At 74.5% G+C, this 57,671-nt stretch carries 41 protein-coding genes and 2 pseudogenes (1 of these 43 running past the window's edge); 31 read left to right on the forward strand and 12 right to left on the reverse strand.

The window, feature by feature from the left end; genetic code table 11:
• Positions 1 to 1,140, forward strand: a 1,140-nt coding sequence (locus ACZ6I1_RS26370) for an MFS transporter (protein WP_469291147.1), incomplete at its 5' end; no start/stop codon positions are given.
• 139 nt (positions 1,141 to 1,279) lie between these two features.
• Positions 1,280 to 1,597, forward strand: coding sequence for an ankyrin repeat domain-containing protein (locus ACZ6I1_RS26375; protein ID WP_469291149.1), 318 nt, complete (start codon positions 1,280 to 1,282; stop codon positions 1,595 to 1,597).
• Between the two features lie 65 nt (positions 1,598 to 1,662).
• On the opposite strand, the pseudogene ACZ6I1_RS26380 reads toward ACZ6I1_RS26375, so the two are convergent.
• Both ACZ6I1_RS26380 and ACZ6I1_RS26385 read right to left on the reverse strand, forming a co-directional pair.
• Positions 1,663 to 2,028, reverse strand: a pseudogene (locus ACZ6I1_RS26380) (nucleotidyl transferase AbiEii/AbiGii toxin family protein); the annotation flags it as partial.
• Positions 2,019 to 2,198: pseudogene (locus ACZ6I1_RS26385) on the reverse strand (hypothetical protein); the annotation flags it as partial. The pseudogenes ACZ6I1_RS26380 and ACZ6I1_RS26385, both read right to left, overlap by 10 nt.
• A gap of 375 nt (positions 2,199 to 2,573) precedes the next feature.
• Here ACZ6I1_RS26385 and ACZ6I1_RS26390 point away from each other — a divergent pair.
• On the forward strand, positions 2,574 to 3,158 hold the full coding sequence (locus ACZ6I1_RS26390; protein ID WP_469291151.1) for a hypothetical protein: 585 nt from the start codon (positions 2,574 to 2,576) through the stop codon (positions 3,156 to 3,158).
• A gap of 30 nt (positions 3,159 to 3,188) precedes the next feature.
• On the opposite strand, the gene ACZ6I1_RS26395 is transcribed toward ACZ6I1_RS26390, so the two are convergent.
• From ACZ6I1_RS26395 to ACZ6I1_RS26410, 4 genes are all read right to left on the reverse strand, one after another.
• Positions 3,189 to 4,838 carry an MBL fold metallo-hydrolase gene (locus ACZ6I1_RS26395; protein WP_469291152.1) on the reverse strand — a complete coding sequence of 550 codons (1,650 nt, stop codon included), beginning with the start codon at positions 4,836 to 4,838 and terminating at the stop codon, positions 3,189 to 3,191.
• Positions 4,835 to 6,154, reverse strand: a complete 1,320-nt coding sequence (locus tag ACZ6I1_RS26400; protein WP_469291154.1) for an MFS transporter — start codon at positions 6,152 to 6,154, stop codon at positions 4,835 to 4,837. The genes ACZ6I1_RS26395 and ACZ6I1_RS26400 overlap by 4 nt, the downstream gene beginning before the upstream one ends.
• Positions 6,155 to 6,313: 159 nt before the next feature.
• Positions 6,314 to 7,405 (reverse strand): guanitoxin biosynthesis L-enduracididine beta-hydroxylase GntD, encoded by a 1,092-nt coding sequence (gene gntD, locus ACZ6I1_RS26405; RefSeq protein ID WP_469291157.1) that lies wholly within the window; start codon positions 7,403 to 7,405, stop codon positions 6,314 to 6,316.
• A gap of 122 nt (positions 7,406 to 7,527) precedes the next feature.
• Positions 7,528 to 7,758, reverse strand: a complete 231-nt coding sequence (locus tag ACZ6I1_RS26410) for a hypothetical protein (RefSeq protein WP_469291158.1) — start codon at positions 7,756 to 7,758, stop codon at positions 7,528 to 7,530.
• Between the two features lie 1,134 nt (positions 7,759 to 8,892).
• On the opposite strand from ACZ6I1_RS26410, the gene ACZ6I1_RS26415 reads away from it, so the two are divergent.
• The 6 genes from ACZ6I1_RS26415 (at position 8,893) to ACZ6I1_RS26440 (ending at position 14,565) form a co-directional block, all read left to right on the forward strand.
• Positions 8,893 to 10,773, forward strand: coding sequence for a B12-binding domain-containing radical SAM protein (locus ACZ6I1_RS26415; RefSeq protein ID WP_469291160.1), 1,881 nt, complete (start codon positions 8,893 to 8,895; stop codon positions 10,771 to 10,773).
• Complete coding sequence (locus ACZ6I1_RS26420; RefSeq protein ID WP_469291162.1) at positions 10,773 to 12,344, forward strand: amino acid adenylation domain-containing protein; 1,572 nt, start codon at positions 10,773 to 10,775, stop codon at positions 12,342 to 12,344. Before ACZ6I1_RS26415 ends, ACZ6I1_RS26420 begins: the two co-directional genes overlap by 1 nt.
• Positions 12,341 to 13,015, forward strand: coding sequence for a hypothetical protein (locus ACZ6I1_RS26425; protein ID WP_469291164.1), 675 nt, complete (start codon positions 12,341 to 12,343; stop codon positions 13,013 to 13,015). Before ACZ6I1_RS26420 ends, ACZ6I1_RS26425 begins: the two co-directional genes overlap by 4 nt.
• Positions 13,012 to 13,209: a hypothetical protein gene (locus ACZ6I1_RS26430; protein ID WP_469291166.1), complete on the forward strand. Its 198-nt coding sequence runs from the start codon at positions 13,012 to 13,014 to the stop codon at positions 13,207 to 13,209. Before ACZ6I1_RS26425 ends, ACZ6I1_RS26430 begins: the two co-directional genes overlap by 4 nt.
• Before the next feature lie 66 nt (positions 13,210 to 13,275).
• The gene (locus ACZ6I1_RS26435; protein WP_469291168.1) at positions 13,276 to 13,413 is read left to right on the forward strand and encodes a hypothetical protein; all 138 of its coding nucleotides are present in this window, start codon (positions 13,276 to 13,278) and stop codon (positions 13,411 to 13,413) included.
• Between the two features lie 69 nt (positions 13,414 to 13,482).
• Entirely contained in the window at positions 13,483 to 14,565 is a 1,083-nt protein-coding gene (locus ACZ6I1_RS26440) for a hypothetical protein (RefSeq protein ID WP_469291170.1), read from the forward strand.
• Between the two features lie 10 nt (positions 14,566 to 14,575).
• Here ACZ6I1_RS26440 and ACZ6I1_RS26445 read toward each other — a convergent pair whose 3' ends face one another.
• Positions 14,576 to 14,980, reverse strand: a complete 405-nt coding sequence (locus ACZ6I1_RS26445) for an ACT domain-containing protein (protein ID WP_469291172.1) — start codon at positions 14,978 to 14,980, stop codon at positions 14,576 to 14,578.
• Between ACZ6I1_RS26445 and ACZ6I1_RS26450 the strand changes: the two genes are divergently transcribed.
• From ACZ6I1_RS26450 to ACZ6I1_RS26465, 4 genes are read left to right on the forward strand one after another with little or no spacing between them, the layout of a single operon-like run.
• Positions 14,945 to 22,276: an amino acid adenylation domain-containing protein gene (locus tag ACZ6I1_RS26450; RefSeq protein WP_469291174.1), complete on the forward strand. Its 7,332-nt coding sequence runs from the start codon at positions 14,945 to 14,947 to the stop codon at positions 22,274 to 22,276. The two genes, ACZ6I1_RS26445 and ACZ6I1_RS26450, sit on opposite strands and share 36 nt — an antisense overlap.
• Positions 22,273 to 28,194 (forward strand): amino acid adenylation domain-containing protein, encoded by a 5,922-nt coding sequence (locus ACZ6I1_RS26455; protein ID WP_469291176.1) that lies wholly within the window; start codon positions 22,273 to 22,275, stop codon positions 28,192 to 28,194. The genes ACZ6I1_RS26450 and ACZ6I1_RS26455 overlap by 4 nt, the downstream gene beginning before the upstream one ends.
• Positions 28,191 to 31,553 (forward strand): amino acid adenylation domain-containing protein, encoded by a 3,363-nt coding sequence (locus ACZ6I1_RS26460; RefSeq protein ID WP_469291178.1) that lies wholly within the window; start codon positions 28,191 to 28,193, stop codon positions 31,551 to 31,553. The genes ACZ6I1_RS26455 and ACZ6I1_RS26460 overlap by 4 nt, the downstream gene beginning before the upstream one ends.
• 23 nt (positions 31,554 to 31,576) lie before the next feature.
• Positions 31,577 to 32,989, forward strand: coding sequence for a cation:proton antiporter (locus tag ACZ6I1_RS26465; protein ID WP_469291180.1), 1,413 nt, complete (start codon positions 31,577 to 31,579; stop codon positions 32,987 to 32,989).
• Here ACZ6I1_RS26465 and ACZ6I1_RS26470 read toward each other — a convergent pair.
• Together ACZ6I1_RS26470 and ACZ6I1_RS26475 are read right to left on the reverse strand one after the other, a co-directional pair.
• Complete coding sequence (locus tag ACZ6I1_RS26470; RefSeq protein WP_469291182.1) at positions 32,971 to 33,726, reverse strand: 2OG-Fe dioxygenase family protein; 756 nt, start codon at positions 33,724 to 33,726, stop codon at positions 32,971 to 32,973. The genes ACZ6I1_RS26465 and ACZ6I1_RS26470 overlap by 19 nt on opposite strands.
• Before the next feature lie 241 nt (positions 33,727 to 33,967).
• Positions 33,968 to 34,105, reverse strand: a complete 138-nt coding sequence (locus tag ACZ6I1_RS26475) for a hypothetical protein (protein WP_469291184.1) — start codon at positions 34,103 to 34,105, stop codon at positions 33,968 to 33,970.
• Between the two features lie 246 nt (positions 34,106 to 34,351).
• Between ACZ6I1_RS26475 and ACZ6I1_RS26480 the strand changes: the two genes are divergently transcribed.
• The 4 genes from ACZ6I1_RS26480 to ACZ6I1_RS26495 all read left to right on the forward strand — a co-directional run bounded on the left by ACZ6I1_RS26480 (position 34,352) and on the right by ACZ6I1_RS26495 (position 40,050).
• The gene (locus ACZ6I1_RS26480) at positions 34,352 to 36,178 is read left to right on the forward strand and encodes a S9 family peptidase (RefSeq protein WP_469291186.1); all 1,827 of its coding nucleotides are present in this window, start codon (positions 34,352 to 34,354) and stop codon (positions 36,176 to 36,178) included.
• Positions 36,175 to 36,339: a hypothetical protein gene (locus ACZ6I1_RS26485; protein ID WP_469291188.1), complete on the forward strand. Its 165-nt coding sequence runs from the start codon at positions 36,175 to 36,177 to the stop codon at positions 36,337 to 36,339. Before ACZ6I1_RS26480 ends, ACZ6I1_RS26485 begins: the two co-directional genes overlap by 4 nt.
• Entirely contained in the window at positions 36,339 to 37,439 is a 1,101-nt protein-coding gene (gene rsgA, locus ACZ6I1_RS26490; RefSeq protein WP_469291190.1) for a ribosome small subunit-dependent GTPase A, read from the forward strand. The genes ACZ6I1_RS26485 and rsgA overlap by 1 nt, the downstream gene beginning before the upstream one ends.
• Positions 37,440 to 37,629: 190 nt before the next feature.
• Positions 37,630 to 40,050: an AAA family ATPase gene (locus ACZ6I1_RS26495; RefSeq protein WP_469291193.1), complete on the forward strand. Its 2,421-nt coding sequence runs from the start codon at positions 37,630 to 37,632 to the stop codon at positions 40,048 to 40,050.
• A gap of 9 nt (positions 40,051 to 40,059) precedes the next feature.
• Here ACZ6I1_RS26495 and ACZ6I1_RS26500 read toward each other — a convergent pair whose 3' ends face one another.
• Complete coding sequence (locus ACZ6I1_RS26500; protein ID WP_469291195.1) at positions 40,060 to 41,805, reverse strand: 3-hydroxyacyl-CoA dehydrogenase family protein; 1,746 nt, start codon at positions 41,803 to 41,805, stop codon at positions 40,060 to 40,062.
• Complete coding sequence (gene ccrA, locus ACZ6I1_RS26505) at positions 41,802 to 43,163, reverse strand: crotonyl-CoA carboxylase/reductase (RefSeq protein WP_469291197.1); 1,362 nt, start codon at positions 43,161 to 43,163, stop codon at positions 41,802 to 41,804. Before ccrA ends, ACZ6I1_RS26500 begins: the two co-directional genes overlap by 4 nt.
• A gap of 184 nt (positions 43,164 to 43,347) precedes the next feature.
• Here ccrA and ACZ6I1_RS26510 point away from each other — a divergent pair, with 184 nt between their 5' ends.
• From ACZ6I1_RS26510 to ACZ6I1_RS26540, 7 genes are all read left to right on the forward strand, one after another.
• Positions 43,348 to 44,121: a thioesterase II family protein gene (locus ACZ6I1_RS26510; protein ID WP_469291199.1), complete on the forward strand. Its 774-nt coding sequence runs from the start codon at positions 43,348 to 43,350 to the stop codon at positions 44,119 to 44,121.
• Positions 44,118 to 45,140: a 3-oxoacyl-ACP synthase III family protein gene (locus tag ACZ6I1_RS26515; RefSeq protein ID WP_469291201.1), complete on the forward strand. Its 1,023-nt coding sequence runs from the start codon at positions 44,118 to 44,120 to the stop codon at positions 45,138 to 45,140. The genes ACZ6I1_RS26510 and ACZ6I1_RS26515 overlap by 4 nt, the downstream gene beginning before the upstream one ends.
• Before the next feature lie 141 nt (positions 45,141 to 45,281).
• On the forward strand, positions 45,282 to 46,547 hold the full coding sequence (locus ACZ6I1_RS26520; protein ID WP_469291203.1) for a beta-ketoacyl-[acyl-carrier-protein] synthase family protein: 1,266 nt from the start codon (positions 45,282 to 45,284) through the stop codon (positions 46,545 to 46,547).
• Entirely contained in the window at positions 46,544 to 47,788 is a 1,245-nt protein-coding gene (locus ACZ6I1_RS26525; RefSeq protein WP_469291205.1) for a ketosynthase chain-length factor, read from the forward strand. The genes ACZ6I1_RS26520 and ACZ6I1_RS26525 overlap by 4 nt, the downstream gene beginning before the upstream one ends.
• A gap of 66 nt (positions 47,789 to 47,854) precedes the next feature.
• Positions 47,855 to 48,121, forward strand: coding sequence for an acyl carrier protein (locus tag ACZ6I1_RS26530; protein WP_469291207.1), 267 nt, complete (start codon positions 47,855 to 47,857; stop codon positions 48,119 to 48,121).
• A gap of 53 nt (positions 48,122 to 48,174) precedes the next feature.
• Positions 48,175 to 48,438 carry a phosphopantetheine-binding protein gene (locus tag ACZ6I1_RS26535; protein WP_469291209.1) on the forward strand — a complete coding sequence of 88 codons (264 nt, stop codon included), beginning with the start codon at positions 48,175 to 48,177 and terminating at the stop codon, positions 48,436 to 48,438.
• Positions 48,439 to 48,440: 2 nt separating this feature from the next.
• Complete coding sequence (locus ACZ6I1_RS26540; RefSeq protein ID WP_469291211.1) at positions 48,441 to 49,352, forward strand: MBL fold metallo-hydrolase; 912 nt, start codon at positions 48,441 to 48,443, stop codon at positions 49,350 to 49,352.
• A gap of 39 nt (positions 49,353 to 49,391) precedes the next feature.
• Here ACZ6I1_RS26540 and ACZ6I1_RS26545 read toward each other — a convergent pair whose 3' ends face one another.
• Complete coding sequence (locus ACZ6I1_RS26545; RefSeq protein WP_469291213.1) at positions 49,392 to 49,844, reverse strand: nuclear transport factor 2 family protein; 453 nt, start codon at positions 49,842 to 49,844, stop codon at positions 49,392 to 49,394.
• 211 nt (positions 49,845 to 50,055) lie between these two features.
• On the opposite strand from ACZ6I1_RS26545, the gene fabG reads away from it, so the two are divergent.
• The 7 genes from fabG to ACZ6I1_RS26580 all read left to right on the forward strand — a co-directional run.
• Complete coding sequence (gene fabG, locus ACZ6I1_RS26550; RefSeq protein WP_469291215.1) at positions 50,056 to 50,841, forward strand: 3-oxoacyl-ACP reductase FabG; 786 nt, start codon at positions 50,056 to 50,058, stop codon at positions 50,839 to 50,841.
• A gap of 23 nt (positions 50,842 to 50,864) precedes the next feature.
• Positions 50,865 to 51,827, forward strand: coding sequence for an aromatase/cyclase (locus tag ACZ6I1_RS26555; RefSeq protein ID WP_469291217.1), 963 nt, complete (start codon positions 50,865 to 50,867; stop codon positions 51,825 to 51,827).
• Between the two features lie 248 nt (positions 51,828 to 52,075).
• On the forward strand, positions 52,076 to 54,583 hold the full coding sequence (locus ACZ6I1_RS26560; protein WP_469291219.1) for an FkbM family methyltransferase: 2,508 nt from the start codon (positions 52,076 to 52,078) through the stop codon (positions 54,581 to 54,583).
• Between the two features lie 15 nt (positions 54,584 to 54,598).
• Complete coding sequence (locus ACZ6I1_RS26565) at positions 54,599 to 55,450, forward strand: 3-hydroxyacyl-CoA dehydrogenase family protein (RefSeq protein WP_469291221.1); 852 nt, start codon at positions 54,599 to 54,601, stop codon at positions 55,448 to 55,450.
• A 91-nt stretch (positions 55,451 to 55,541) separates the two neighbouring features.
• Positions 55,542 to 55,796, forward strand: a complete 255-nt coding sequence (locus ACZ6I1_RS26570; RefSeq protein ID WP_069924400.1) for an acyl carrier protein — start codon at positions 55,542 to 55,544, stop codon at positions 55,794 to 55,796.
• Positions 55,797 to 55,817: 21 nt separating this feature from the next.
• On the forward strand, positions 55,818 to 56,996 hold the full coding sequence (locus ACZ6I1_RS26575) for an acyl-CoA dehydrogenase family protein (RefSeq protein ID WP_469291223.1): 1,179 nt from the start codon (positions 55,818 to 55,820) through the stop codon (positions 56,994 to 56,996).
• A 3-nt stretch (positions 56,997 to 56,999) separates the two neighbouring features.
• Positions 57,000 to 57,671, forward strand: the 5' portion of a protein-coding gene (locus ACZ6I1_RS26580; RefSeq protein ID WP_469291225.1) for an HAD-IIIC family phosphatase. Its footprint extends 384 nt past the window's final position; 672 of the gene's 1,056 nt are visible here — the first part of the coding sequence; it begins with the start codon at positions 57,000 to 57,002; the stop codon falls past the right edge of the window.

Consider the following 57,671-nt stretch of genomic DNA (forward strand, 5'->3'; position numbering starts at 1 on the left):
GTCTCGGCCCTGTCGATGATCGGCGGCCCGCTGATCGGCGGCGCGATCACCGACTACCTGGGCTGGCGCTGGGCCTTCTACATCAACCTGCCCCTCGGCCTGCTGGCCCTGGCCATGGTCTCGCTGGTGCTGCACCTGCCCCGGCAGGAGCGGACCGGCCCCCGCCCGAAGGTCGACTACGCCGGCGCGGCCCTGCTGACCGCCGCCATCACCTCCACCGTCCTGGTCACCACCTGGGGCGGTACCGAGTACGCCTGGGCCTCCGCCCAGATCATCGGCCTGATCATCCTCAGCGTTTTGTCCACGGCGGCCTTCCTCTACGCCGAGACCAAGGCCGCCGAACCGGTCCTGCCGCTGCACGTCTTCCGCAACCGCAACTTCAGCCTCATCGCCCTGATCGGCTTCCTCGTCGGCTTCGTCACCGTCGGCGCCGTCTTCTACCTCCCCCTCTTCCTCCAGACCGTCCAGGGCGCCTCCGCCACCAACTCCGGCCTGCTCCTGCTGCCCCTGCTGGCCTCCATGCTCACCGTCTCGATGATCACCGGCCGGATCACCAGCAGCACCGGCAAGTACAAGGCCTTCCTGGTCACCGGGGGCGCCCTCGTGGTCGCCGGCCTCCTGCTCCTGGCCACCATGGACACCCACACCCCCCGCCTGCTGTCCAGCCTCTACATGGCCGTGCTCGGCGCCGGAGTCGGCTTCCTCATGCAGATCACCATGCTGGTCGCCCAGAACAGCGTGGAACTGAAGGACATGGGCGTCGCCTCCTCCACCACGGCCCTGGGCCGCACCCTCGGCGGAGCCTTCGGCGTGGCACTGATGGGCACCTTGTTCACCACCCAGGTCACCGCCGCCATGACCGAACGCCTCGGCCCCCAGGCCGCCCCCCTCAACTCCGCACAGCTCGACGCCGCCAGCCTGGCCCTCCTGCCCGACACCGTCCGCGACGCCTACCAGTACGCCGTCGCCATCGGCACCCACTGGGCCTTCCTGGTCTGCGCCGCCATCGCCGTACTCGGCTTCGCCGCCGCCCTGTTCATCAAGGAAGTCCCCCTCCGCGGCACCAACCCCACCCCCACCGACACCACCACCCTCGGCAAGGCCTCCACCCCGGCCCTGCAGGACTCCACCGCCCACTGACACAACCGAAAACCCCACAGCCCGGCCCCGGTGGACGAACATCCACCGGGGCCGGACCGGTGATCGGGCAGTTCGCCAGGGACGTTCCGAACACTAAGATCAATCACACGTCCGTCGCAGCCGAGGGATGGCAGTCACCATGGAAAGTCCCTGGACCCCGGCCCATCAGGCCGTTGAGATCTCCGATTACGAGACCCTCACGCGTCTGCTCGACGCGGGGGCCGATCCGAACGAGGTCTGCTGCGGGGAGACCCTGCTCGATCACGCGGTCGACCTCGAAGGCGACGGCGCCCTCCAGTCCGGAAACCCGCCGAACGCGGTGGCCACCGCGATCCTCCTCGCCTACGGAGCCGATCCGGGGCTGGCCTCCCCGGCCGGGGGGACTCCCATGGAGACCGCGCGCGCGTACGGCCACACCCTGGCCGAGCGCCTGATCGAGCGCCACCTGAACAGGTAGCGGCAGGCTGCACGAAGTGCACCTCCGTGACCGGTCCGGCACCCCCGGAGTCACACCCCGGTCCGACCGTACGCCCGATAAGCACGGGCGAACTCCTCGTCGTCGGCCCAGTCCGCGCCGGCGAGGCGGTCGCGGAGATCGTGGAGGCGGAACTCGTCGCGGCCGTGCCGCTCGCCCAGGCGCTCCAGCTCGTTGGTGGTGCGGTGGCGGGAGGCGGCGTGCACGTCGATGAGGTCGCGGACGGCGCCGCGGTCGGCCAGGGCGCGGACCTTGGTGCCGATGACGGAGTCGAAGGCGAGGACCGGCCCGTACTCCGTCTGGGCGGGCGGGGTCCAGAAGTGCTCCTTGAGGACGTCGACCTCGCACTCCTCGCCGGTGTCGGGGTCGGCGGCCAGGAGGCGCCGGTGCAGGTCGCTCAGTTTCACGCCGCGGCGGACCCCGCGGTGGCCAGCTCGGGGAAGGCTTCCTCCCAGACCTGCCGGACATGCCTGCTGACCAGGGTGCGCAGGACGGGCCACTGCGCCAGCAGGAGGTCGCGGTTCAGCAGGGTGACCAGGTCCTCGTGCTGCCCTTCGGCCAGGACCGTGCGGTACAGGCCCATGTGCGGAGCAGCACCTCGGCCGCCGACGGCTCCGCGCTGCTGGAGGGGGGCATGACCATGGACCCGATGATCCCGCGTCCCGTCCGTCCCCGGTACCGCAGACGCGGCACACCGCCCCGGCGGCTGCACCGCGTACCGCGACCGCGCCCCTCCTGCCCGCGGCGTCGCGCTCGTCCCCGGGACGGGGCGCGACACGCTCCCGGCGGGCTCGGGATTCCGTCCGGTGTCCAAGTGCCTGATACGTTCGGGCCGTACGAAGGCACTGGTGTTCGATGCTCCTGCTTCCTCCGTGAAGTCGCCCGGAAGCAGGCGCTGTTCGGTGGGGTGCGGTGCCGGGCGCCGGTGTCCCGCTCGCGCCGATCCTGAAGGCCTGCAATGACCACCTCCTCGCCGAACCCCTATTCCGGCGCTCCCGTTCCCCCGCAGCAGTACGTTGGCGCTCCGCCCGGGCAGAACCCGTACGCGCAGCCCGCCGCTCCGGGCCAGCCGCCCCACCCGCCCCACCCGCAGCACCCGCAGTACGCGGCCCCGTACGCATACGGCCAGGCGCCCGCGCCCGCGGCCGCGCGCGGGTGCCGCAACTGCGGGGCTGCGGAGGCGGCGGACTTCGCGGTCCGGGCGCACGTGGGCGTGCTGATCCTGATGCGCTTCCACCGCCTCGACGGCCCTTTCTGCCGCCAGTGCGGACGGGCGCTCGTGCGCATCATGACCACGAAGACGCTCTGCCAGGGCTGGTGGAGCCCGTTCTCCCTGGTGTTCTTCACGCCGTTCACGCTGATCTGGAACCTGATCGCCTCGATCAAGTTCGGCAAGCTCCCGCCCTCCGCGCCGGCGCCGGGCCGCCAGCCGCTGGACGAGGGCCCGCCGGTGCACGCACGGCCGCTCGCCTACGTGGCGATACTGCCGCTGCTGTGGGCCACCTGGGTCGTGGCCAACGTCATCGCGGACCTCAGCAGCTGAGTACTCCCGCCGCCGCGCGCCGGGGCGGGGTCAGGAGGGGCGCGCCGGCCAGAGGCGTTCGCCGCGCCGGTAGAGGAGTTCGGCCGGGATGCCGCGGTGGCGGCAGCGGTCCAGCAGGAGGTCCGTCTGGCGGATCTGCTCGGACTGCGGGTCGTAGGCGGAGCCGGTCAGGTGGCGCAGCCACGGTTCCAGGCCCAGGGCGTAGACGAAGACCTCGTTCGCGCCGAAGCGCTTGACCAGGCGTTCCGCCATGTCCGCGTCGCAGCCCTTCAGGCGCCGGGCCTGGTCGTGGGCGCGGTCCTGGGTGCCTTCCATCAGCGGTCCGTACAGCCACGACAGCGGTGCGCCCACGCACTCCAGGCCGATGAAGACCGTGTCCACGTCCCCGGTGCTCTCCTGCACCCGGCGGTACAGGTCCGGGTCGATGTCCACCGCGTCCGTCGCGAACAGCACCCGCCGGCCGGCGATCTCCACCAGCGGGACCGCCTTGGAGCGGATGTCGAGGTCGCCGTGCTCGCCGAGGAACGGCAGCATCGTGACCTCGGCGTCCTCGCCGATCCGCGCGGACTCCATCTCGCCGAGCTCCACCACCGAGGTGAAGCCCAGCGCCTGGAGCAGCAGCCTCGGGCTCGGGTCCTCCAGCGAACCGCCGCCGCCCCGGGGCACGAAGACCGTGTCCACGCGGTGCCGCAGCTGGAGCAGCGCCTCCACCGACACGTGGTCGCAGTGCAGGTGGCTCAGGACCACCGCGTCCAGCCGCTCGGGCAGGTCGGCCAGCGTGAGGTGGCGGTGGCCGTCGTCGGCGTAGCCGGGCAGCGGGTCCAGGAGCACGGCCGTGGAGTCCGTCTCCAGGAGGACCGTGGCGTGGTTGAGGTAGCGCATCCGTACGGCGCCCGCCGGCGCGGGATCGTACGGGGCCGGGGCGGTCTCCGTGAACAGGCCCGCGAAGGCGGCCGCCGCGGTCCGGTCCGACGCCTCGTCCCCGAGCAGCAGCTCGGCCAGGCCCGCCACGTCGGCGGCGCCGCGGCGGGCCGCGTACAGCTCGTCGAGGCGAGGGTCGGCGAACGGGATCCGCAGGTCCAGCCGCTGCGGGTTGGCCAGGATCGGGCTGCCGAAGGTGAAGGGCTGCTCCAGGTCCGGGCGCGGGGCCAGGGAGATCACCTGGCCCCGGGCCAGCTCCGCCGCGAACGCCCGGTGGACCAGCGGCTCGAAGAAGCGCAGCCGCGGCCGGTTGCCGGTGTCGTAGACCAGCTCGACCAGCCCGCGCAGGCTGTCGGGGACCTGTGCGTACAGGGACTCCATCGGCCTGCCGTCGGCCTGCTCGGCGAGCATCCGCTGGGCGTCCTTGATGTCCCCGGCCAGCCGCAGCAGGGGAGCCGCGGCCGTCTCGGTGGCGGCCAGCAGCTCCTCGACGTCCTCGGGGCTGCCGCCGTACGGGGCGAGGAACGGGCCGCCGTACCGGGCCGGATTGCTCAGCGCGGAGGCGTGCACCTGCGGGGAGCGCAGGTAGCTGCGCAGCTGGGGCAGGTAGCGCTCGCGCAGGTTGAGCGCCGCGGTGTGCGGCGGCACCAGGTGGCACCAGGCGTACCAGCGGTGCAGCAGGGGCTGCGGGACCACCGACGGGTTCAGGTAGCCCTTGGCCGGGCGGCGGCCGCTGGAGACCGCGGCGGGTGGGGTCATGGCGCGCTTCCGGGCTGGGCGAGGCCCTGGCCGGAGGGGACGGGGGACGGACGGTGGTCGTCTTCCGGCGCGTCCTTTTCCGGCGCGTGCTCGGCCGGGGCGTGCTCGGCCGGGGCCGCCGCCAGTGCGGCGCGCGCCGACAGCAGGGCCGGGCCGCACAGGGCCAGGGCCAGGAAGATGCCCCCGCCGGCGATCACGAAGACCAGCCGGGGGTTGCCGTCGGGGCTCAGCAGGCTGCCCGCCAGGTAGCCGGCCGTGCTGCCGAAGAAGGCGGCGGAGGACAGGGTGCCGCCGACCCGGCCGAGGACCTCGGCGGGTACGGCCTTCTGCAGCAGGGTCTCCTCGCCGACGTTGGCCACGCCGTTGCCCAGTCCCGCGATCAGCTGCATGGCGATCGCCGCGAACAGCACCGGAGCGGCGGCCGTCAGCAGCAGGCCGAGCCCGGTGAAGAACCAGCCCGCCATCAGCACCCACACCGGCGAGCGGCTCTCGGCCGCCCGGACCAGCCACAGCGAGGCGGCGATCATGGCGACGCCGAAGGACGCGGACAGTACGCCGAATCCGGTCTCACCGGTGTTCAGCGAGTGCTCGGCGAGGAAGACCAGCGCCAGGTTGTCCAGCGAGCCGAAGAACAGGCCGAGCAGGAGCAGCAGCACGATGGCGCGCGCCACCCGGTGGTGGCGTACGAACTTCAGCCCCTCGACGGTGTCGCCCAGCAGGGTCTTGCGTTCGCCGGTGCGCAGCGGCTCCAGCGCCGGGATGCGCGTCAGCAGCAGGGCCGACACCACGAAGGTGCCCGCGTTGATCGCGAGCGCACCGTAGGCGCTGCCCCATGCGGTGAACAGGCCGCCGAGCACCGGGCCGAGCGCGCCCTGCAGGTTGAAGGCGGTGCCCATCCACGCGTTGGCGGGCATCAGGTCGGCCTCGTCGACCAGGCGGGGCACCACCGTACGGCCGGCCGCGGAGAACACGGTGGAGGCGGCGGCGGCCACCGCGACCAGCGGCACCAGCACGGCCAGGCCCGGGCGGGCCAGCACGATGACACCGAAGACCACGGCCTGCACCAGCTCGGCGGCGATCAGCAGGCGCCGCACGCCCATCCGGTCGGCCAGCGCCCCGGCGAGCGGCCCGAAGAACCGCGGCACGGACTCGGCCAGGAGGATCAGCGACACGGCGGTAGCGGCGTGCTCGCCGCGGCTGACCAGCAGGACGAGGGCCACCATGGCCGCGCCGTCGCCGATCAGCGAGACCGCGCGCGCCAGCCAGAACCGGCGGAACAGCCGGTGGCGTCGGATCAGGTTGGGTTCAGCGGCCAAGGCCTTGAATCCTTTCAAGAGGAAAAGGTCCGCGACGAGGTGTCCGCGACGGGGGTGTCAGCGACGAGGTGCCAGCGACGGGAAGTGCGCGACGGGATGTGCGCGACGGGATGTGCGCGAGGGGGTGTCCGCCCGCAGCCCGTCGTCCGCGGGCCGGGGTCAGACCACGGCCCGGCCGTGGTCACCGCGCCGGGAACCGGCGCTGCGCCGCAGGTCGGCGGTGAGGTTGATGCGCTTGAGCCAGCGGTCGGTGCCGTCATAGCGGGCCGCGAACGGCCGGCGGCCGTGCACCGCGCGCTTGTTGTCGATGACGAAGAGGTCGCCGTTGCCGATCGTCACGTCGGTCAGCTTCGCCTCGATCGCGGCCAGCAGCGCGTTCTGCGCCTCGGCGGCCTGCGGGTCGAGCGGGTTGGTGTGCATGAACGGGGGGTCCACGCGCAGCCACGGAGCGGCGGGGTCGCCGTCCAGCAGGGCGATCGGCTCGGGCCGGTTCGCCATGGTGTCGATGCGGCGGAACTGCTCGCTCTCGGTCGCCTCGGTCGCGTCGGCGGCCCCGGTGGCCTGGTTGAAGCTCTTGGTGTGCGACTGGTCCGGCAGGATCGCGAAGCGCTTCTCGAACAGCACCGCGCGGTGCTCCTCGTCGAGCTCGACGTCCTCCATGGCGGCGAAGGTCGTGGCCACCGCGTCGTGGTTGCGCAGGCCCATCAGCATCATCCAGTCCGCGCGGTGCGGGTGGAAGGCGTCCTCGGTGTGCCAGTCCAGCATGGCCGTGGAGCCGGAGCCGAGCTGGTCGAACTCGTGCCCGGGCACGGGGTACAGGTCGAGGATGAGGCGCCCGCGCTGCTGGCTGCTGAACGAGAAGGGCTCGCCGAGGAGGGAGCCGATCAGCCGCAGCACGGCGTCGGCGTACCGCAGTTCGGGACGGTCGGGGCGCTCCTGGTAGCGCGTGGGCGTCGGCCCCAGGGCGTTCTCGTCGATGAGCAGGCCGCTGACGAGGAAGCCCGCGTGCGGGGCTCCGGACAGCCGGAAGTCGGTCATCAGCCGGCGCAGCGAACGCGGCAGCTCGTGTGACATCAGGGCGGCGAGCTGAAGGGACCGCCGGGCGTCCAGGTCGGCCGAGTCCCGCGCGTACTCATGGGCGAGCGCGGCCACTCGGTGGCGTTCGTCGGGCAGGAGTTCGATGCGCGGGACCCCCGGTCCCGGCTGTGACGCCGCAGCGGACGCGGCGGCGGGCGGTGCGAAGGTCTGCATGATGGGCTCCTCAGGAGACGCGAGGTTGCCGCAGCCTCTCAGGGCCCACTCGAATCGCACTCAAAGGGACGGCGCCGGAGCCTCCGACCGCCCCGAGCGGATCACCGGGGGCGGTGTACCGCTCAGCCGTCGGCCTTGCGGAGGGGAACGACCACCTGCCGCCCCGTCGACTTCTCACCCAGTCGAAAGAACTTCACCTGGCCCTCTTTGTGCGTGAACTCCAGCCAGCCGTCCGCCTCCAGCTCGCGACGGGTGCGGGAGAAGTGCGGGGCGGGAACGCCGACGAGTTCAGCCAGCTCGGCTGCCGTGATCTCCACGGCCTGCTCGAGACCGCCGAGGATCGCGTACTTCATCAGCACGTTCTGCTTCAGGTGCGAAAGGTTCCCTATCCGCGCCGCGAGACCTTCGAGCGTGAGGACTGGCGCGGTACTTGACCGTTCGTCCCACCACGTCGGCAACGAGGAAGAGCTTGTTCTCTGCGAGCTTCTTCGCAATCCGGCGGGCGGCCTGTGGCGTCAGCCCGAGGTACTCGGCCGCCTCACCGGCAGTTGCCCCGCCCTGCTCGTAGGTCTGAACAGCGCAGTACCAGAAGACCCGGAAGGCGTCGCCGGTGATGCCGGAGTCCTTGTGAAGCATCGCCATGACGCGGGAGAAGGAGAACTGGCCGTGTCGTCCGTGTACTCGACATTACTGCAGATGACATGTCGTCACAGGTAAGTGAACGAACCCGGCAGTTCCCTCGGTGACTCTTGGCGACATGTCACCTGTGACAGGTGAAGGAGCTTCGGGATCCCCTTGGATGTCGCTGGTGGTCATGACGTCCTGCGATAGCGAAGGAACCCTAGGATGCCGATATCGGCATCCTAGGGTTCCTTCGCATAGGGCATTTTCCCAGGTCAGAGGCGTGCGGGGGCTGCGCCCTCTCTATATGTCGGGAAGTAACGGCAGCGAGGGAGGCCCGCAGTCGACAGGGGCCGGTGTCCGCCGGGTTCCCGGCCCGGCAGCCGGGGGGCGGGGCTGCGCCCGCCGGCGGGCGGCTGCTCGCCCTGTAGCCGCTCTCCAGCGTTCCCCGGTGGGTCCTCCGCCCGGCAACCAGCAGTGCTCGCCGCCACGGCGGGGGCCGGGACGGACAAGCGAGTGGAGTGGCCGGGGCCGGTGGGGGGCTGAGCGAATTCCGGAAGGCCGTCGTGCGGCCGCGGCTCGCGTCTGGGCGCACCTTCTGTGGCCGAGGTCGTCACACGCGGCAAGCCGTCGGCCGAGGTGGGCGGAGCGCTGCGGCCGGCATCCGGGTTCCGGGGCCGGCCAGGGCTTCGGCCGAGGGTGGTTCCCGGCCTTCCCTACACCCTTCCCGAACCCCCGGCACCCGCTCTGGCCTGGACGTCTATCGGCCTTCAAGCGGCTCTGTAGTCACGGCGGTTGTGCTCATTCCCAGAACGGCCACGGTTCCTCGCCAGGGCCGGCCACGAACGGGAAGAGGTGAGCGGAGCATGAGTACGACGGGCACGGTGAACGCTGCCAAGCGCAGGATCTACGTATCCGCCTTCAGCCGCTCCGCGTACCTTCCCGCCGTCTGGGGCGCCCTGCGCTCCTACGCCGACACCCAGCCCGACCTCGTCGAGGCCTACACCTTCGAGCAGCCGTTCTTCCTGCCCGAGCAGGCCAAGGACCCGGTCTCGCTCATGGAGGACCCGGCGGTCTTCGCGATGTCCTGCTACCTGTGGAACTTCAACAAGAACATGGCGGCCTGCCGCGCCGTGAAGGAGCGCTTCCCCGACGCGGTCACCGTGGTCGGCGGCCCGCACGTGCCGGACAACGCCGCCGAGTTCCTGCAGAAGCACCCGTACGTCGACTTCGCCATCCACAAGGAGGGCGAGGCGCCCTTCTCCGAGCTGCTGCGGGCCCTGCTCCAGGACGAGCCCGACTTCGCCTCGGTCCCCTCGCTCAGCTACCGGGACCAGGACGGCACGGTCCGCCGCAACCCGCTCGGCGGGCAGCTGCCGCGCGAGATCGACGTGCCCAGCCCCTGGCTCACCGGCCTGATGGAGCCCTCCTTCGAGGCGGCCCGCGCGGCCGGCTACCAGCCGACCGTGCTGTGGGAGACCAACCGCGGCTGCCCCTACAGCTGCACCTTCTGCGACTGGGGCTCCGCGAACCAGTCGAAGATCCGCAAGTTCGACGAGGACCGGCTGCACGCCGAGATCGACTACTTCACCGAGCAGAACGTGTCGGCGATCCTGTGCGCCGACGCCAACTTCGGCATCCTCCCGCGGGACGTCGGCCTCGCCGAGCACCTCGTGCGCAACAAGCAGGAGAGCGGCTTCCCCGGCAAGTTCGTCACCAGCTACGCGAAGAACGCCAACGACCGGATCGTGCAGATCAGCTCGATGTTCGCGGTCAACGGCATGTCGAACGGCACCATCCTCGCGATGCAGAGCGGCACCCAGGACGTGCTGGAGCAGGTCAAGCGCTCCAACATGCCGGCCAAGAACTACGAGAAGCTCGCCGCGGCCTTCCGCGAGCGCGGCGTCGAGGCCTACACCGAGGTCATCGTCGGCCTGCCGAACGAGACCCCCGAGACCTTCGCCCGCGGCCTGTGCCGGATGCTCGAGATGGGCATCCACGACGACATCATGATCTACGAGTGCGTGCTGCTGCCCAACGCCGAGATGGGCAGCGCCGCCCACCGCGAGAAGTACCAGCTGGACACCATCACCCGCACCTACCTCCCGGACGACGTGGAGGAGGTCGAGGTCGTCGTCGGGCACTCCACGATGACCCGCGAGGACTGGGTGCGCATGTACCTCTTCGGCGCCGTCCTGCAGGCCCTGCACAACCGGGGCATCACCCGCCGCCTCGCCACCTACCTGCACACCGAGGGAATCCTCGGCTACGAGGACTTCTACCGCTCGCTGGCCGACGCCGCGCTCGCCGACACCTCCACCGTCCTCGGCGCGGCCGTCGACCGGGCCCGCGCCCTGCTCTGGCAGTACATCGAGTCGCCCGCCGTCCCCAACGAGGGCAAGGTGGCCTCCCAGCCGGACATGATGGAGAAGCTGGCCCGCTGGGTGCCGGACAAGGAGTCCTGGCTCATCTACGAATGGTGCTGGGCCTACGTACAGAACGAGCTGGACCGGTTCTACGAGGACCTGCGCGGCCACCTCGAAACCGCCGGCGTGAAGATCGACGAACGCCTCGAGGAGCTGCTGCGCTACCAGCGCGCCTCGGTGTTCACCGTGGCCGAGGCCGGCACCACCCGCGTCGAGCTGTTCTCCCACGACTGGAACGGCTACTTCCGCGCCCCCGCGGAGGGACTGCACCCCGGCGTGCACGTCACGAGCTTCGAGCCCCCGGCTGCGAGGATGCGCTGATGAACCGGACCCTGGCGGCCCGCGTTCTGGACCGCGCCGCACGCGAACCCGGCCGCACCGCGGCCGAACTCCCCGGATCCCCCGCAGCCCCGGGCCGGACCCTGACCTACGGAGCCCTGGCCGACGCCGCCCGCGACCTCGCGGCCGCGCTGCACCGGCGCGGCGCCCGCCCCGGAGACACGGTGGCCCTCGTCGCCGCAAGCGTGCCCGAACTGGTCGTCGCCCTGCTGGCCACCGCCGGCGCGGGACTGGTGTGCGCGCCGCTCGACGACGCGCAGCCGCCCGCCCGGGTGCGCCGCGCCATGGAGGTGGCCGGCGCCCGGCTCGCCCTGGTCGCCTCCCCCGAACGGGCGCCGTACTGGCTCGCGGAACTGGGGGAGCAGGCCCTGGAGGTCACCTTCCCCGGCCACGGCACCGCCGGGCAGCTGCCCGGCTTCCCCGTACCGGTGGCCGAACAGGACCCCGCCTACCTGCTCTTCACCTCCGGCTCCACCGGCGTGCCCAAGGGCGTACGGGTCGCGCACGGCCCCTTCGCCCGGCACTGCGAGGTGGCCGCCGAGGCCTACGGACTCACCCCCGACAGCGTCACGCTCCAGTTCGCCTCGCCCGGCTTCGACGTCGCGCTCGAGGAGATCTGGCCGACCCTGCTGACCGGCGGACGGGTCGTGCTGCGCGGCGGCGGCCTGTGGTCGCTGCCCGAGCTGCTCGAGGTCACCGCCGCCCACGGCATCACGATGTGGCAGCTGCCCACCGCCTACTGGACGCTGCTCGGCGCCGAGGCCGCCGTACGCGGCGACCTGCGCCCGCCGCCCTCGCTCACCACCGTGCTGATCGGCGGGGAGGCCGCGACCACGGCCGCCGCCCGCCGCTGGCTCGGCTCGCCGATGGGCGCGGTACGGCTGCTCAACGCCTACGGACCCACCGAGGGCGTGGTCACCTCCACGCTGTACGAGGTGCCGCGCACGGCCGGGGCCCTGCCGCCCGGGGAGGTCCTGCCCATCGGCCGGCCGCTGCCCGGACGCTCCGCCCTGGTCCTCGACGGGGAACTGCGGCCCGTCCCGCCGGGCAGCCCCGGCGAGCTGCTGGTCACCGGGCCCTGCCTGGCCGACGGCTACGCGCAGGACGCGGCGGCCACCGCCCGCGCCTTCCCCACCCTGACCGACGGCCGCCGGGCCTTCCGCACCGGCGACCTCGTCACCGAGACCGCCGACGGGACCCTCCTCTACCACGGGCGCCGCGACCGCCAGTTGAAGATCTCCGGCGTACGCGTCGAACCGGGCGAGGTCGAGGCCGCGCTCGCCGCCTGCACCGGGGTCACGGCCGCCGCCGTCACCGTCGCCGGGGAGGGAGACCGCAGCCGCCTCGTGGCCCACGTGGTGCTCGCCGAACCGCCCGGGAACCCGGCGCGCCGCGCCGGCGCCCTGCGCGGCGAGCTCGCCGGACGGCTGCCCGCCGCCATGGTGCCGGCCCGGGTCGAGTTCCACGACCGGCTGCCGCGCACGGTCAACGACAAGGTCGACCACCACGCCCTGGCCGCCCCGGCCCGTACCGAGAGCGAGGAGAGCCGGTGACCACCACATCCACAGCCGCCGCGCCCACGACCGCCACCGCGGCCACCCCGGTACGGGAGTTCGCGCAGACCCTGGCCGGGGCCGGACTGGCAGCCGCCGCCCGGGAGCTGACCGCCTTCGCGGACGCCCTGGACACCGCCACCGCCGATCCCGAGCGGCCCGCGCCCGTCCCGGGCTGGGTCGAGGTCACCGGCGAGGGCGAGGACGCGACCGTCGCACTCGAGCCCGCCGGGGTATCCCGGCTGTACGAGGAGCTGTGCCGCATCGCGGACCCCGCGCTGCTGCGCGCGGCCGTGGTCCTGCTCCTCAACCTGAGCGTCCGCCTCCAGCAGGTACCCGGCGGCGCGCAGGCCGCGGCCGCGGTGATGCAGTGCGGGGCCGAACTGGCCCCCGTGCTGGAGGCCGTCAACGGCGGAGCCCCGCCCCTGGTGGGCCGCGCCGCGCTCCAGCTCACCGTCGACGGCGAGCACGTGCTGCTCGCCGACGAGCAGGCGCGCTGGATCACGGCCGAGCTGGACCGGCTCCCGCCCGGCCCGCGCCGCCGGTCCGTCCTCGGGATCGCCGCGCTCGCCGAGCAGCTGGAGACCGATCCGGACGCCGCGCAGGCCGCCACGGCCCTGCGCACCGTCGCGGCGGACGCCGCCCGCGCCCTGGAAGGGGAGATCCGGTGATCACCAGCCAGACGCTCGGGACCACGCTCTATCCCGTCAGCATCGGCGGCCACCTCGTGGAGGCCGCCGTGGAAATCGCCCGAGGAGCGGCGGCCCGGCTCGGTGCCGGGCTCGACCTGGAACGGCTGCGCGCACACGGTGACGCGGCGGCCGCCCTCCTCCGCCTCACGGCAGCGGAACAACCCGCTCCGTGACCCACAGACCCCGGACCCGCACAAGGCGGGATCCGGTGCTCCACCAGAACACGACTAGGAGTCGACGTGACCCAGAACAACATGGACCAGCAGTCCGCCATCGAGCAGTCCGTCCAGGCCGGCAACAAGCCGGTCGCCCAGGAGAAGGCGTCGATCAGCTCCCGCATCAGCAAGTACGGGAAGTACGACCGCCTCGAGGGCTGAGTTTGAGTCGTGTTCCGGGGTGTGAGTGAACGCACTCACACCCCGGCACGCCTTTACAGGGAGGTTTCCTTGAGCACCGCACACCCCGTACCGATCAGCCCGGAGCAGTTCCGCAAGGTGTTCGGGGGTGACCTCGGGGACGTCTTCCTCCTGGTCACGTCGCCGGGTGTGCGCAGCGCGCTCACCGTCGAGACCGGCACTTTCCCGGTACAGGAGTTCACCTGGACCGGCCCCGACTCCCGCGCGGGCCTGATCGCCGAGATGGCCGCCATCCGCGCCTCCGGCCGCCGCGCCTCCGTCCTGTGGATCGCCGACGACGAGTTCGTCCACTTCGACGACGAAGACCTCGTGGGCATGGCCATGGGCGCCTTCTCCAGCTTCTCGGTGCCCTTCTCCGAGGAGAGCCTGCGCAACAACATCCGCGTCGTGGCCGAGGTCGACTACGAGCGCGAGCTCGGCATCGAGGAGGAGTTCCTGACGCTCCTCGACCAGGCCGACGACATGCTCTTCCTCGGCCGCGAGTTCGGCACCGAGGCCGTCTTCCAGCACCAGCTCTCCGAGCACTGGTTCTCGCTGCACGGCCCGCTCCTGCCCGGCCAGCAGGTCGTCCTGCCCACCGGCGAGCTCAGCTCGCTGGTCAACGCCTCGGGCGAGTTCGAACTCCACACCCACTTCACGCTGAACGGCGAGATCACCCTCCAGGGCGCGCCCATCGTCCACCGCGGCGGTCACGAGACCAGCCTCGCCGAGACGGAGCAGGTCTACCGCGACCTCGCCGCCATGGCGGACCAGCCGGCGGTCATCACGCTGGTCGAGGGCCGCATCACCGCGGTCCGCCCGGCCGTCGCCGGACGCACCGAGTTCGCCGTCAACCTCGAGAAGCTGCTGGCCAAGGACGACCGTTACGCCAAGGTCCACGAGATCGGCTTCGGCACCAACACCAGCTGCGCCCCGCTGCTGCCCGGCAACCACTTCGCCAACGAGCGGCACCCCGGCGTCCACCTGGGCCTGGGCCTGGGCACCTTCACGAAGTACCACATCGACCTGATGAGCACCGCCATCGACGTGCTGATGCGGGGCGTCGACGGCAAGGACGTCGCGCTCTTCCCGGCCCTCGGAGTGGCTCCGGCACGGATCGCCGCCGGGGTCTGATCCCCCGGCGTCAGTCCGACGAAAGAGTGTGCCCGGCCGCTTCCAGAGCGGTCCGGGCCCGCTCGTACTCCCCGGCCGGTACGAGTACGAGATCCGCGTCGAAGGTCGACGCGGCGAACACGCCGATCCCGGCGGCGGCCAGCGGCACCAGCACGCCCGCCAGCATGCCGGGCAGGTCCAGGCCGTGGGCGTCCGCCCCGTACAGCCCGCGCCAGGGACCGCTGACGGGCCCGGTGCCGCCCGGCAGGCGTTCGGCGCACACCACGGTGAGCCCGTCCCGGGCCCGGGTGACCGAGGACCACGGCCGGGCGGGCAGCGCGGGAACGGGGGCATCCGGGGGCAGGCGGTGCACCCACAACTGGTCAGGGAGGACGTAGAAGTGCTGCGGAACGATGGTGACGGAGAGTTCGGCCATGGGGACGACCCTACGGCGGCGCCCCGGTTCGCCGATCAGGCCGGGTACTGGCTCCCGAAGCTGACCGGCGCCTTCTGCGAACCCCTCCTCGAGCCCGAGGCCTCGCAGTCCGCCGCCGCTCCTGCCGCGCCCGCCGCCGTCGCTCCCGAAGCCGCCGCCGCCCTGCACGCGATGACCGGCGGCGCCCCCGAAGGCCTGCTGCTGCTCACCGTCGCCGCCGCCAGGATCGCCCTCGCCGGACTCACCGGGCACGGCGCGCAGGGCCGGGTGCCCGTCGTCGTACCGGCCCTCGGATCCCCCCTGCCGCAGGCGGAGTTCGCGCTGCTGGCCCCGCTGGACCCGGCCGCGCCCGCGACCTCCTTCCTGGAGGCCCTGCACGCGGAGCTGGAACAGGCCGCCGCCCGCCCCTGGCAGGACCGGGACGCGCTGAGCGCCCGGCTCGACGCCGTCACCCCCGGGGCGGGCGCCACCCTGTCCCAGCTCGCCGTCGTCTGCCCCGCCCTGTACGGGGACCGCTCGCCGCAGCCGCGGGCCGCGCTCGTGCTGCGCGTCGAACAGGCCCCGGACGGAGGCCTGTCGGTCGGGGCGCACGGCGCCGCCGCCCTCACCGGAGCCCTGCCCCGCTGCGTGGCCGCCGTACTCGAGGCCCTCGCCGCCGACCCGCGCCGCAGCCCCGGCGCCATCGACGTCCTCGGCCCCGCGCTGCGCGCCGAACTCCTCGGCCTCGCCGCCCTGCCCGCCCCCGCCGCCTTCGCCGCCGCCACCCTCACGGACCTCTTCGAGGAGGCCGTCCGCCGCACCCCCGAGGCCGTCGCCGTCACCGGCGAGGGCCGCACCCTGACCTACCGGCAGCTCGCCGCCGAGGCCGGCCGGGCCGCCGCCGCTCTCACCGCACGCCACGGCATCGGCCCCGGCGACGCGGTGTGCGTCCTGGCCCCGCGCGGCGCGAGCCTGGTCACCGCCTTCCTCGCCGTCCTGCGCACCGGCGCGGCCGTGGTCCCCCTCGAACCCCGCCAGCCCGCGGCCCGCGCGGCCCTGCTGGCCCGCCTCAGCGGCGCCCGGCTCGCGCTGCGCGCCGAGGGCGTCGGACCCGCCGGCGCGGACCTTCCCGTACCGGTGGCGGACCTCGCCGGCCTGCTCACCGACGAGGCGCACCGGCCGGCGGACGCACCGGCGGACACAGCGGTGGACGCAGCGGCGGACGCAGCGGCGGACGCAGCAAACGCAGCGGCGGACCGGGCCGAGCCCGGTGCCCCCGCGATGATCCTGTTCACCTCGGGATCCACCGGGACCCCCCGGCCCGTCGCCGTCCACCACGACCAGCTGAGCCACAAGATGCTCACCGGGTCCCGCGCGCTCGGCATCGACGCCCGGACCCGTACCGCGATGCTCTCCGCGGTCACCTCCGACGCGACCGCCTTCCAGGTCTTCACCACCCTCCTCGCGGGCGGCACCCTCGTCGCCGTCGGCGACCCCGACCGGCTCGACCCCGACGCGCTGTGGCAGCGGGTGCGCAGCGGCGAGGTCAACCTCGTCAACTGCGTGCCCGGACTCTTCTCCGTCCTGCTGCGCGCCCTGCCCGAGGACGGCGAACTGCCGCTGCGCCACCTGCTGCTGGGCGGCGACACCATCCCGCGCGGCCTGCTGCCGCGCACCGCCGGACGACTGCGCATCGGCACCTTCGCCAATCTGTACGGGCCCAGCGAGGCCACCGTCGAGGCCACCATGTTCATCCGCGACGGCGCCTCCGCCCAGCGGCTCGACCGGGTGCCCGTCGGCCGCCCCTCGCCCGGCTACGGCGTCTTCGTGGTCACCCCCTCCGGGGAGCTCGCCCCGCCCGGCGTCCCGGGCGAGATCCAGATCGCCGGACCCGCCGTCGCCCCCGGCTACCGCGGTGACGCCGAGGCCACCGCCGCCCGCTTCGGCCCCTCCCCGCACGCCGGGGACGCCCCCGTCTTCCGTACGGGGGACCAGGGCCGCTGGAACGCCGAAGGCGAACTGGAGTTCCTGGGCCGCTCCGACGGCCAGGTGCAGATCTTCGGCACCCGCGTCGAGACCGGCGAGGTCGAACAGACCCTGGTCCGCCACCCGGACGTGGTCGAGGCCGTGGTCGTGCCGCGCACCGCCACCGACGGCACGGTGACCCTGCACGGCTGGTACGTGGCCCGGCGCACCTCCCCGGACACCTCCCCGGACACCTCCGCGGACGCCTCCCCGGACGCCTCCGCGGACAGGCCGCTCGAGCCCGCCGCGCTGGCCGCCTGGCTGCGCGAGCGGCTGCCCGCACCGATGCTCCCGGCCGGCCTGCACCGCCTCCCCACCCTGCCGCTCACCGTCCACGGCAAGGTGGACCGGGCGGCGCTCCTCGCGCTGCCCACCACCGGGCGGGGCCCCGTCTGGCAGCCCGCCGACCCCGTGGAAAGCCTCGTCTACGAGGCCTGGACCGAGGTGCTGGGCCGCCCGCCGCTCTCCGCGCACGAAGACTTCTTCCGGGCCGAAGGACACAGCCTGTCCGCCGTCCAGCTCGTCGCCACGCTCTGCGAGGGCACCGGCCGCCCCGACGCCGCCCGGGTCCACGAGGTGTTCGACCTGCGCACCCCGGCCGCGCTCTCCGCCCTCCTGCGCGAACGCGGGGCGCTGCCCCGCAGCCGCGCCGAGGCCGCCCCGGCCGCGCCGCAGGGAACCGAGCCCGCCGCCGCCCGTTCCGGGAACACCTTCCCCGCCTCCAACGCCCAGCGCCGGATGTGGCTGCTGGACCGGATGGACCAGTCGCCCGTGCCCCCGTACACGATGGTCGAGGCCTACCGGCTCGACGGCATCGTGGACGAACCCCGGCTCGCGGCCGCCGTGGACGCGCTCGTGGCCCGGCACCCGTCCCTGCGCACCGTCCTGCGCGAGACCCCCGAGGGCCTGACCCAGGTCGTCCTCGACCCGCCCGTCGGCGTCCTGCGGACCGAGCGCGACACCACGCCGCAGGAGGCCTTCGCGCGCGCCTGCCGCCACCGCTTCGACCTCGCCGAGGGCCCCCTGGCCCAGGCCGCCTGGGTGCCCGACGGCCCGGACGGCGGCGTCCTGCTCTTCACCGTGCACCACGCGGTGTGCGACGGCTGGTCCTTCGGCCTGCTGATGCGCGACCTGTCGCAGCTGCTGACCGGCCCGGCCGGGGCCCTCGAGCCCGCCCCCTCCTACACCGAGCACACCGAACGGCTCGCCGCCCGGCTGGCGGGTCCGCAGGGCGCGGCGGACCGCGCCTACTGGCGCGAGCGGCTCGCCCGGCTGCCCGAGCCGCTGGAGCTGCCCGCCGACCGCCGCCGCCCGGCCGCCCGCAGCGCCGCGGGCGGCACCGTACGCCTCACCCTCGACCCGGAACTGGTCCGCGCGCTCGGCGACCTGTGCCAGGACAGCGCGGCCACCCCCTTCATGGGCTTCACCGCCGCGCTGCGGGTGCTGCTGTGGCGGCTGTGCGCCGAGCCGGACGTCCTGCTGGGCACCGTCGTCGCGGGCCGGCCCGACCGGCGCTCCGCCGAGACGGTCGGACTGTTCGCCAACACCGTCGTCCTGCGCACCCCGGTGGACACCGGCGGCTCCTTCCGCGAGCTGCTGGCCGCCGTACGGACCACCGCGCAGGAGGCCATGGCCCACCAGGAGTACCCCTTCGAGCAGCTCGTCGAGGACCTCGCGCTGCCCCGCGACCCCAGCCGCAACCCCGTCTTCGACGTGCTCGTCGAGACCGCCCTGGACGACGCCGTCGCGGCCGGACCCGGCCTGGCCGTCCGCCACCTGCCCTTCGAACAACCCGTCAGCGACTTCGACCTGGCCTTCAGCTTCCGCGGCGCACGGGCCGGGGACGCGGGCGAACTGTGGGTCGGCTACACCGACGACCTCTTCGACCGGGACAGCGCCCGGCGCATGGGGGAGCGGCTGGTCCACCTGCTGACCGGCCTGCTCGCCCGCCCCGACGCCCCGCTCGCCGAGGTCCCCGTACTGCCCGCCGCCGAACGGCGGTTCCTGCTCGACGAGGTCAACGAGACCGCCGCCCCCTTCCCCGCGGACCGCACCCTCCTGGACCTGGTCGAGGAGCAGACCGCCGCGGGCCCGGACCGCCCCGCCGTCGTGCACGGCACCACGGTCCTCACCTTCGGCGAGCTCGACGCCCGCGCCGAGGCCGTCGCCGCGCGCCTGCGCGAGGCCTGCGCGGCGGGCCCCGGCGGGCTCGTGGCCGTGGTCACCGAGCGCACCGAGTGGATGGTGGTCAGCGCCCTCGCCGTCCTGAAGACCGGCGCCGCGTTCGTCCCCCTGGACCCCGAACAGCCCGGCGACCGGCTCGCGTTCGCCCTCGCCGACAGCGGGGCCCTCGCGGTGCTCGCCGACGGCGGCCACCACGCCAAGACCGCCGCCGTGACGAGCCTGCCGGTCCTGGACCCGCGCACCGCCGCGGCGGGCGGCGCCCCGGCCGCCGCGCTGCCCCCGGCACCCCGGGCCACCCCGCGCGACCTCGCGTACGTCATCTACACCTCGGGCTCCACCGGCCGCCCCAAGGGCGTCATGATCGAGCACCGCGGCATCGTCAACACCGTCCACTACCGGGCCGGCTACTACGGGTTCGGGCCGGACGCGGCCGTGCTCCAGGTGCCGCCGCTGCACTTCGACAGCGGGGTCAACGACATCTTCTCCGCGCTGGTCGCCGGTACCCGGGTGGTGGTCCTCGGCAAGGACCGGCTCCTCGACGTCGAGCACGTGGCCGAGGAGATCGGGCGCAACCGCGTCACGCACATCATGCTGGTGCCCAGCCTGTACCAGCTGATGCTGGAGCGCTGCGCCCCCCGCCTGGCCTCGGTCCGCCAGATCGTGCTGGTCGGCGAACGGCTCCCGGAGGCCCTCGCGGCCCGCCACGCCGAACTGCTGCCGCACACCGTCCTCTACAACGAGTACGGGCCCACCGAGGACAGCGTGTGGACCACCGTCCACCGGATCACCGACCCGGGCGCGGACGTCCTGATCGGCCACCCCATCGCCAACAAGACCGTCGACGTCATCGACGCCCACGGGGACCTGGCCCCGATCGGCGTCCCCGGCGAACTCTGCATCTCCGGCGCCGGACTGGCCCGCGGCTACCTCGGCAACCCGCAGCTGACGGCCGACCGGTTCACGCCCCACCCGCTGCGCCCCGGCCGGCTCATGTACCGCACCGGCGACCGGGCCGCCCGCCGGCCCGACGGCAACCTGCTCTTCCTCGGCCGCATCGACGACCAGGTCAAGATCCGCGGCCAGCGGGTCGAGCCGGGCGAGGTCGCGGCCGTCCTGGCCGGGCACCCGGACGTACGGCGCTGCGCGGTGCTGGCGGTGCCCGACGAGCGCGGCGAACAGGGCCTGGTCGCCTACGTGGTGGGCGCGGCCGTCCCGCGCGTCCTGCGGGCCTACCTCGCCGAGCGGCTGCCCGCCGCCATGGTGCCGGGCACGTACGTGGAGATCGCCGAGCTCCCGCTGAACCCGAACGGCAAGCTCGACCGCCGCGCCCTGCCGGCCCCGCCCCGCGCGCAGGCCGAGGCGTGCGCCGATCTGAGCCCCACCGAGCAGCGGGTGGCCAAGGTCTGGGAGGAGGTGCTCGCCGTGCCGGTCACCGACCCCGACACCGACCTCTTCTCCGTCGGCGGGCACAGCCTGACCGCCGCCCGCCTGGCGACCGGCCTCCAGGAGGAGTTCGGCGTACGGGTCCCGCTGGTCGCCGTCTTCCAGCAGCAGACCGTACGGGCCCTCGCGGCGATGCTCGACACGCCCGCCGGTACCCCGACCACCCCGACCACCCCGACCACCCCGCCGGCCCCGGCGGTCCCGGCGGTCCCGGCGGCCGCGCCGGCCCCCGCGGCGGACCTCCCGCGCGCCGACGACGGTGTCGTCCTGCCGCTCTCGCGGGCCCAGCGCCGGATCTGGATGGCGGCCCGGACCAGCCCCAGCCCGGTCGCCCTCAACATCACCGACGCCGTACGGGCCGGCCGCCCGCTGGACACCGGCCTGCTGCGGGAAGCCGTCGCCGCCCTGGCGGACCGGCACGAGGTGCTGCGCACCCGGGTGGCCGTCGTCGACGGCACCGCCCGGCAGATCGTCATGGACCGGCTCCCGGCCGGGCCGCCGCTGTCCGTCGTCCGCGTCGGCGCCACCGATGAGGCGGTCGCCGAGGCGGTGACCGCCGCCCACGGCGTGCCCTTCACCCTCGCCACCGGACCGCTGTTCGCCGTCCGCCAGCTGACCGGCCACCCCGGCGGCGACGTCCTGGCGATCACCGCCCACCACATCGTCTACGACGGGGACAGCGCCGCCCTGGTCGCCCGCGACCTCCTCGCCGCCTACGACGCCCTCGAGGTGGGGACCCGTCCCTGGGACGGCCGCCCCGCCCGCCCCTACCGGGACTGGGTGGCCGAGGAGGCCGCCTGGCTGGAGAGCGGCGAGGCCGCGCGCCAGCGCGCGTACTGGACCCGCACCCTCGCCGGTCCGCTGCCCCGGCTCGACCTGCCGGGCACCGGACCCCGCGCCGACGCCGGACGCCAGGGCGCGGGCGTGGTCCGGCGGGCGCTGCCCGCCGCCGTGCTGCACGCCGCCGCCGAGGGGCGGGGACCCCGCTCCGGGGGAGCCGCGGGAGCCGGGGGAGCCGGGGGAGCCGCCACCCCGTTCACCGCGCTGCTCACCGCCTGGGCGCTCGTGCTGCACCGCCGCTCCGGCAGCGCCGAGGTGATCATCGGCTGCCCGGCCGGCACCCGCGACCGCGCGGACACGGCCGAGATCGTCGGCTGCTTCGTCAACGCCCTGCCGGTGCGGCTCGCACCGGGCGAGGCACACAGCACCGCCGAACTGCTCACCCAGGTGCGCGACCGGCTCGCCGAGGCGTACGACCACGCCCGCTTCCCCTTCGACACCACGGTCCAGGAGATCGCGGAACGGCCGGAGCGCGGCCGCCGCCCCGTCTACGACGCCGGACTGAGCTGGGAGACGTCCGAACGCCTCACCGACGGGCCCGCGTTCCTCCCCGCAGACCCCTCGCAGGCCCCGCTCAGCGACGACCTGCGGATCTACGCGAGCGAGCGCGACGGCCGGGTCCTGCTCGAACTGGTCTACGACCGGGCGCTGTTCACCGAAACCACCGCACGCGAGCTGCTCGACGAGGTGGTGGGCGCCCTGCGCTGCCACCCCCACTGGTACCTCGCCGCCGGCCGGCCCGCGGACGGGCCCGGGGCGCACCCCGAGCCCTCCTGCACCGACGAAACCGACCTACTGCACACCGCAGGGAGCGTACGGCCATGACCGCAGCACCCCTCAGCATCCCCGTCACACGGGAACCGGTCACCGCCGCCACGGTGCTGCGGCCCCGGCTGACCCGCGAGAGCGTCCCCGGGCACACCAGGCGCAGCCTGCCCCTGCCCGCCGCCTCCCGTACCGCCCTGCGCCGGGCCGGCGGGCACCCCATGGACGAACTGGTGCTGCTGTGCGCGGCGGCGGCCCTCGCCCTGGCCGCCGCCGAGGACACCGACACCCCCGCCCTGACCGTCGCCGGCCCCGCCGGCCCCGTCGCCGTCACCGTCCCCACCGGCCAGGGCGAGGACACGGCCGGAGCCCTGCTGGGGCGGATCCGCGACGAGCTGCTCGCCGCCCGCCCCGCCGGAGCCCGCGCCGGGACCCTCACCGTCGCCGCGGAGGGCACGGACCGGCCCGCCCCGGCCGGCGAGGCGCTGCTGCTCACCCTGGAGGGCTCCGGCGAGGACCGCGTCCTGCACGCCGACGCGGACACCGGGCGCTGCGAGAGCTGGTTCGCGGACACCGTGCTGCGCGTCGTCGCCCACCTGCTGGCCCAGCTCGGCGACCCCGGCCGCGAGCTGGGCGCCCTCACCCTGGCCGACGCCACCGACCGGGAGACCGTCAAGGGCTGGGGCGCGGCCGGGTTCTGGCCGCCCGCCACCGCGACCACCCTGCTCGAGCGGCTGGACCGCGGCCACCTGGCGGGCGGCGAAGGACTGGCCGTCGTCACCGGCGCGGGAACGGCCGAGGGCCCCGACGAACTGGGCCACGCCCGGCTGCGCGCCGAATCCGTGCGCACCGCCCGCCGCCTGCACCACGCGTACGGGGTGGGCCGCGGCGACCGGGTCGCCCTGCTCGTCGGCAAGGGCCGCCACGCGCTCACCGCGCTGCTCGGCACGGTCCGGTCCGGCGCCGCCTACGTACCGCTGGACCCGGCGCAGCCCGAAGAGCGGCTCGCCGCCGTGCTCGCCGACGCCGGCGCGGCCGCCCTGGTGGCCGAGCCCGAACACCTCGACCTGGGCCGCGCGCTGGCCGGGCGCACCGGCCTGCGCCTGCTGTCCGCCGCCGAACTGGCCGCCGACACCGCCGATCTGGCCGCCCTGCCCGAGGAGGAGCCCGAGCCGCCGCGCCCCGAGGACACGGCGTACGTGATCTACACCTCCGGATCCACCGGGCAGCCCAAGGGCGTCGTCATCCGCCACTCGGCGATCGAGAGCTACCTCGCCTGGAAGCACGACTACCACCGGCTGTCCCCCGACACCTGCCTGCTCCAGGTGCCCGCCCTGTCCTTCGACAGCTCCGTCTCGGACGTGTTCTCCGTGCTCGGCGCGGGCGGCGCCCTCGTCCTGGTCGACGGCGTGCGCCGGCTCGACGGGGCCCACCTGCGCGGGCTCGCCGAGCGGTACACGGCCACCCACGTCACCCTCGTGCCCAGCCTCTACACCGCCGTCCTCGACGAGCTGGCCGCCGCGGGCACCCTGCGCGTGGTCACCGTCGCGGGCGAGGCGATGCCCGGCGAACTCGTCGCCCGCCACCAGCTCCAGCTGCCGCGCACCCGGCTGGTCAACGAGTACGGGCCCACCGAGAACTCCGTCGGGGCCACCGCCTTCGACTACCCCGCGCACCCGCTGCCCGGCACGCCGATCGGCTGGCCGCTGTCCCACACGGTCGTCGAGGTGCTCGACGCCGCGGACCGGCCGGTGCCCCCCGGCTTCCCCGGCCAGCTGCACTTCTCCGGCCCCGGACTCGCCGACGGCTACCTGCACCGGCCGGAGCTTGACGAGGCGGCCTTCCCCGCCGCGCCGGAGCAGCCCGGCGGCCGCCGCTACCGCTCCGGAGACCGGGGCTGGTGGCAGCCGGGCGGCACCCTGCAGTTCCTCGGCCGCACCGACGACCAGATCAAGATCCGCGGAAACCGGGTCGAACTCGGCGACGTGGAGGCCGCCCTGGCCGCCCTGCCCGCCGTGGAGGCGGCCGTCGCCGTGGCCTGCCGGGGCGCGGGCGGCAGGACCTCCCTCGTCGCCTTCGTCACCGGCCCCGCCGCCGCGACCCCCGCGGCCGTCCACGCGTACGCGGGCACCGTGCTGCCCGCGCCCCTGGTCCCCGACCGCGTCCTGCCGCTGGACCGGGTGCCGCTCACCACCAACGGGAAGATCGACCGGCGGGCCCTGGCCGAGCGCGCCCAGGAATCCGCGCCCGCCGCCGAGCCCGCCCCGGCCGCCGCGCCCGAGGCCCCGCAGAGCCTCGAGGAGCGCGTCACCGCGGTCTTCCGGGAGGTCCTCGGCGCCGACCGGATCGGCCCCGACGACAACTTCTTCGCCTGCGGCGGCCACAGCCTGCTCGCCATCGACGTCATCGCCGCCCTCGAACAGCGCCACGGCCTGGTCCTGGGGATCGACGAACTCCTCGACGGACCCTCGGTCCGCGAAGCCTGCGCGGCCCTGCGCAGCCGCGGCGCGGACGACGCCGGCCCGCCGGCGGCCGCCGCGTCCGCGCAGGGCGCGCAGGACGCGGACCACCCGCTGTCCGCCGCCCAGCGCCAGCTGTGGACCCTCGCCCAGCTCGACGCCGCCGCGGACAGCGTCCACCACCTCACCGACGTGTTCCGGATCGACGGGCCGCTGGACGAGCGCCAGGTCGCCCAGGCCCTCGCCGACGAGGCCGCCTGCGCGGAGCTCCTGCGCGCCCGCTTCTTCGTCCGCGACGGCGAACCCCGCCAGCGGTTCGTGTACGGGGACCGGCCGCCGCTCACCGTCCTGTGGCCCGCACCCGGCACCGACCCCGCCGCCACCCTGCGCGCCGAAGCCCGGCGCCCCTTCGACCTGGAGCGGCAGCCGCCGCTGCGCGCCGTCCTGCTGCGGCTCTCCCCGACCAGCGCGCTGCTGGCGCTGACCGTCCACCACATCGCCTGCGACGGCGAATCGGCGGTCCTGCTGGCGGCACGGATCTTCGCCCGGCTGCGGGCGCTGCGCACCGGCACGGCCGCCCCCCGGCCCGCCGCCGGCAGCTACCTCACCCACATCGCCCGCGAGGCCGCCGCCCTGGCGGGCCCCGAGGCACAGCGGGACCGCGCCCACTGGCACGCCGAACTGGCCGGGCCGCTGCCCTTCCCGCTGCTGCCGGCCGACGGAGAGCGCGGCGCCCCGCCCGGCCCCGGCGGCTCGAGCCGGCTGCGGCTCTCCGAGGGCGACAGCCGGGCCGTGCGGGCGCTGGCGCGCACCTGCGGCACCAGCATGTACGGGACCGGGCTGACCGCCCTGGCCGAACTGCTCCACCGGTTCACGGGCGAGCACCGGATCCTCGTCGGCACCCCCGTCACCCGCCGCGACGACCCCGCGTACGCGGGGGTGATCGGCCCGTTCCTCAACACGGTGGTGCTGACCTGCGAGGTGGCACCGGACCTCGGCTTCGCCGAGCGCGCCGCCGCCACCCGCTCCGCCGTGGCCTCGGCCATGGCCCACCGCGCCCACCCCTTCGAGCGGCTCGTGGCCGAGCTGCCGGGGGCCCGCGACGGCGGCGGCCGCACCCCGCTGTTCTCGGTCATGTTCACCGCCGACGAGCGCGGCGCGGCCGGTACCGGCGACGGCAGCGAGCTGGACGCCGGCCCCGGACTGACCGTACGGCGGGAGCAGTACGCCGATCACGCCGCCGAGTTCGAACTCAGCTTCCACCTCGACAACTCCGGCGAGCTGGTCGAACTCACCGCCGAGTACGACGGCGCCCTCTTCAGCGCCGCCCGCGCCACCCGGCTGCTGCGGCACTGGGCCGACCTGCTGCTGCGCGCCGCCGCCGACCCCGGCCGCACCCCGGCCGGTACGCCGCTGCCCGACGCCGAGCGCGCGGAACTGGCCGCGCTGGGCGACGCCTGCGCCGCCCACCCCGGCGCCCGGATCACCGACGCCGCCGGGCGGCCCGTACCCGTCGGAGTCCCCGGCGACCTGAGCACCGGAGCCGGGGCGACCGGGCTGCGCGCCCACTGGTCCGAGCGCGGCGAACTGGTGCCGCGCGGCCGCGCCGGGCGGCTGGTGCCCGACCCGGACCGTCCCGGCACCCACCTCGACCCGGCCGAGGCCGAACTGCTGCTGCTGGCCCAGCCGTCGGTGCGCGCCGCCGAGGTCCGGGCCGCGGCGCCGGGCGAGCCCGGCCCCCTGACCGCCCACGTCACCCCGCAGCCCGGGCACACCCTGAGCCCCGGCGCGCTGCGCACCCTGCTGCGCCGCGCGCTGCCGCTGCGGCTGACCCCCGCGACCGTCCACGTCCACACCACGGAGGAGGAACGGCAGACGCCGGAACCGGCCCGGCAGACGCCGGCGGCGCAGCGCGCCGCCGGTCCCGTCGAGCTCGTCGCCCAGGCCGTCGCCGAGGCGCTCGGGCACGAACGGGTCGGACCGGACGAGGACTTCTTCGACCTCGGCGGCAGCTCCCTGGACGCCGTCGCCGTGGCCGCCCGGCTGCGGATCTCGCTGGGCCGGGACGTGTCGCCCCGGCTCGTCTTCGACTCCCGCACCCCGGCCGCGATCGCCGGAGCCATCGGCTCCGCCGCCCCCGCGCCCGCCGCCGCCGGCGCCGTGGCGCAGGACGGGCCGGTGCGCGGACCGGCCGGCGGCCCCGCCCCGCTCAGCACCGAACAGGCCGAGATCTGGCAGGCCCTGCAAGGCGGCGCCGCCCCCGCCGCGTTCGTCGTGTTCGAGGCTCTGCGGGCCGGCGCCCGTACCGTCGACCCGCACGCCCTGCGGCAGGCCGTCGAGCACACCGCCGCCCGCCACGACGCCCTCTCCTCCCGGCTCGTCGTCACCGGCACCGGCCCCTGCTGGCAGCCGCTGACGGTGCCCCGCACCGGCTGGGCCGAGGACGACCTGTCCTCGCTGCCCGAGGCCGACCGGCCCGCCGCGCTCGACGCGCTGGCCCAGCGGCACCTGGAGGAGCCCTTCGACCTCGCGGCCGGACTGCTGCTGCGGGCCCGGCTGGTGCGCCTGGACACCCACGAGCACGTCCTGCTGCTGGCCGTGCACCACATCGCCGTCGACGGCCGCTCCATGGAGCTGCTCGTGCAGCAGACGGCCGCCGCCTACGAGGAGTTCGCCGCCGGACGCTGGCCCGCGGACCGGGCCGGCGAGCCCCCGCTGCGGCTGGCCGACGTGGCCCGCTGGCAGCAGGAGCGCACCCCGGCCGGCGCGGACGAGGAGTGGCGGCGCGCCCTGGCCGCCGGCGAGCCGCCGCGGCTCCCGCTGCCCTACGACCGGCCCCGCCTGGTGCGCGGCGCGCTCATGCCGACGGAACTGCCCTTCGCCTTCCCGGCACCGGGCGCCGGGGCCTTCGGCCGCGCCGACGGCCTGAGCCCGTTCGCCCTCGGCCTCACCGCGCTCGTCGCGGCCCTGGCCCGCGGCGGCGGCGACGGCACGGACGGGCCCCCGGACGAGGTGTGGCTCGCCACCGTCCTCAGCACCCGGTCCCGGCCCGGCCTCGCGGACGTGGTCGGCCCGCTCACCGGCACCGCCCTGCTGCGCGTGCCGACGGGCACGGCCGGCACCTACCGTGAACTGGCCCGCGCCGTCGGGGACGCGCTGCTCGCCGCACACGACCGGCCCGGAGCGGGCCTGGACGCCGTATCCGCCCTCGCGGAGGGCGAGTTCGGCGTGGACCGGGCCCGCCTGAGCCAGGTCCTGGTGGTCGCCCAGGAGGACGCGGCCCCGGTCCCCGGCGCCCTGTTCACCCCGGACGGCACCATCGCCGCCACCCGGCCCACCGCCACCGCCTTCGACCTCGTGTGGTCGCTGCGCACCGGAGAGGACGAAGCCGACGGCGTCCTCACGTACAAGGGCGAGCTCTTCGACGGCTCGACCGCCGCCCGCCTGGTCGAACGCACCCGGCAGGCACTGGCCGCCCTGGTCTCCCGCCCCGACGCGCCTTGGAGGGAGCAGCCGTGACCCCCGGCCCCGCCACCGTGACCCCCGGCCCCGCCGCCGTGACCCCCGGCCCCGCCGCCGTGACCCCCGGCCCCGCCGCCGTGACCCCCGGCCCCGGCCCCGCGACCGCCGACCCCGCCGGGACCCCGGAGGGCTGGCAGCGGATCCTCGCCGCGCTCAACGACACCGCCGCCCCCGTCCCGGACGGGCCGGTGGCCGCCCTGCTCGCCGAGCGGGCCCGCCCCGTCGCCGACCGGCCCGCCGTGGTGGCCCGCGACCGCACCCTCGGCCACGGCGAACTGCACACCCGCGCCGAGGCGCTGGCGGTGCGGCTGCGCGCCCGCGGCGCCGGGCCCGGCGTACTGGTCCGGGTCTGCCTGCCCCGCTCCGCGGAGCTGGTCGTGGCCGTACTGGGGGTGCTGCGCTCCGGCGCCGCGTACGTGCCGCTCGACCCGGAGCACCCGGCCGAGCGGCTCGCCCAGCTGATCGACAGCGCCCCGGCGCCGCTCACCCTGACCACCGCCGCGCTGGCCGGGCTGTTCCCCGGCCCGGGCGTGCTCACCGTCGACCTCGACGCGGACCTCGATGCCGACTTCCGCGCCGCGGCCGCCACCGGGGCGTCCGTTCCGCCGGTCGGCGGCCCGGCGCCGGGCCCGGACGACCTCGCGTACGTCATCCACACCTCGGGCTCCACCGGCCGCCCCAAGGGCGTGGCCATCGAACAGCGCTCCCTGGTCAACCTGCTGGAGGCCACCGCCGTCCCCTTCGGCCTCGGCCCGGACCGGCGCGTGCTGCAGTTCGCGAGCCCCGCCTTCGACGTCTCGGTGTGGGAGATCCTCGCGCCCCTGTGGGCGGGCGCGGCCGTCGTCGTCTTCGACGAGCCCATCGCGTCCTCCGAGGCCCTGGCCGCGCTTGTCCGCGAACGCCGCGCCGACACCGTCTTCCTGCTCGCCGCCCTGCTGGCCCAGCTGGACCCGGCCGCCTTCCCGGACGTGCGGACGGTGGTGACCGGCGGCGAGTCCTTCAGCCGGGCACTGGTGGACCGCTGGGCCCCGGGCCGGGACCTCATCTACGTCTACGGGCCCACCGAGGCGACCGTGTTCCAGTCCTGGCACCGCTGCCCGCCCGGGCTCCCCGAGGAGCCGCCCACCATCGGCCGCCCCATGGCCAACCTGCGCTACTCCGTGCGCGACGCCTCCGGCGCCCAGGTCGGCCCCGGCGTGGAGGGCGAGCTGTGGATCGGCGGCACCGGCGTGGGCCGGGGCTACCTCGGCGGTCCCGGGGACGGCTCGGGCCCGTCCGACGCGGCCGCGGCGCGCTTCGTACCCGACCCCGACGACCCCCGCCCCGGCGCCCGGCTCTACCGGACCGGGGACCTGGCCCGCCACCGCGCGGACGGCACCCTAGACTTCCGGGGGCGCGCCGACCGGCAGGTGAAGATCCGCGGCTTCCGCATCGAGCCCGGCGAGGTGGAGACGGCGCTCGCCGCGCTGCCCGGCATCGCGGCCGCCGCCGTGGTCGTGCCCGAGGGCACGGCGCAGCCGCTGCTCGCCGGATACGTCGTCCTCGACGGCCCGCTGCCCGCCGACTGGCGGTCCCGGCTGGCCGAGCGGCTGCCCTACTACATGGTCCCGGCGGCGGTGATCCCCGTGGAGCGGATGCCCAGCACCCCCAACGGGAAGATCGACCGCCGCGAACTCGCCGCCCGGCCCCTGCCGGACACCCCGGCCGGGCCGCCGTCCGGCGAAGCCGGTGGCGAGGGAGCCGGGGACGGGGAGGCCGATGAGGTACGGGCCGTCCTGCGCGCCCTGTTCACCGAGGCGCTCGGCCGGCCCCTCGCGGACGACGGCGACTTCTTCCTCCTCGGCGGGACCAGCCTCAAGGCCGCCTCCCTGGCCGCGGCGGCCGCCCGGCGGCTGTCCGCGCCGGTGCGGGTCCGCGACGTCTTCGACTGCCCGAGCGTCGCCGCCCTCGCCGCGCGGCTCGCGCCCCGCGCCGGCACCGCGTCCGCCGGCTCCCCGCAGTCCGCCGGCTCCCCGGACGCCGGAGGGCCGGGCCGTGCCTCCGCCGTCCAGCGCTGGCTGTGGCTGGAGGACCGCGCCCGGGGCGGGGGGACGGCGGGTACCGCCGCCTACCACGTGCCCCTGCTGCTGGACTGCCACGGCACGGCCGATCCCGCCGCCCTGCGGGCCGCCTTCGCCCGGCTCCAGGAGCTCCAGCCGCAGCTGCGCACCGTGTTCCCCGAGGAAAGCGGCGAGCCGGTGCCGAGGCCCGCCCCCGCCCCCGCCCGCCTGGAGGTCCTCGACCTGCCCGACGAGCCCGCGCGCGAAGCCCTCGTACGGGAGTGGGCGCACCGGCCCTTCGACCTGGAGGCCGGCCCGCTGGTGCGCGCGGCCCTGCTGCGCCGGCCCGGCGGCCCGGACCGGCTGCTGGTCGTCCTGCACCACATCGTCGCCGACCAGACCTCGCTCGAGGTCATCGCCCGCGCGCTGGCGGGGACCGGGGGACCGGAACCCGAAGGCGTCGCCGGGCTGCCCGTACCCGGCCCGCACGAGCACGCGTACGACACGCAGCTCGCCTACTGGCGCCGGCAGTTGACCCCGCCGCCCACGCCCCTGCCGCTGCCCGTGGACCATCCGCGCACGGGCCCGGCCGGCCGCGGCACCGCCGTGACCGCCGTCCGGCTCGACGCGCAGGAGCTCGGCGCGCTGGAGCGGCTCGCGCGCGGCCACCGTACGGGCCTGTTCGGCGTGCTGGCGGCCGCCGTGGCCGCCGCCCTGCACGAGGCCACCGGCGCCTGCGACATCAGCCTCGGCACCGCCGTCAGCCGCCGCCCGGACCTCGGGCCGGCCGGCGCGGTGGGCTGCCTGGTCAACACCGTGGTCCTGCGGACCGCCGTCCACGGGGAACTGCCCTGTACGGAACTGATCGCCGATCTCGCCGGCAAGACGGTCGGCGCGATGGACCACGGCGGGCTGCCGTTCAGCGAGCTGGTGCGCGCACTGGACCCGCCGCGCCTGCCCGGGCGCAACCCGCTCTTCGACGTGTGGGTGACCCTCTGGGACGAGATCGACACCGGGCCGGGCGCGCTGCGGCTGACGGGCGGTCCGATCCCGCTGGACGAAGGAATGTTCGACCTTTCGTTCCAGTTCATGCGTTCCTCAAGCGGATTGAGGCTGCTTCTCCAGTACGACCGCGCACTCTACGAGCCAGGTACGGCAGGGCTACTGGCCCAGAAGGCCGCCCGTGCCGCGAGCCGGCTCGCAACGGCCGGTCCGCTGGCCCCCGTCTGCTCGCTCGCCAACGAAGCCCCGGCGCCGCAGACACCCACCGGCCGTCCGGCGTTCGCGGGATTCTCCTGGGACGCTCCGCGGCCCTGAATCCCGAAAGGGAATGCCTGGCGATGCCCAGCAACAACGAACTGACCATGCTCTTCTTCGTACAGCTCGGCACTGTGCTTGTCATGTGCAGACTCGTCGGGCTGCTGTTCCGCAAACTCGGCCAGCCGCAGGTCGTCGGCGACATGGTGGCCGGCTTCCTGCTCGGCCCCACCCTGCTGGGCTACGTGTTCCCGGCCCTGTTCGAGGACCTCTTCCCCAGGGTGCTGGCCGTGCCCGGCACGGAGGCGACCGTCCAGCACCCGGCGCTGAGCACCCTCTTCGTCGTCGGCCAGATGGGCCTTGTGCTCTACATGTTCCTGGTCGGGCTCTCCTTCGACCACTCGATCCTGGCCGGGCACCTCAAGCAGTCGGCCTTCGCCTCGGCCGCGGGCATCCTCGCCCCGGTGCTGATCGGCGGCTTCCTCGGCTGGCACCTGGCCGGCAGTGACACCTTCTTCCCCGAGGGCGTCGCCGCCTGGCAGGGCGCCATGTTCGTCGGCGCCGCCTGCTCCATCACCGCGTTCCCGCTGCTCGCGCGGATCATCTACGAGCGCGGGCTGACCCGGACCAAGGTCGGCACCATCGCCCTGGCCTCCGCCGCCGTCGACGACGCCGCCGCCTGGATCCTGCTCGCCGTCGTCGTCGCGGGCACCACCGGCGACCCGCTGCTCGCGGGCGTCGCCCTCGCCGGCAGCCTCGTGTACGTGGCCGTCCTGATGTACGCCAAGAAGCGCCTCGCCCGCCGCGCGGAACGGCTCAACGAGCCGGGCACGCTGAACCGGTCCGGCGCCCTCGGGGCCGTCGTGATCCTGCTCCTGGTCTGCGCCACCTTCACCGAATGGGTGGGCGTCCACGCCGTCTTCGGTGCGTTCGTCCTCGGCGCCTGCATGCCCCGCGGCGCCTTCGCCGAGGACCTGCGCGCCCGCCTGGAGCCGATGACCGTCCACGTGCTGCTGCCCGTCTTCTTCGTCTACGCCGGCCTCAACACCCGCCTCGACGCGCTGATCGACCCGGTCATCCTGGGCACCTTCTGCCTCGTCCTCGTGGTGGCCTTCGCCGTCAAGGGCGGCGCGTGCACCCTGGCCGCACGCTCGAGCGGCGCCTCCTGGCGCGACGCGGCCTCGCTCGGCTCGCTGATGAACGCCCGCGGCCTGACCGAGCTGATCCTCCTCAACATCGGCCGGGACAAGGGCCTGATCACCAACGAGCTCTACACGGTCATGGCCCTGATGACGATCGTGACCACCCTGGCCGCGACCCCGCTCTACGAGTGGATCCAGCGCCGCTGGCCCTCCCCCGACAACTTCCTGCGGGACCTCCCCCAGGACCTCGCCGCGGCCCCGGCCCCGGCGACGGACCCCGCCCCGGCGCCGGCGCCCCGGCCGGTTTCCCCGGCCGAGGCGTCCGCCGACGCGCCTCAGCTGATCCGGCGGTAGCTCGTGAGCAGCATGTCGCGGTAGCCGTACGCGCGGCCGGCCGCCGGATCCAGCCGCACCGGTTCGGTGCCGTGCAGGATCCGGCGGTCGTCCGCGTACAGGGAGTCCAGCGGTGCGGCCAGCAGCGGCCGGGCCAGGGGGCGCTGCGACGCGTCGCAGATGATGCTGCGGCCGCCGGTCACCCCGGCCCGGCCGATCAGGTGCAGGGAGATGTAGTCGAAGCCGTCCCGGTGCACGCCCTCGGGGGAGGGCAGGCCCTCCTCCCCGGCGACGGCCCGGATGCGCACCAGGTGCACGTCGACCTCCCAGTCCAGGGTCCGCCCCGGCTCCGCGCCGGCCAGCTCGGAGAACACGCCGACGCCGTGCAGCAGCAGCCGGTGCAGGAACGGGTTGACCCGTACCGCCCCGGTCACGGGCGCGAACAGGCGCGGCGCGCCGCCCGCGAACGGATTCACCTCGGCGCTCTGGTAGTAGGGGCCCGGCGGATGCGCGCGCAGCACTCCCTGCGAGGCCGTCCGGTGGGTGTAGCGGACGTGCCGGCGGAAGCGGTACGCCCCGCCGTCGGCCAGGTATTCGTCCGGCTTGAGGTCCTCGTAGGCCTGGCTCAGCTGCCGGAACTCCAGCGCCCCGGGGCCGGTGTCGAAGCCGGATCCCGGGGCGAACACCCAGCCCTGCCTGCGGATCCCCTCCCGGATGTCCGTGCGGGTCAGCGGGCTGGGAAGAACTGCGGAGGGCATGTGAGGTCTCCTTGCGTCAACTCCGGCCCACGAGGTCCAGCATGCGCAGGAGAGCCTCCCGGGCCGGTTTGAGGCAGCTCTCCTCGTCCCCCTCCTCGAATCCCGGTAACCCGGCCGGCGCCGGGAAAACGGCCCCGCCAAGCGTCCGCCGACATATGCACGCGTCGCGCGGAGGGAAATCCGGCCGGAATTCGGGGCAACGGCAGGACGCGTACAGCGTCGAGGGTCCATTGCCGGCCGTTCACAGGGAGGAGCGGTTCCCGGCCCATTCGATGCCGGGAAACCCGGTCGGCGCGTACGGGATACGGCTGCCGGGGCGCGCGATCGCGCGGCGGGCGCGGGCCCGGCGGACGGTTCCGGGCACATCCGCGCTCGTCAACAGGGTTTTTTCGGGCCGCTCCGGGGTCTCGCCGGGGGACACCCGGTGACCGTGCAGCCGGTGCGTACATCCGCTCCCGGTCCACCGACCGACCCCCTTCGCTCGGTTCCCAAGCCGCGCCGGAAGAAAAGGAAAAGGAATGCACACATCGCAGGGACGGCGTCGCGGAATTTCATCCGGCCGCCCTGTGGCCCGAATTGGATATTCACTCTTCCTAGGCCCGTTGGTCTTCTGCATAATGGCCTGGTGACTGTATATACCGCTGTGCTCGAGCCGGAGTCGAGACCGGTGGACCGGTGCACCGCGCCCGCCGTCGAACTCCCCTTCTGGGGCCGGCTGCGGCCCGAGGTCTGCGCGCTGCGGGGCAACGCCACCGGCACCGCGCAGTTCTACCTCTGGGACCGGGCCGCCGGCGGGATCCGGCGGCTCACCGACGCCCCGCACGGCGTCGAACTCGGCCTGCTCGACCCGGCCGGACGCTGGCTGTGGTGGTACCACGACGAGGACGGCACCGAGCACGGCACCTGGATGCGGGCCCCGCTGCGCGGCGGCCCCGCCGTGCCCGCACTGCCCGGCGTCCCGCCCGGCACGCCCGAGGGCCTGGCCGTCGGCGCCTCGGGGCTGGCCGTCGCCGGAGTCACCACCGACGACGGCCGCACGGGCATCCACCTGCTCCGCGCCGGCGCCGACCGCGCCGAACTCCTGCACGGCGCCGACACCCCGCTCTACCTCGGCGGCCTCAGCGACGACGAGGCGTACGTGCTGGTGCTGCACGCCGAGTACGGCGACCCGCTGCGGCCCTCACTGCGCGTGCTGGACGCCGACGGCGCACAGGTGGGGGAGTTGAGCGACTGGCCGCACAGCGGGCTGCACGTCGTGCCGTACGGGTCCCCGTTCCTGCCCGGCGGCCGGCTGGTGCTGGCCACGCACACCCGCGGCGGCCGCCCCGCCCCCCTGCTGTGGGACCCGGTCACCGGTGACGTGCGGGAGATCGACACCGGCCTGCCCGGCGACGTCCGCGCCGAGTTCGTGCCCGACGGCACCGCCCTGCTGCTCCACCACCGCACGCACGGACGCAGCGAGCTCTACCGCTACCGGCTCGCCGACGGTCACCTGGAGCAGCTGCCCGTGCCGCGCGGCACCGTGCACGCCGCCGTGGCCCGGCCCGACGGCGACTGCTGGTACACCTTCTCCTCGGCGTCCACCCCGCCCGTCCTGCGCGACCTCGCCGGAAAGGACCTGCTGTCCGTGCCCGGCCCCGTCGTCCCGGCCGCTGCGGTCACCGAAGTCCCCGTACCGCACGGGAAGCTGACGATCCCGGCCTTCCTCAGCGTGCCGGCCGCCGGCCGGGCCCCGTACCCGACGGTCTTCCTGCTGCACGGCGGCCCGCACACCGCCGACGGGGACGAGTACAACGGCCCCGCCGCCGCCTGGAACGACGCCGGCTACGCGGTGGCCCGCGTCAACTACCGGGGCTCCGCCGAGAACGGCACGGACTGGCAGTTCGCCCACCGCGAGGCCGTCGGGCACACCGAACTCTCCGACGTGGCCGCCGTCCGCGCCCACCTGGTCGCCTCCGGCGTGAGCGACCCCGGCCGCTGCGTGCTCGCCGGGAGCTCCTGGGGCGGCTACCTGACCCTGCTCGGACTCGGCACCCAGCCCGGCCTGTGGGCCTGCGGGCTCGCCGAGGGCGCCGTCGGCGACTACCCGGCCGCCTACCGCGAGCAGTTGCACAGCCTGCGCTGGGTGGACCGCGCCATGTTCGGCGGCACCCCCGACGAGGTACCCGAGCGCTACGCCGCCGCCTCCCCCCACACGTACGCCGACGCGGTCCGCGCACCCCTGCTCGTCCTGGCCGGGGACCGCGACGCACGCTGCCCGGTCGGCCAGATCGAGTCGTACGTACGGGCGCTGGCCGCCCGCGGCGCGGACGTCGACCTGCGGCTGCGCTCCACCGGCCACGCCAGTGCCCGCGCCGAGGTCGGCGCGGACGCCATGTCAGCCCAGATCGCCTTCGTGCGGAGCCGCATCGGCGACACCGCACCCACCCCGGAACAGGAGCAGAACGCATGACCGAGCAGACCCCCTCGAACGCCGCCGACCACACGACCGGCACCCCCGCCGCCGCCCCGGCGCCGCGCCGCCGCTTCACCGTCCAGCGCGGCGGCTGCGGCTGCGAGAGCAAGCCCTCGCCGACCGCCCAGGCGAAGCCCAAGCCCGCGGAGAACAGCTGATGGCGCCGGAACCGGACTTCGCCGCCCTCACCCCGCTCGGCTGGCACGAGGCGCTCGCCGAGGCCTGGCCGCACCACCTGGCCGCGCTCGGCGGCGCCGCGCCCGGCGAGACCCGCTTCCCCGCCCGCGTCGGCCAGGTCGACCGCGGCGCCGCCACCGTGCTGACGCCCGGCGGCGAACTGCGCGCCCAGCTCGGGCCGCGGCTGTTCCAGCACGGCGAACCGCCGCTCGGCGGTGCCCAGCTGGCCACCGGAGACTGGGTGGTGGTGGGCGGCCCCGGCCCCCACCTGATCCTCGACGTCCTGCCGCGCCGCTCGGCCTTCGTCCGCGGCACCGCGAACCGCAGGACCGAGTCCCAGATCGTCGCCACCAACGTCGACACCGTCTTCGTGGTCGCCGCCCTCACCGGCGAACAGCGGCTGCGGCGCATCGAGCGCTACCTGGCCGTCGCCTGGCAGAGCGGAGCCCAGCCCGTCGTGGTGCTGAGCAAGGCCGATCTGCACCCCGATCCGGCCGCCGCGGCCGAGGAGGTGGAGCGCATCGCGCTCGGCTCCCCCGTCCACACCGTCTCCTCCCGCACCGGCGAGGGCCTCGACGCCCTGGACCGGTACGTCGAACCGGGCCGCACCGTCGCCCTCGTCGGCCTGTCCGGCGTGGGCAAGTCCACGCTGACCAACCGGCTGCGCGGCGAGGAGGTGCTGTCCACCCAGGAGGTCCGCTCGGACTTCAAGGGCCGGCACACCACCACCCACCGCGAGCTCGTGCCGCTGCCCGGCGGCGGCCTGCTCATCGACACCCCCGGCATGCGCGCGCTGGCCGTGTGGGACGCCGAGGAGGGCATCGACAAGGCGTTCGCGGACGTCGAATCCCTCACCGGCGACTGCCAGTTCCGCGACTGCGGCCACCAGGACGAGCCGGGCTGCGCCGTCCGCACCGCGGTCGTCACCGGCTCCCTGGACGCGGACCGGCTCGGCAACTGGGAGAAGCTGCGCCGCGAACAGCGCATGCTGGAACTGCGCCAGGACGCCCGCGCCCGGTCCGAGGACAAGCAGCGCATCCGCACCCGTGCCCGGGCCCTGAAGAAGCGCCCGCACCGCTGACCGCTGACCGCTGACCGCTGACCGCTGACCGCTGACCGACCGCTGACCGCGAACCCTCCCGTCCGGTGCCCGGCTTCGCGGCTCCGCGGCTTCCCGGCCGGGGCTCGAGCGTGCCTCAGGCCGCCCACCAGCGGCTTTTCCCCGCGCCCCGGCACACTGCCGGGAGCGGCACCGCACGGGGGGAGAGCCGATGACACCAAGGCCGCAGGAACTGGTCCGCCGGGACCGTGAACTCGGCGGGCTCCGGGAGCTGCTCGCGGTGACCCGGCGCGGCGAGGGCCGGGCCGCCCTGGTCACCGGCAGCCCCGGCACCGGCAAGACCGCCCTCGTGCGGGCCTTCACCGCCGAGGCGGCGGACGCCGGGGCCTTCGTCCTGCACGCCTCCGCCTCCCCCGCGGAACAGGGCATCCCGCTCGGTGTCGCCGGACAGCTGCTCAGCGCCGTACCCGGATTCACCGGTCCCGATCCCGATCCCGAACCGGCGGCCGCCCTCCCGGTGGTACGGGACGTCCTGATGGAGCTGGCCGCCACCGCCCCGGTCGTCGTCGCCGTCGACGACATCGAGTACACCGACGAGCTCTCCGCACGCTGCCTGCTGTACCTGTGCGGCCGGATCGGAGCCGCGCGCATCATGCTCCTCGGCGCGGGCTCCACCTGTCAGCCGCCCCACCGGCCGGCCGCCGCACTGCCGGTCGCCGAACTCGCCCGCCACCCGCGGTGCCTGGCCATCGCCCTCACCACCCTCGACGAGGACGGCGTCGCCGGATTCCTGCGCGCCCCGGACGGCGCGGCCATGGACCCCGCCGAGGCCCGGCGCCTCGCCCCCGCCTGGCACCGGGCCACCGGCGGGAACCCCCGGCTGCTGCACGCCCTCGCCGAGGACCGGCTGAGCTGCGGACCGCTGCGCTCCGCCCGCCCGGTGGCCGCCGCCGCCTTCAAACGGGCCGTCACCGGCTGCCTGCGCCCCGGCGGCACCCGGGACGCGGCCCGGGCGCTCGCCGTCCTCGGCCCCTCCGCCACCCTCACCACGCTCGCCCGGCTCCTCGGCGCCCACGAACGGGCCGTGGGCCCGCTGATGGACGTCCTCACCGACACCGGGCTGCTGGACTCCGGACGGTTCCGCCACGAGGCGGCGCGGGCCGCCGTACTGGAGGAACTCCCGCCGCGCGAAAGCGCCCGGCTGCACACCGAGGCCGTCGCGCTGCTGCGCGCCGACGGCGCGGCGGCCGAGACCGTCGCCCGGCACCTGGTCGCCGCCGACGGGCCGGGTCCGGCGGCCGCGGAGCCCTGGGCCGTCGACGTACTGGCCGAGGCGGCCGAGCAGGCCCTGCGGGCCGCCCGGCCCAAGGCGGCGGCGGGCTTCCTCGACGCCGCGCACCGCCGCTGCCCCGACCCGCAGCGCCGGGCGGCGCTGCTCGACGCCCTGGCCGGCGCCGAATGGGAGAGCGACCCCGCCGCCGTGACCCGCCACCTCCCGGCCCTCGAACAGGCCCTGCACACCGGGGAGTTCACGGCGGACCGGGCCGCCGGCCCGCTCGGACTGCTGCTGTGGCACGGCCGCCCGGGCGCCGCGGCCCGCGCCCTGGACACGCTGGACGCGCTGGACGCGCCCGGTGGGGGAGAGGGGGCACGGCGGCTGCGGGCGGGGGCGGCGTACATCTACCCGGAACTGGGCCCGCCGGAAGGGCCTGCGGCCGGTCCGGCGGTCGCCCCGGCGCAGGACGCGGCGCACGGTCCGGCGCACGGTCCGGTGGACGCCCCGGCCGGCCGCCCGTCCGGGGGCCCGGCGTTCGGCCCGGCCGGTGGCCCGATGCTCGGGCCGGCCGACGAAGCCGACCGTACGGCCGCCGTGGAACGGGCCGCCGCGGCGCTCGTATCGCGCCAGCACCCGGCTCCCGGTGTGACGGCAGCCCTGTGCGCCCTGCTGTACGTGGGGGAGAGCGACCGGGCCGAGCACTGGCACGCCCTGCTGCGCGAGACGCGGACCACGCCCGGAGCCCTGGACACCCCCGCCCGCCGGGCCGTGGCCGCGGCGGCCGCCGCCCTGGTGCACGGCCGCCTGGGCCGGCACGCGGAGGCCGCCGCCGAAGCGGAGCGGGCACTGGACCTGCTGGCGCCCGAGGCCTGGGGGATCGCCGTCGGCATGCCGCTGGCCGCGGCGGTGCGCGCCGCGACCGGGCTCGGCGCGCACGAGGAGGCGGCCCGGCTGCTGCGCGTGCCCGTTCCCGAGGCGATGTTCCGCAGCCGTGTCGCCCCCCACTACCTGCTCGCCCGCGGCCGGTTCCGGCTCGCCGCGCAGCAGCCGGTGGCGGCCCTCGGCGATCTGCACGCCTGTCGCGACCTGATGGCCCGCTGGGGCATCGAGCCGTGCGAGGCCCTCGACTGGAGCACCCCGGCGGCCGGCCACCAGGACCCCGTCGCACGGCTGAGCCGGGCGGAGCGCCGGGTGGCGGTACTGGCCGCCCAGGGCTGCACCAACCAGGTCATCGCCGCCCGGCTGTTCGTGACCGCGAGCACGGTCGAGCAGCACCTGACGAAGGTCTACCGCAAACTGGGCGTGCGCTCGCGCACCGACCTCGCCGAACTGGTCGGCCCGGGCCGCGCGGCCTGAGCCGCGCGGTCAGCCGCGGCGCTCGCCCGTACGGAAGCCGCGCTGGTTCTTGCGTCCGAGCGCACCCGCCGCGACCAGCTCGGCCAGCGCCTGCGAGGGCACCAGCTCCGGCAGCCCGAAGCTGTCGAAGAGCCGTTCCTGGATGGCCAGCGAGACGTCCAGCCCGATCGTGTCCAGCAGGGCGAACGGCCCCATCGGATAGCCGTACCCCTGCTCGACCGCCGCGTCCGTCGCCGCGATGTCCGTGCCGGCCCGCTCGAGCAGGTCCAGCGCGTCACCGAGGTACGGGAACAGCAGCCGGTTGACGATGAACCCGGTCCGGTCCGGGCACTCCACGGCCGTCTTGCCCAGCTCCCGGCACAGCGTCCGGGCGGTCGCCAGCGCGTCCTCGTGGGACTCGGGCGTGTGCGCCAGCTCCACCAGCCGCATCACCGGGGCCGGGTTGAAGAAGTGCAGCCCGATCACGTCGGCCGGGCGGCCCGACGCCTCGGCGCAGGCGGCGACGGACAGGCTCGAGGTGGTGGTGGCCAGGACGGTGCCCGGTGCGCAGACCTCGCCGAGGCGGCCGAACAGGACCAGCTTCGCGTCGAGGTCCTCGACGACGGCCTCCACGACCAGATCGCAGTCGCCGAGCGCCGCCAGGTCGGTGGACGTCTCCAGCCGGGCCAGCGCCGCCTCCCGCTCCGCGGGAGCGATCCGGCCCCTGCGCACCCGGCGGGTCAGCGAGTCGCCGACCGCGGCCAGGGCCCGGTCGGCCTGCTCCGCGCCGCGCGCCACGAGCACGGTGTGCCGGCCGCCGGCCGCCATGACCTCGGCGATGCCGCGGGCCATCGCGCCCGAGCCGACGACGCCGACGCGGGTGACCGGCCGGGCCGTTCCCGCGCCCGGGCCGTCCGCCGGAGGCGTCACCACGGCGCCCAGTTCGTCGTACGCGGCGAAGCCCTCGCCGCTCTTGCGGCCCAGGCGTCCGGCCGTGACCATCCGGCTGAGCAGCGGCGACGGTTCGAACGCGCAGTCCCCGGTGCGCCGCCAGCGGGCGAGCAGCGCCGCGTGGACCGAGTCGATGCCCATGAGGTCGAGGGTCTCCAGCGGGCCCAGCGGAAGACCGCAGCCCAGCCGCATCGCGGTGTCGATGTCCCGGGGGCTCGCGTAGCCCTCGTCGCACAGGATCGCGGCGCGGTTGAGGTAGGCCAGCACCAGGTCGTCGGCGTCCGCGGCCGACGGGGCGGCGACGGCGGCGGGCCGCAGGCCGAGCTCCGCCACCAGGGCGTCGAGCGCCGCGGTGGTGGCGGCCGAGGCCAGCGGGGAGTGGACGGGCAGGACGGGCCCGCCGGCGGCGGGCGGAGTGAAGAACCGCAGGCCCGCGACCGATCCGGGGCTGCCCGAGCCGATGGCCAGCCGGGGCACGGACAGCGTCGTGGTGGTGGTCAGCACGGGCATGCCGGGCCCGCACCGGGCGACGATGTCGCCCAGCACGGCCTTCTTGACGGCCTCGTCCTCGGTGACGGCCTCGATCACCAGCTCCGCCCGGGACAGCGCGGCCGGGTCCGTGGTCAGGGTGACGGCGGGCCGGTCGGCCCCGTCCCCGCGCGCGGCGTCGGCGGCCTTGAGCCGGCGGGCGGTGCGGTCCAGCGCGTCCAGGGCGGTGTCGACCGCGATGACCTCGTGCCCGGCCTCGCGGGCCAGGTGCAGCAAGGCCTCGCCGAGGGTGCCCAGTCCGACGATCCCGGTGACCGGGGTGTGCTCGCCGCTCACTGCCCGGCCTCCCGGGTCTCGGTGTCGGTCCGGAACCGGTTGATGGCCTCGAGGTGCTGGGCGCGCAGTTCGTGGTTCCGTACGCCCAGGCCCTCCCCCGGGGCCAGCGCGAGGACGCCGACCTTGCCGTGGTGGAGGTTCTGGTGGACCTCGTACGCGGCCTGGCCGGTGTCCTCCAGGGAGTGGACCTTCGACAGGGTGGGGTGGATCTTGCCCTTGGCGATCAGCCGGTTGGCCTCCCACGCCTCGCGGTAGTTGGCGAAGTGCGAGCCGACGATCCGCTTGAGCGACATCCACAGGTAGCGGTTGTCGAACTCGTGCCGGTACCCGGAGGTCGAGGCGCAGGTGACGATCGTGCCGCCCTTGCGGGCCACGTAGACGGAGGCGCCGAAGGTCTCGCGGCCCGGGTGCTCGAAGACGATGTCGACGTCCTCGCCGCCGGTCAGCTCGCGGATGCGCTTGCCGAAGCGCTTCCACTCCCTCGGGTCCTGGGTGTCCTCGTCCTTCCAGAACCGGTAGCCCTCGGCGTTGCGGTCGATGATCGCGGTCGCGCCCATCCGCCGGCAGATCTCGGCCTTCTGCGGACTGGACACCACGCACACGGGGTTGGCGCCGCCGGCCAGGGCCAGCTGGGTCGCGTACGAGCCGAGCCCGCCGCTCGCGCCCCAGATCAGGACGTTGTCGCCCTGCTTCATGCCGGCGCCGTTGCGGGAGACCAGCTGGCGGTAGGCGGTGGAGTTGACCAGACCGGGGGAGGCGGCCTCCTCCCACGTCAGGTGCTCGGGCTTGGGCATCAGCTGGTTCGACTTCACCAGCGCAAGCTCCGCCAGGCCGCCGAAGTTCGTCTCGAAGCCCCAGATGCGCTGCTCGGGGTCGAGCATCGTGTCGTTGTGTCCCTCGGCGGACTCCAGCTCCACGGACAGGCAGTGGGCCACCACCCGGTCGCCGGGCTTCCAGCGGTTCACGCCGGGGCCGGTGCGCAGCACCACACCGCACAGGTCCGAGCCCAGCACGTGGTACGGGAGGTCGTGGCGCTTGGTGAGCTCCGACAGGCGGCCGTAGCGCTCCAGGAACCCGAAGGTCGCCAGCGGCTCGAAGATCGAGGACCACACGGTGTTGTAGTTGACGGCGCTCGCCATGACGGCGATCAGCGCCTCACCGGGGCCGGGTTCGGGGGTCGGCACGTCCTGGAGGTGCAGGGACTTGCGGGGGTCCTTGTCCGCCGTCGCCATGCCCTCGAACATGCCGGTGTCTTCCTTGCGGACCACATTGCCGCGGTAGCTCTCCGGCAGCCGGAGGTGCTGGAAGTCGTCCGGGGCCGCGTCCTCGGAGAGCAGAGCACTGATGATCTCGTCCACGTGATGTCCCTTGAAGTCGAGGAGAGCCTCAGCCAAACGTAGGAACGGGCCCCCGCACCCCGGCACCCCAGAGGTTCCCCTAGGCCCGTGCCGCGCCGCGGCCAGGGGGGTTCCAGGGGATCCGGACCGGGCGGCCACGCCCGCAGGCTGGGTTTCGAGCTCTGTCCGGGAATGAGGAGATCCGATGATGCGAACGACCGACGGCAGTCCCTGGTTCAGGAACTACCGGCCCGCCCCGCAGGCGCCCGTCCGGCTGTTCGCCCTGCCGCACGCGGGCGGGTCCGCGAGCTACTTCCACCCCCTGGCCTCCGTGCTCTCGCCCGCCGTGGACGTGTACGGCGTCCAGTACCCGGGCCGCCAGGACCGCCGCTCCGAACCGGGCGAGACCTCGCTGGAACGGCTCGCCGACCGGATCACCGCCGAGCTGCTGCCGCTCGACGACGGCCGCCCGTACGCCCTGTTCGGGCACAGCATGGGGGCGATGCTCGCCTTCGAGGTGGCCCGCAGGACCGAAGCGGCCGGGCAGGGCCCCGCCCACCTGTTCGTCTCCGGCCGCCCCGCCCCCTGCCAGGACAGCTACGAGGCCTGGTTCCCCCGCACCGACGAGGAAGTGGTCCGGGAACTGCGTGCCTTGAACGCCACGGACGACGGACTGCTCGACGACCCGGAGGTGCGGCGCATGCTGCTGCCGCCGCTGCGCACCGACTACCGGGCGGTGCGCGAGTACCGGTTCGCCCCCGGGCCGCCGCTGCGCACCCCGATCACCGCGCTGACCGGCGACGCCGACCCCATGGCCGAGGTCGGCAAGGTCGACGCCTGGCGCGCCCACACCCGCGCCGCGTTCGGGCTGTGGGTGCTGCCGGGCGGCCACTTCTACCTCAACGACCGCCTCGACGAGGTCGCGGCCGCCGTGGCCGACGCACTGCCGGCCGCCGCGCCCGCGGCGGTGGCCGCGTGAGCGTCCACTCGCCCGGCCTGGGATCCATCGGCATCCTCGGCACCGGCTCGTACCTGCCCGAGCGGATCGTGCCCAACGAGACGATCGCCGCCCGGGTCGGCGTGACCCCCGCGTGGATCGAACGCAAGACCGGGATCAGGGAACGCCGGTACGCGGCCCCCCACGAGGCCGCCTCCGACCTGGCCGCCGAGGCCGCACTGCGGGCCCTGGAGGACTCCGGCACCGACGCCGGCGACCTCGCCTGGATCGTCGTCGCCACCTCGACGCCCGACCACACCCAGCCGGCCACCGCCGCCCTGGTGCAGCACCGGATCGGCGCCCGCCGGGCGGCCGCCTTCGACGTGAACGCCGTCTGCAGCGGCTTCGCCACCGCCCTGCACACCGGCGCCCGGCTCCTCGCGGCCCCCGAGGCCGACGGCCGCCGCCGCCCGGTGCTCGTCGTCGGAACCGACGTCTACTCCCGCATCGTCGACCCCGCCGACCGCAGGACCGCCCCCCTGTTCGGCGACGGCGCGGGCGCCGTCGTCCTCGGCCCGGTGCGCGAGGGGTACGGGCTGATCGGCACCGGCCTGCGCACCGACGGCAGCCTGCACGGGCTGATCGGCGTCGGCGCCGGCGGCAGCCGCAAACCGGCCGCCCTGAAGACGGTGGCCCGCGGCGAGCACTACTTCGCGATGCGGGGCCGCGACGTACGGGACTTCGTCGTACGGGAACTGCCCGGGGCGGTCGAGGAGATCCTGCGCACCTTCGGCGCCGCGCCCCAGGACGTGGACCACTTCGTCCCCCACCAGGCCAACGGGGAGATGCTCCGCTCCCTGACGGGCCCGCTCGGCCTGACCCGGGCCACGGTCCACCTGCCCGTGGAACTGCACGGCAACACCGGCGCCGCCTCCATCCCGCTGGCCCTGGACCACGCCGTGCGCGGCGACGGCGGACCGGCCGACGGGGACCTCGTCCTCCTCGCCGGCTTCGGCGGCGGGATGAGCGTGGGCACCGCGCTGCTGCGCTGGGGCGGCTGATCCCCGACGCCCTGGACGGGCCGTGCACGCATCTTCTAGCCGTGCTCCAGACCGAGCGGGGAGGCTCACAGCACTGAACCCGCAGCGCGGTGCGAGCCCGCCCGGTGCCAGGCCTGGAGGAAACACAGTGAAGGACAGTCGATGAGACGGGTAGTCATCACCGGAATCGGCGTGGTCGCCCCGGGAGGGGTGGGCACCAAGGCGTTCTGGGAGCTGCTCACGGCCGGCCGGACGGCGACCCGGGCCATCACCCTGTTCGACGCGTCCTCCTTCCGGTCCCGGATCGCGGCCGAGGCCGACTTCCACCCCGCCGACCACGGTTTCGACGAGCAGGAGGCCGCCCGCCTGGACCGCGCCGCCCTGTTCGCGCTCACCAGCGCCCGCGAGGCGATCGCCGACAGCGGCGTCACCGACGGGCTGGACCCGCTGCGCACCGGCGTCAGCCTCGGCAGCGCCGTCGGCTGCACCACCGGGCTCGACCACGAGTACGCGGCCGTCAGCGAGCTGGGCCGGCGCTGGACGGTGGACGCCACCCGGGCCGCCTCCCACCTCTACGACTACTTCGCCCCCAGCTCCCTGGCCGCCGAAGTGGCCCGGGACAGCGGCGCTCAGGGGCCCGTCGCGCTGGTCTCCACCGGCTGCACCTCCGGACTGGACTCCGTCGGCCACGCCGCCGAGCTGATCCGCGAGGGCGCCGCCGACGTGATGGTCACCGGCGCCACCGAGGCGCCCATCTCGCCGATCACCGTGGCCTGCTTCGACGCGATCCGCGCCACCTCGACCCGCAACGACGACCCGGCGACCGCCTCGCGCCCCTTCGACCGCACCCGCAACGGCTTCGTCCTCGGCGAGGGCGCCGCCGTGCTCGTGCTCGAGGAGCTGGGGCGGGCCCGCCGCCGCGGCGCCCGCATCTACGCCGAGGTCTCCGGGTTCGCCAGCCGCAGCAACGCCTACCACATGACGGGACTGCGCTCCGACGGCGCGGAGATGGCCGAGGCCATCACCGCCGCGCTCGCCGAGGCCCGGCTGGACGCCTCCGCCATCGACTACGTCAGCGCCCACGGCTCGGGCACCAAGCAGAACGACAAGCACGAGACCGCCGCCTTCAAACGCAGCCTGGGACAGCGCGCCTACGAGGTGCCCGTCAGCTCCATCAAATCGATGATCGGGCACTCGCTCGGCGCCATCGGCGCCCTGGAGGTGGCCGCCAGCGCCCTGGCCATCGTGCACAACACCGTGCCGCCCACCGCCAACCTCCACGAGGCGGACCCGGACTGCGACCTGGACTACACCCCGCTCACCGCCCGCGAGCAGCGCACCGACGCCGTCGTCAGCGTCGGCAGCGGCTTCGGCGGCTTCCAGAGCGCCATGGTCCTGAACCGCCCGAGCCTGAAGGAAGCCGCATGAGCGCCGCCGCACCCGCCCCGTCCGGCACCCCGGCGCGGACCGCCACCGCCGTCTTCACCGGCATCGGCGTCACCGCCCCCAACGGGCTGGGAGCCGAGGCCTGGTGGGCCGCCGTCCTGCGGGGCGAGAGCGGCATCCGGCCGCTGACCCGGTTCGACGCCGACGGCTACCCCGTACGCCTCGCCGGCGAGATCCAGGGCTTCGTCGACGCGGACCACGTCCCCAGCCGGCTGCTGCCGCAGACCGACCGCGTCACCCGCCTCTCCCTCGCCGCCGCCAAGGAGGCCCTCGACGACGCGGGCGCCGACCCCGCGCAGCTGCCCGAGTACGCCGCGGGCGTGGTCACCGCCTCCGCCGGCGGCGGCTACGAGTTCGGCCAGCGCGAACTGGAAGCCCTGTGGAGCAAGGGCGGCCAGTACGTCAGCGCGTACCAGTCCTTCGCCTGGTTCTACGCCGTCAACTCCGGCCAGATCTCCATCCGGCACGGCCTGCGCGGCCCCAGCGGCGTCCTCGTCACCGAGGGCGCGGGCGGCCTGGACGCCGTCGCCCAGGCCCGGCGCCAGCTCCGCAAGGGCGCCGCCCTCATGGTGACCGGCGCCGTCGACGCCTCACTGTGCCCGTGGGGCTGGGCCGCGCACCTGGCCGAGGGCCGGATGAGCCCGGTCCCGGACCCGGCCCGCGCCTACCTGCCCTTCGACGCCGAGGCCTCGGGCCACGTCGTCGGCGAAGGCGGCGCCCTGCTCGTCCTGGAGGACGCCGAAGCGGCCCGCGCCCGCGGCGCCCGTACGTACGGCTCCTTCGCCGGATACGCGGCCACCTTCGACGGCCCGGACACGCCCCGGCTCGCCGACGCGGCCCGCCTCGCACTCGCCGACGCCGGCCTGGACGCCGCCGACGTCGACGTGGTCTTCGCCGACGCCGCGGGCGAACGCGCGGCGGACCGCGCCGAGGCCGAGGCGATCACCGACCTGTTCGGCCCGCGCGGGGTGCCGGTCACCGCCCCCAAGTCGATGACCGGACGACTGCTCTCCGGCGGGGCCTCCCTGGACCTCGCGGCCGCCCTCTTCAGCCTGCGCGACCAGGTCATCCCGCCGACCACCGGCACCGTGCGGCCCGCCGACGACTGCCCGCTCGACCTGGTCACCGGCGCCCCGCGCGCCGGCAGCGCCCTGCGCACCGCCCTGGTGCTGGCCCGCGGCCGGGGCGGCTTCAACGCCGCCGCCGTGGTCCGCGCCGCCTGACGCGGCCCGCCCGCAGCGCCCGGCCCGTACCTCGAACCCGCACCCGAACCACACAGAGGAGAACCCATGCGGCACATGGAGCTGACCGACCTGACCCGCCTGCTGCGCGACTGCGCCGGCACGGAGGAGGGCGTGGACATGGCCGGCGACCACGTCCTCGACACCCTCTTCGTCGACCTGGGCTACGACTCGCTGGCCCTCCTGCAGACCACCGGACTCATCGAGCGGCAGTACGAGATCACGCTCGACGAGGAGGCCATGGACGAGGCCGAGACCCCCCGCAAGTACCTCGAGCTCGTCAACCGGGTGCTCTCCGCCCGCGTCACCGCCTGAGCCGCCCGGCCGCGCCGGGCTGCCCCGTACCCACCCCACCGAGGAGAACCGACATGCAACGCATCCAGGCCATCAAGGAGTTCATGGTCCGCGAGCTCCTGCCGGACATCCCCGCCGATGAGCTGGACGCGGACCTCGACCTCCTGGCGGCCGGCCTCGTCGACAGCCTCGGCCTGCTCAAGGTGATCGCGTGGCTGGAGGACGTCCACCACATCGACACCGACGCGTTCGAGCTGGACCCGGAGGCCTTCCGCTCGGTCGCGGCCATCGACGAGTTCATCGCGGACGCGTCCCGCCTGCAGGTGGAGGCCGCGTAGCCATGCACGACGCCGTCGCCACCACCACGGAGATCGCGGACGGCGTGTACGCGTACGTCCAGGGCGACGGCGGCTGGTGCCTGAACAACGCGGGCCTGGTCACCGGCGCGAACGGGCAGAGCCTGCTCGTCGACACCGCCGCCACCGAGCATCGCGCCCGCAGCCTGCGCGAGCAGGTGCTGCGGCTGGTCCCCGAGCCCCCGCGGGCCCTGGTCAACACGCACTTCCACGGCGACCACACCTTCGGCAACTACCTCTTCCCCGAGGCCCTGGTCATCGCCCACGAGCAGACCCGCACCCTGATGGACCTGGCCGGACTGCACCTGACCGGCCTGTGGCCGGACGTCTGCTGGGGAGACCTGGAACCCGCGCTGCCGGACGTCACCTACCGCGACGCGCTGACCCTGCACATCGGCGGCGTACGGGCCGAACTGCTGCACCTGGGACCGGCCGCGCACACCACCAACGACACCGCCGTGTGGCTTCCCGAGCAGCGGGTGCTGTTCGCCGGCGACCTGCTGATGGCGAACGCCGCCCCCTTCTGCCTGATGGGATCCGTCTCCGGATCCCTCGCCGCGATGCAACGGCTGCGCGCCCTGGGCGCCGAGACCGTGGTCCCCGGCCACGGCCCGGTCGGCGGACCCGAGCTGATCGACGCCAACGAGGCCTACTTCCGCTGGATCGCCGAGCTCGCCGCACGCGGGGCGGCGGCCGGGCTGACCCCGCTCGAGCTGGCCGCCGAAGCGGGCCCGGGCCCGTTCGCGGACCTCCTCGACGCGGAGCGCCTCGTACCGAACCTGCACCGGGCGTACGCCGAACTGGCCGGGGCGGCCCCCGGGGCCCCGCTCGACGTGGGCGCCCTCTTCCGGGAGATGGCCGAGTTCAACGGCGGGCTGCCCGCCTGCCACGCCTGAGCCCGCCCGCGGCCCGGGCCCGCCCGCGGCCGGAGCCGCTCAGGACAGGTCGTCGCGGGTCACCCGGCGGGTGGCGACCTGCAGCGCGCCCTCGACGCGCACCAGGACGTCCTCGCACACGCACACCCGGTGCACCCGGGAGTCCCCGCCGATGTCGGAGGCGTAGACGATCGCGTACGAGCGGACGTGCACGGTGCCGTCCGGGTGCTCGGAGACGTCGAACATGCCCATGAAGTGACGGTGGCGCTGGCCCGCCTCGGTCAGCTGGGCGGCGGCCCGGCTGGTCGCCGCGACCAGGCCCGCCCGGCCGCGCACCGGCTCCGGCAGCGTCGGCACGTCGAAGGTGGCGTCCTCGGTGAACGTCCCGGCCCAGCGCTGTGCCTCACCGAGGTCCAGCAGCTGCATCTGGTGCGCGTAGAACTGCTGCACCTCGGCGTAGAGGGCGCCGAAGGCCGCGGCGGCCTGCTGTCCGATGCCGGCCTGGAGGGTCATGGAGGACTCCGATCTGGTGAGTGTCCCCACCCTCGCCGCTCCGGGTCGAGCGGGATTCGAAGACGCCTCGATCCGGCTGCCGTCCGCGACCGCCCGCGGCCGCCCGCGGCCTGCCCGCGCCGTCCGCGACCGGTCCTCAAGCGGGGTTCGTGCGGGCTTCGAGGGGTCCAGGACACGGTCGGACCATCAACGCCGTTCTGGAGGGACACCGATGACGACAGAGACGAAGCGGGTAGCCCTGGTCACCGGGGGTACCAGCGGGATCGGCCTGGCCGTGGTCCGCGATCTCGCCCGCCGCGGGCACCGCGTCTTCCTCTGCGCCCGCACCGAGCAGCAGGTCAAGCAGACGGTCGAGGACCTGCGGGCCGAGGGCCTGGAGGTCGAGGGCACCGCCGCCGACGTCCGCGACCCCGCGTCCGTCAAGGCCCTGGTCGCCGCCGCCGTCGAGGCCTTCGGGCCGATCTCCGTCCTCGTCAACAACGCCGGCCGCAGCGGCGGAGGTCCGACCGCCGAGCTCACCGATGAACTCTGGTACGACGTCATCGACACCAACCTCAACAGCGTCTTCCTGCTGACCCGCGAGGTCCTCAAGAACGGCGGCCTCGAGGGCGCCCCGTACGGCCGGATCATCAACATCGCCTCCACCGCGGGCAAGCAGGGCGTGGTGCTCGGCGCCCCCTACTCCGCCTCCAAGCACGGCGTCGTCGGCTTCACCAAGTCGCTCGGCAACGAGCTCGCCCCCACCGGCATCACCGTCAACGCGGTCTGCCCCGGATACGTCGAGACCCCGATGGCCCAGCGCGTGCGCACCGGCTACGCGGCCGCGTACGACACCTCCGAGGAGCAGATCAAGCAGAAGTTCACCGCGAAGATCCCGCTCGGCCGGTACTCCACGGCGGACGAGGTGGCCGGCCTGGTCGGCTACCTGACCACCGAAGCGGCCTCGTCCATCACCTCGCAGGCGCTCAACGTCTGCGGCGGCCTCGGCACCTTCTGATCCGGAAAGCAGGAACTCCCACGATGCCCGCTGAGCGTGTGCACCGCACGACGCACGAGGTGACCGTCAACGCCCCCGCCGGAGTGGTCTACGGTCTCATCGCCGACGCCGCCAAGTGGCCGCTGTACTTCCCGCCCAACGTCCACGTCGAGCAGCTGGACTCCGACGGCTCCCGCGAGCACCTGCGCATGTGGGCCACCGCCAATGGCCAGATCAAGTCCTGGACCTCGCGGCGCACCCTGGACGTGGCGCAGCGCCGCATCGAGTTCCGCCAGGAAGTGCCCGCCTCCCCGCTGGAGTCGATGGGCGGCACCTGGATCGCCGAACCGCGGGGCGCGGCCTCCTGCCGCCTGGTCCTGCTGCACGACTTCACGGTCGCCGGCGACGACGCCGACTCCGCAGCCTGGGTCGAGAGCGCCACCGACACCAACAGCCGCGCCGAGCTCGGCAACATCAAGCAGCTCGCCGAGGGCTGGGAGCGCCTCGACGACCTGGTGATGTCCTTCGAGGACTCCGTACGGGTGGACGGCCCGGCCGACGACGTCTACGCGTTCCTGCACCGCGTCCAGGACTGGCCCGCGCTGGTCCCGCACGTATCGCGCCTGGACCTGACCGAACCCGAGCCGGGCGTGCAGGTGATGTCCATGGACACCCTGACCGCCGACGGCAGCTCCCACACCACCGAGTCGGTGCGGATCTGCTTCCCGCACGCCCGGCGCATCGTCTACAAGCAGACGGCGACGCCCCTGCTGATGTCGGCCCACACCGGCGAGTGGTCGCTCGTCGAGGACGCGACCGGCGTGACCGTCACCTCACAGCACAGCGTCGTGCTGCGCGAGGAGAACATCGCCCGGGTCCTCGGCCCCGAGGCCGGCATCGCCGAATGCCGCCGCTACGTCCGCGAGGCGCTCGGCCGCAACAGCACGGCGACCCTGAACCTCGCCAAGTCCTACGCAGAGTCCCGTATCGCGACCCGCGCCGCCTAGTGCTGTGGCCGGATCCCCGTGACCGCGTCCACCGCTGCTCCGGCTCTGCTCGAGCAGTCCTGACCAGGCTGGTCCCGACGGAATCCTCGGACAGATACCAGGGCGGCACGCGGGCGCTCCTCAGACATGTGCAGCCCCGGTCCCCCAGGCCGGGGTTGCTTTGCGTGCACCTTCGGCGCCCGCTGTTTTGGCCTGGACGGCCGCGCGTCGGCCGTTCGCCCGGTTTTCCGACACACCCAAGGAGAGGTATGACCCCCAACACGATCACCGCCGAGGAGAGGCACGAAGCGGCGGGTCCGCCGACCGGTCAGCTCCCCTTCCACCTCGACCTGGTCAGCGGGACCAACGGTGCCTCCCTCGACGCCGGACTCGCCGCCCTCAAGGCCGCGGCCGCCCAGGCCGCCGCCGCCCCGGTGACCCGGCGCACCGTCGGTTCCGGCGCCGCCTCCGGCACGCACCGCGGCGCCGTCCTGACCGGCCCCGAGGGTCCGGCCGAGCTGGGCGCCAAGGAGACCGGCGCCACCGCCGCGCCGCTGGCGTTCCTCTTCCCGGGCCTGGGCGACCACTACCTCGGCATGGGCCGCGACCTGTACCGGGACTTCCCCGTCTTCCGCGCCGAGGTCGACCGCTGCGCCGAACTGCTCGCCCCCGACCTCGGCCTGGACATCCGCGAGGTGATCTTCCCGGCCGCCGCCGGGCAGGCCGCCGCGGAGCCGGCCGGCGACGCCGCCAAGGCGCCCGCCATGGACCTGCGCCGCATGCTCGGCCGCGACAGCGGACCGGTCAGCGCCGAGGAGCGCAGGCTGAACGCCACGAAGCTGGCCCAGCCGGCGCTCTTCGTCATCGAGTACGCCCTCGCGGGCCTGTGGCGCAGCTGGGGCGCCCGCCCGGCCGTCCTGACCGGCTACAGCCTGGGCGAGTACGTCGCCGCGACGCTGGCCGGGGTGCTCTCCCTCAAGGACGCGCTGACCCTGGTCGCACGCCGCGCCGCGCTCATCGACGCGCTGCCGCAGGGCGCCATGCTCGCCGTGATGCTGCCGGAGCAGGACGTCGTGGCCCTGCTCGGACCGAACCTCTCGCTGTCCGCCGTCAACGGTGACGCGTTCTGCGTGGTCGCCGGCCCCGAGGAGGACATCGCGGCGCTGGAGGCCTCCCTGCGCACGCGCGAGGTCATCAACCGCCGGGTCGCCACCACGCACGCCTTCCACTCCACGATGATGGAGCCGATCGCGGACGAGCTGACCGCGCTCGCGCGGACCCTGACGCTGAACGCGCCGAGCATCCCGTACGTCTCGAACGTCACCGGCCGGCTCATCACCGACGAGCAGGCCACCGACCCCCGCTACTGGGCCCGCCACCTCGTCAGCCCGGTCCGCTTCGCCGACGGCCTGCGGGCCATCGGCGAGGAGCACGTCCTGCTCGAGGCCGGCCCCGGCCAGACCCTCGCCAGCCTCGCCACCGAGGTCCGCGGCGTCGGCAACGGCTCCGTCATCGCCTCGATGCGCCACCCGCTGGAGCGCCGCTCCGACACCGCGGTCGCCCTCAAGGCGCTGGGCCGGCTGTGGCTGGCCGGCGGCGCCGTGGACTGGACGGTCCACCCCGCCCAGGACCTCGCGACGGACGGCGCCACCGCCCCGGCCCCGGCTCCGGCCACCGCCGCCGAGGGCGAGCCGGGCGCCACCGAGCAGGAGCTGCACGCCCTGTGGGCCCGGCTGCTGAAGACCGAGGAGCAGCTCCCGCGGGACGTCTCCTTCTTCGAGCTCGGCGGCAACTCGCTGCTGGCCACCCGTCTGATCCTGCGCATCACCCGCGCCTTCTCCGTCGAGCCGACGCTGCGCCAGATCTACGAGTGGGCGACCCTCGCACGGACCGCGACCGCCATCGACGCGCTGCGCGCCGGCCGGGACCCGCAGGAGGCACTGGCCGGTGACGGCTCCGGCTCCTCGCACACCGGAAGCTCCCTCGCCCGCTTCCGGCTGCCCAACGGCCTGATGATCTCCCACCAGAACGAGGCGGAGACCCTCCACTTCTACGAGGACATCTTCGACCACCGCGTCTACGCCAAGAACGGGATCACCCTCCCCGACGGCGCCACCGTGGTCGACGTCGGCGGCAACATCGGCCTGTTCACGCTCTTCGCGCACTACGAGGCCAAGGACGTGACGGTCTACACCTTCGAGCCGGCCCCGCCGCTGTTCGAGCTGCTCAGCCGCAACGTCGCCGAGCACGGCGCCGACGCCCGGCTGTTCAACATCGGCATCTCAGACACCGAGTCCGAGGCGCAGTTCACGTTCTACCCGCGCAGCTCCGGCATGTCCTCCTTCCACCCCGACGAGGCGGAGGAGAAGCACAACCTGCGCACCATCATCGCCAACCAGCGCGAGGCCGGCGGGGACGAGGCGGCCGACCAGCTCGCCGAGTACACCGAAGAGCTCATGGACGTGCGCTTCGAGGCCATCGAGTTCACCGCGAAGCTGCGCCCGCTGAGCGCGGTCATCCGCGAGCAGAACATCGAGCGCATCGACCTCATCAAGATCGACGTGCAGAAGAGCGAGCGCCAGGTCATCGACGGCATCGCCGACGAGGACTGGCCCAAGATCCAGCAGATGGTGCTGGAGGCGCACGACGCGGACGGCGAGGTCGCCCGGCTCGTCGCGCTCCTGGAGAGCCGCGGCTTCACCGCGCACGCCGAGCAGGACGAGCTGTACGCCGGCACGGACATCCACAACATCTACGCCGTACGCGGCGCACGCTAACGGAGTCGACCACCAATGGAATTCACGACAGCAGGAGTCGTCGGAGCCGGCGTCATGGGCGTCGGCGTCGCGCAGAACCTCGCCCAGACCGGCCACCGCGTCGTCCTGGTCGACGTCTCCGAGGAGATCCTCGAGAACGCGCGCAAGGAGCTGCGCAGCAGCCTGCGGACCTTCGCGATGTTCAACCGCAAGGCCGGGGTGGACCCCGCCGAGGTCTTCGAGAAGATCGAGTTCACGACCGACTACGAGCTGCTCGCCAAGGCGGACTTCGTCGTCGAGAACGTGACCGAGGAATGGGCGGTCAAGGAGAAGGTCTACAAGGAGCTCGACCGGATCTGCCGGCCCGAGGTCGTCTTCGCCGTCAACACCTCGGCCATCTCCATCACCCGGGTCGGCTCCGTCACCAGCCGCCCCGAGCGCGTCGTCGGCATGCACTTCATGAACCCGGTGCCGCTCAAGCCCATGGTCGAGGTCATCCGCGGCCACCACACCACCCCCGAGACGATCGACACCGCCCGCCGCTTCCTCGCGGAGCTCGGCAAGGAGTGCATCGTCGTCGAGGACGTCCCGGGCTTCGTCTCCAACCGCGTCCTGATGCTCACCATCAACGAGGCCGTCTTCCTCGTGCAGGACGGCGTCGCCCCCGCGGCCGACGTCGACCGCATCTTCAAGACCTGCTTCGACCACAAGATGGGCCCGCTGGAGACGGCCGACCTCATCGGTCTCGACACCATCCTGAAGTCCGTCGAGGTGCTCTACGAGAGCTTCAACGACAGCAAGTACCGGCCGGCGCCGCTGCTCAAGAAGATGGTCGCCGCCGGCCTGCTGGGCCGCAAGAGCGGCCAGGGATTCCACACGTACCGCTGACACCGCCGGACGGCCGGCCGGGCGCGCGTGCGTGCGTGCGTACCGGCCGCCCCCGCCCCTCCCCGCACCGAAGACGACAGGACGGAACGAGATGAGCACGGACAACAAGGCCAGGATCGCGGAGTACCTCTCCCGCTTCATCCCGGTGCAGGACCTCAAGGACGACCAGGACATCTTCGAGCTCAGCTTCGTCAGCTCGATGTTCGCGATGCAGCTCGTCTCCTTCGTGGAGCACGAGTTCGGCATCACCGTCGAGAACGAGGACCTGGAGCTGGAGTACTTCCGCTCCATCAGCGCCCTCGACGCGTTCGTCAGCCGCAAGCTGGCCGCGTCGGTCCCCCAGTAGGCCGAGCGGAGCCGACCCCAGATGACGACGATGCCCACCGCGGAGCATGCGCAGGCCCAGAAGGAGTTCCGGGCCTTCGCCGACAGCCGCGTCGCCCCGTACGCCGATGCCTGGCACCGGGCCCAGCGCACCCCGCCCGAGGCCGTCCGGCTGCTCGCCGACGAGGGCCTGCTCGGGCTGCACGTCGCGGCCGAGTACGGCGGCGGCGGCCGCGACGCGGTGACGCTCGGCCTGCTCGCCGCCGAGCTCGGCCGCGCCTGCTCCTCGCTGCGCAGTCTGCTGACCGTGCACACGATGGTGGCGCACACCGTCGCCCGCTGGGGCACCCGCGCCCAGAAGGACACCTGGCTGCCCCGGCTCGCCCGCGGGGAGCGCATCGCCGCGCTCGCCGTGTCCGAGCCGGGCACCGGCAGCGACGCCTCCGCCGTCACCACGCGGGTCACCCGCGACGGCGGGGACTGGATCCTCGACGGCCACAAGAAGTGGATCACGTACGGGGAGACCGCCGACCTGTTCCTCGTCGTCGGGCGCGGCGAGCAGGGCCCCACCGCCCTGCTCGTCGAACGCGACACCCCCGGCCTGCGCACCGAGCTGATCGAGGACATGATCGGCATCCGCGCCTCGATGACCGCGAACGTGTACTTCGACAACTGCCGCGTCCCCGGCGAGAACCTGCTGGCCCGGCCGGGCCTGGGCGTCTCCCACGTGACCGGCGCGGCCCTGGACCTCGGCCGGTACACGGTGGGCTGGGGCTGCGTCGGCATCCTCGACGCCTGCCTGGACGCCGCCACCGACTACGCGGCCGAGCGCGTCCAGTTCGGCGTACCCATCCGGGAGCACCAGCTGGTCCGCCGCATGATCAGCGACATGTACACCTCCTCCCGGGCGGCCCGGCTGCTGTGCCTGGAGGCGGGCCGGCTGCGCGACGCCCGCGACCCGGGGGCGCTGGCCGCGACCTCCACCGCCAAGTACTTCGCCTCCACCGCCGCCGCCCGCGCCGCCACCGACGCCGTGCAGATCCACGGCGCCAACGGCTGCGGCCCCGACTACCCCGTACAGCGCCTGCTCGGTGACACCAAGGTCATGGAGGTCATCGAGGGCAGCTCCCAGCTCCACCAGGCCGGCCTCGCCGAGTACGCCTTCCAGGAGCGGGCCCCGTTCCGCCGCACCCCCGCCGCCGCAGCCCGTGGAAGTGAGTGACCGATGACGACGACCACCGAGACGACCCCCAAGACCACCACCGTCAAGTGCGTGGTGTGGGACCTCGACAACACCGTCTGGGACGGCGTCCTGCTGGAGGACGCCGAGGTCACCCTGCGCCCCGAGGTGGTCCGCACCCTGCGGATCCTGGACGAGCGCGGCATCCTGCACTCCGTCGCCAGCCGCAACGACCACGCCGCGGCGATGGCCAAGCTGGAGGAGTTCGGCATCGCCGAGTACTTCCTCTACCCGCAGATCAACTGGGGCAACAAGTCGGAGTCCGTGCAGGCCGTCGCCAAGGCGATCAACATCGGCATCGACACCCTCGCCTTCGTCGACGACCAGCCCTTCGAACGCGACGAGGTCGCCTTCGCCCACCCCCAGGTGCGCTGCATCGACGCCCTCGACGCCGCGGGCATCCCGGACCTGCCCGAGATGCACCCCCGGTTCGTCACCGCCGACTCTCGCGAGCGCCGCCACCTCTACCGGGCCGACGCGCAGCGCAACGCCGCCGAGGAGTCCCACGAGGGCACCTCGGAGGAGTTCCTCGCCTCGCTCGGCATGCGCTTCACCATCAGCCCCGCCGAGGAGCGCGACCTGCAGCGCGCCGAGGAGCTGACGGTCCGTACGAACCAGCTCAACGCCACCGGCTACACCTACTCCTACGAGGAGCTG

This window comes from Streptomyces sp. NPDC046303, from assembly GCF_055588085.1.

Excerpts from the sequence above, each read along its gene's own strand:
- ACZ6I1_RS26540 (WP_469291211.1), top strand. The coding sequence starts at position 48,441 with ATGCACGACGCCGTCGCCACCACCACGGAGATCGCGGACGGCGTGTAC.
- ACZ6I1_RS26470 (WP_469291182.1), bottom strand. The coding sequence starts at position 33,726 with ATGCCCTCCGCAGTTCTTCCCAGCCCGCTGACCCGCACGGACATCCGG.
- ACZ6I1_RS26565 (WP_469291221.1), top strand. The coding sequence starts at position 54,599 with ATGGAATTCACGACAGCAGGAGTCGTCGGAGCCGGCGTCATGGGCGTC.
- ACZ6I1_RS26510 (WP_469291199.1), top strand. The coding sequence starts at position 43,348 with ATGATGCGAACGACCGACGGCAGTCCCTGGTTCAGGAACTACCGGCCC.
- ACZ6I1_RS26555 (WP_469291217.1), top strand. The coding sequence starts at position 50,865 with ATGCCCGCTGAGCGTGTGCACCGCACGACGCACGAGGTGACCGTCAAC.
- ACZ6I1_RS26495 (WP_469291193.1), top strand. The coding sequence starts at position 37,630 with ATGACACCAAGGCCGCAGGAACTGGTCCGCCGGGACCGTGAACTCGGC.
- ACZ6I1_RS26410 (WP_469291158.1), bottom strand. The coding sequence starts at position 7,758 with ATGAAGTACGCGATCCTCGGCGGTCTCGAGCAGGCCGTGGAGATCACG.
- ACZ6I1_RS26520 (WP_469291203.1), top strand. The coding sequence starts at position 45,282 with ATGAGACGGGTAGTCATCACCGGAATCGGCGTGGTCGCCCCGGGAGGG.
- fabG (WP_469291215.1), top strand. The coding sequence starts at position 50,056 with ATGACGACAGAGACGAAGCGGGTAGCCCTGGTCACCGGGGGTACCAGC.
- gntD (WP_469291157.1), bottom strand. The coding sequence starts at position 7,405 with ATGCAGACCTTCGCACCGCCCGCCGCCGCGTCCGCTGCGGCGTCACAG.
- ACZ6I1_RS26575 (WP_469291223.1), top strand. The coding sequence starts at position 55,818 with ATGACGACGATGCCCACCGCGGAGCATGCGCAGGCCCAGAAGGAGTTC.
- ACZ6I1_RS26560 (WP_469291219.1), top strand. The coding sequence starts at position 52,076 with ATGACCCCCAACACGATCACCGCCGAGGAGAGGCACGAAGCGGCGGGT.
- ACZ6I1_RS26530 (WP_469291207.1), top strand. The coding sequence starts at position 47,855 with ATGCGGCACATGGAGCTGACCGACCTGACCCGCCTGCTGCGCGACTGC.
- rsgA (WP_469291190.1), top strand. The coding sequence starts at position 36,339 with ATGGCGCCGGAACCGGACTTCGCCGCCCTCACCCCGCTCGGCTGGCAC.
- ACZ6I1_RS26545 (WP_469291213.1), bottom strand. The coding sequence starts at position 49,844 with ATGACCCTCCAGGCCGGCATCGGACAGCAGGCCGCCGCGGCCTTCGGC.
- ACZ6I1_RS26455 (WP_469291176.1), top strand. The coding sequence starts at position 22,273 with ATGACCGCAGCACCCCTCAGCATCCCCGTCACACGGGAACCGGTCACC.
- ACZ6I1_RS26415 (WP_469291160.1), top strand. The coding sequence starts at position 8,893 with ATGAGTACGACGGGCACGGTGAACGCTGCCAAGCGCAGGATCTACGTA.
- ACZ6I1_RS26420 (WP_469291162.1), top strand. The coding sequence starts at position 10,773 with ATGAACCGGACCCTGGCGGCCCGCGTTCTGGACCGCGCCGCACGCGAA.
- ACZ6I1_RS26375 (WP_469291149.1), top strand. The coding sequence starts at position 1,280 with ATGGAAAGTCCCTGGACCCCGGCCCATCAGGCCGTTGAGATCTCCGAT.
- ACZ6I1_RS26485 (WP_469291188.1), top strand. The coding sequence starts at position 36,175 with ATGACCGAGCAGACCCCCTCGAACGCCGCCGACCACACGACCGGCACC.
- ACZ6I1_RS26390 (WP_469291151.1), top strand. The coding sequence starts at position 2,574 with ATGACCACCTCCTCGCCGAACCCCTATTCCGGCGCTCCCGTTCCCCCG.
- ACZ6I1_RS26535 (WP_469291209.1), top strand. The coding sequence starts at position 48,175 with ATGCAACGCATCCAGGCCATCAAGGAGTTCATGGTCCGCGAGCTCCTG.
- ACZ6I1_RS26445 (WP_469291172.1), bottom strand. The coding sequence starts at position 14,980 with ATGGCCGAACTCTCCGTCACCATCGTTCCGCAGCACTTCTACGTCCTC.
- ACZ6I1_RS26465 (WP_469291180.1), top strand. The coding sequence starts at position 31,577 with ATGCCCAGCAACAACGAACTGACCATGCTCTTCTTCGTACAGCTCGGC.
- ACZ6I1_RS26570 (WP_069924400.1), top strand. The coding sequence starts at position 55,542 with ATGAGCACGGACAACAAGGCCAGGATCGCGGAGTACCTCTCCCGCTTC.
- ACZ6I1_RS26395 (WP_469291152.1), bottom strand. The coding sequence starts at position 4,838 with ATGACCCCACCCGCCGCGGTCTCCAGCGGCCGCCGCCCGGCCAAGGGC.
- ACZ6I1_RS26525 (WP_469291205.1), top strand. The coding sequence starts at position 46,544 with ATGAGCGCCGCCGCACCCGCCCCGTCCGGCACCCCGGCGCGGACCGCC.